Below are 48705 nucleotides of genomic sequence, written 5' to 3'. Positions count from 1 at the left end.
GGGGCATGCAGTCGTGGCAAGCCCTCCGATGCCATATCGGCTCTTGAAGCTGGCTGAGGGTCATGGGTAATCAGGTACGCCTATGGTAAGCCGCCCCTGATCCTGCTGGGCCACCGCCTTGAGGGACTGGCCGGCTTCGGTCATGGCGCTTAGGATGCGACGGGCGTGCAGCAGAAACTGGTGACCCTGGGTGGTGAGGCTGACGCCGCGCGGGTTGCGCTCGAACAGGGCGCGCCGAGCTCGGTCTCCAGCTCGCGGATGGCGCTGGTGACCGCCGACTGGGAGATGTGCAGCTCGGCGGCTGCCCGGCTCACCGAGAAGCTGTCGGCCACCGCCACGAAATAGCGGATCTGGCGAAAGGTGAAGTTCATCTGGGCGTCCTGCCACGTGGGATCAAGGTGGGTGCCAGCTTAACCTCGAATCGCACCCAGACAAAAGGCGCTGTGATGGCGCCTTTGTCGTTGTTTTTACGGAAATTAGCGGGTTGTCACCGCCTCTGTGACCGGTACACGGTTCACTCCCTTGCCCAGATAGGCGAGGGTGATGGTCACTATGATGCAGGTGAAGCTGAGCCACATGTAGGGCAGGTAGTCGAGGGTCGCTACCCCGAGGACCCCGGCCATGAAGATGCCGTTGTCGCTCCAGGGCACCATGCCGCAGGTGAGGGTGCCGCCAAACTCGGCGTTGCGGGAGAGGTTCTTGCGCGCAAGCCCCAGTCTGTCGTAGTTCTTGGCCATGATCTTGGGGGTCAGGATCAGCGATACATACATAGCGGAACCGAACACGTTGGCCAGGAAGGCGGTGCCGATGGTGTGGCTGGTCAGGCTGCCGGCGCTGTTGATGCGCTTCTCGAAGGCACTGGCGATGACGGAGAGGATGCCGACCTTCTCCAGCAGACCGCCGAAGCCCAAGCCGAAGATGATGACGGCCACGGAACCCAGCATGGACTCCATGCCGCCACGGCCCAGGATGTTGTCGATGAAATCGACGCCTGAGGTGATGGCAAACGGGCTGTAGGCGGAGTGCATCGCCTTCACCGGATCCATGTCCTGGAAGACGATGGCCCAGACAAGACCCAGCAAGGCGCCGAAGCTGATCACCGGGAAGGCGGGCTTGCGGTTGGCCAACAGGCCCAGCACCAGCACCACGGGCACTATGGCCATGGGGGTGATGTTGAACTGCTTGTCGAGGGCGTCCATCACCAGATTGACCTGCTCCAGGCTGACGTTGCCGGAGTACTGCATGCCGACCACGGTGAACAGGGCGGCGGTGATGACGTAGGAGAACAGGCTGATGGGCAGCATCCCCTTGATGTGTTCCATCACGTCGACGTTGGACATGGTCGAGGCCAGCACCACGGAGTCGGAGAGCGGGGAGAGCTTGTCACCGAAGTAGACGCCGGAGAGCACGGCACCGGCTACCAGCGGCGCGGGTACCCCCAGGCTGTGGCCTATACCCATCATGGCGATGCCGGCGGTGGCCGCCGAGCCCCAGGAGGTGCCGGTGGCCAGCGAGGTGAGAGAGCAGATGATCAGGGTCGCCAGCAGGAAGATGGAGGGGTGTATCACCTTGAGGCCGAAGTAGATGATGCTGGGGACGATGCCGCCGGCAATCCAGGTGCCCACCAGGGCACCGACGGAGATCAGTATCAGGATGGCCCCCATCCCCTTGGCGACGCCGTCGACTGCCGCCTGTTCCAGGGATTTGTAATCATGGCCGAGCTTGATGCCGAGCCCCATGATGACGAACCAGGCGATGAACAGTGCCAGCTGGATTGGCAGATCCAGCACGCTGGTGAAGGAGAAGGCCAGGGCCAGGAAAATGGCCAGGCAGGCAAATACTTGCGACATGCCCGGCAATCGGATGTGGTGTTGTTGGTTTTGCATAGACGCTCCCTAAACTCTTGCTCGCCAAGGTCAGCCCCTCTCGTCCTGCGGATGTGTCGATCCCGAGAGGCTTACCAAAAGAGGGCGCAATCTACCATAAAGCGGAGGTGTAAAATCCCTGCTCATTCGGAAAAACAGCTTTAAAATTTTAAAATCCCACAAAATAGTTGATCTAATCGGCATTTTTCACTGTTCAATCGACACCGTTTGATAGCCGGAGATCCATAGGCAAGTTCGATTGCAGATGGCAACACCAAATATGATAATGGTTATCATTAATCTTTTTTCGGACCAATGCCAATGAACTGGATAGCACGCGCTCTGCTCTTGGCCGCCCTTCTGGTGGTGCTGGTCTGGGGTCAGGAGAAGGAATACGGGTTCTGGAGCCTGGGGTTCTTGCTGGCTGCCTGGGTCATGCTGGAACCCAGGCTGAGACCGGTGTTGATCCTGCTGCCGGTTGCGGGAATGACAGGGGTCGTCACTCTGCTCTGGCAGCAGGGCTGGCATTAAGCCTGGCGAGTGGGGACGGCCTGGATCTTGTCGTAGGCCTGGCGCAGGGAGGCGATGACCTTCTTCTCCATCTCGCTGCGTTCGGCGTCTGTCGTGAAGTAGATCATGTCGACATCGTGACGGATGTAGTGTGAGGGAAGCTGGTTGAGTGTCAGGCAGCAGAGGTCTGCCAGCTGATAGGGGGTCAATGTTCGAGCCAACCCCTGCTTTTCTATCTCCTTGAGCACCAGATGCTCATAGAAGTTGTGAATATCGGTATCCAGGATCATGGGAAAACCCCCGTGGTGGCGCAGCATCTTCAACAGCATAGCCATGGGGCATGAAAACACAAAAGGCCCGTTACTCTCGTAACGGGCCTTTGCAGAATGATGGTGCGAAGAGAGGGACTCGAACCCTCACATCCGTGGGACACTAACACCTGAAGCTAGCGCGTCTACCAATTCCGCCACCTTCGCACACTGATTTTCTCCAGCTGGTTTTTAAATGCGGTTGGAGCGCATTTTCTGCGTTTTACATGCCAGAAGCATGGTGCGAAGAGAGGGACTCGAACCCTCACACCCGGGGGGCACTAACACCTGAAGCTAGCGCGTCTACCAATTCCGCCACCTTCGCACATCGGGTTATCAGTCTGGATTTACATGCTGTCTGACAAAAGCATGGTGCGAAGAGAGGGACTCGAACCCTCACACCCGGGGGCACTAACACCTGAAGCTAGCGCGTCTACCAATTCCGCCACCTTCGCACATCGGTTATCAGTCTGAATTTACATGCCGTCTGATAAGAGCATGTTGCAGTATGGTGCGAAGAGAGGGACTCGAACCCTCACATCCGTGGGACACTAACACCTGAAGCTAGCGCGTCTACCAATTCCGCCACCTTCGCATCACTGCGGTGGGGGATTCTATAGAGTTTTGGGGGGGCGTCAACAGCCAAAGGGGACTTTTTTCGCTGTTGACGGATAAAGGCGTGCCAAGGGCACAAAACTTCAGCAATCGGCGTCAGACGGTGGCCAGCGCATCCTGATACATCTGTTCGTACAAGATGACGGAGTCTGCCCAGTCGAAGCGGGTGTTCATGGCGTGGTGCTGCACACGGGCAAAGCGTGCCGGTTCCTGCAGATAATGGAGCAAGCTGCGGCGCATGGCATCGAGCAAGGTGCTGGCAGTGGGATCGTTGAAGCAGAAACCGGTCGCGTGCGTCGGGTCGGCATCCCAGTCCACGACGGTATCTTTCAATCCGCCGACAGCCCGAACCAGGGGCAGGGTGCCATAGGCCAGACTGTACATCTGGTTGAGCCCGCATGGCTCGAACAGAGAAGGCATCAGGAAGAAGTCGGCGCCGGCCTCCACCAGGTGGGCCAGACGGTCGTCATAGGCATTGATGAAGGCAAACTTGTCGGGATGCTGCTGGGCAATGCTTTGCAACTGGGCGGCGAGAGAGGGATCACCGGAGCCCACGATCACTACCTGGACCTGATGTTGCAAGAACTTGTCTAGCGCCGGGATGAGCAGGTGTACTCCTTTCTGCTCGGTCAGTCGACACACCATGCCATAGATGGGGAGGTTGCCGACGGGGAGCCCCGTCTCCTGCTGCAGGATGCGCTTGCAGGTGTGTTTGCCATCCAGGTTGTCGGCATCATAGGTGGCGGGCAACAGAGGATCGAAGGCGGGATCCCAGTCCTGATAGTCACAGCCGTTGAGGATGCCACGCAGGTCAGCAGCCCGCTGCTGGAATACGCTGGCCATGCCGTGAGCGCCCGGGTGCGTCAGCAGCTCGCTGGCGTAGTTGGGGCTGACCGCATTGATCTTGTCTGCGTAGAGCACACCGCACTTGAGCAGATTGATGTGACCATAGTCGTAGTTGATGCGCTGCTCGTAGTCGTGGATTTCCGGCACGGCCCAGAACTGCTGGCGATCGAATACCCCCTGAAAGGCCGCGTTGTGAATGCTGATGACCGACCGGGTGCGCTGGAAGAAGGGGTTGTGGGCATGACGGGTTTTCAGCAGCAGCGGCAGCAGACCGGTGTGCCAGTCGTTGCAGTGGGCGATGTCGGGAGCGAAACCCAGCTGTTCGCACGCATGCAGAGCCGCCGCGGCTAGAAAGGCAAAGCGTTCACCGTTGTCGGGATAGGCCTGGTTGTTCTCGGCATAGAGCTGGGGGCGGTCGAAATAGTGCGGGCAATCGAGCAGATAGACGCAGATCCCGTCCAGTTCCAGCTGATGGATGCGATAGCTGATATCACTGCGATCCTGGGGGGTGGGGAGCCAGCGCGAGGCGAGGAGGGTGGCCTCGTCCCGGCGCTTGATGGTCTTGTAGAAGGGCATAATGATGCGCACATCGTGCCCCTGACGGGCGAGATGCTGCGGCAGGGCCTTGGCCACATCCGCCAGGCCCCCGGTCTTCACCAGCCCCTCAACCTCCGAGGCTACAAACAGGATTTTCAGTGGGTTAATAGCCAACTCTTGCTCCCTTAGGTACCACGACGATACCGCCTTCGGATACGGTAAACCGCTCTCTGTCATGGTCCAGATTCTCACCGATCACGGTGCCGGGTGCAATTTCAACGTTTTTGTCGATGATGGCGCGGCGAATGGAGCAACCTTCGCCGATTTTCACATCCCCCAGCAGCACGGATTCACTGATGTGGCTGCAGGGGCCTATGTTGCAGCGAAATCCCAGTATGGATCGCTGGATCTGGCTGCCCTGAATGAAGCAGCCACCGGAGATCAGGGAGTTGGCGATCTTGACTTTGCAGTCGTCGGTATCGATGAAGGTGGCGGGGGGCAGGGGCGGGTAATGAGTGTGCAGCGGCCACTTGCGATTGTAGAGAGAGAAGGGGGCATCGTCGGCCACCAGGTCCATGTGTGCCTGCCAGTAAGAGTCGAGCGTCCCCACATCGCGCCAGTAGACGTTGGGCTTCTCGCCCGGGATCACGTTGGTGCTGTAGTCGTAGACGTAGACGGGGGCACGGGGGAACAGGCTGGGAATGATGTCCTTGCCGAAATCGTGACTGGAGTTCTCCTCGGCGGCATCCCGCTTGAGCTCCCGATAGAGGGCCTCGGTCTCGAAGATGTAGTTGCCCATGGAGACCAGGGCCTGGGTGGGGTCGCCGGGGATGTGTTTCGGGTGACGGGGCTTTTCTTCAAAGCCAATCATGCGCCCTTCCTGATCCACCTCGATCACCCCGAAGGCGCTTGCTTCCTCGATGGGCATGCGCAGTGCCGCGACGGTCAGGGCGGCCGCTTTCTGCTTGTGGAAGCTCACCATCTGGCTCACGTCCATCTTGTAGATGTGATCGGAGCCGAAGATGCAGACGTGTTCGGGGTCGGAGATCTCGATGAAGCGCAGGTTCTGGTAAATGGCGTCTGCGGTGCCGTCATACCAACGTTTGCCCATTCGCATCTGGGCCGGAATGGGGTCGATGAAGCGATCCGTGATGCCGACGATGTTCCAGCCCTTCTTCATGTGCAGATAAAGGGACTGGGACTTGAACTGGGTGAGTACATAGATGCGCAGGAAGTCGGCGTTGACGAAGTTGTTGAGCACGAAGTCGATCAACCGGTAACTGCCGCCAAAGGGCACGGAGGGTTTGCTGCGGGTGGTGGTCAGCGGTTGCAGTCGGGTACCTTCACCGCCTGCCAGTATCATGGTGAGTATGCCTGCCATCGTCGTTCTCTCCCTGAGATCATGATGTTGAAAAGGTTTTCATGTTGCTGCGAAAAAAACACCCCTAAAGGGGTGGTGAACGTTTTCTTGGTACCTTAACAGATCCCGTCTGGCACTCTCTACTTGTTTTATTACAACCGTTGCACTTCTTTAAGCTTTGCTCAGATACACCTTGAATTTGGCGTCGCCCGCGATCACCTCGGTCTGTTTGAAGTGCGCATCCAGTATAGGCTGGTATCGCAGGAAGGCATTGGCGACTATGGTCAGGGTGCCATTTGCGGTCAGGTACTCAGGTGCCTTTGCCAGGAAGGTTTCGGTGGCGGCGTAGAAGGTCTTGAGCCCGGCATGGAAGGGGGGATTCGAGACAATCTGTTGGAATGTTTCGGCAATGTCGGAATAGACATCGGAGGCATGAACACGTCCGCTCAGACCGTTGACCGCCAGGGTTCGGCGGCTGGACTCCAGTGCCAGGGCATTGATATCCACCATGGTGACAGCCAGGGCCGGGTTGCGCTTGGCCAGCACGGAACCGATGACGCCGGCGCCGCAGCCAAAGTCGAGCAGCTTGCCCGTTACGGGGGGGAGGCTCGCCAGCAGCATCTGGGTGCCGAGATCCAGGCCGTCTGCACTGAAGACCCCGGGCAGGGCCATGACGGTCAGGGTGGTGTCGCCCGCCTGGCACTCATAGCGACTGAACCAGGCGTCCAGCTCGAAGGGGACGACCGGTTTGTCGAGCGTGCCGTGGTAGAGAGAGCAGCGGCGCGCAGAGTCGCGCTTGATCGGTTTCTCGCCATAAGGTGCCAGCAGCTTGTCTGCTCCGTTGATGCCGCCCCGGTTCTCGCCGGCGAGGAACAGGTCGGCCCCGCTTTCGAGCAGCGGCGTCATCATGGCCAGCAGGTATTGCGCCTCGGCCTTGGCCTTGGGCATCAGCAGCAGCAGGGCATCGAATCGGGGGGCGCCACCCAGCTGGTGATCGAACAGGATGGCGTCTCCCAGAACGGCCTGCTGGGTGCGGTAATAGCAGTAATCCGTGGTGAAGACGGTCAGGCTTTGTGCCAGCTCGGCCAGTTGACGAGGATAATCATCCTCCAGGGCACCGCACACCAACAGCCGCTTGCCGACAAAGAGGGCTTGGTTACGTTCCAGCATCTGACTGACGGCACTGACAGGACGGCTCATTGGGTCTCTCCACGCATTTTTGGGCGGCCATTATACATGGCCGCTTTCGCCTTGACATTTATGCCGTGTTCCCGAAATATGCCCAGACGCCTATTTACCCAGAGATGATGCAATGCGGTCATGCGTATCGAAACGAAAGCATAAACACAGCCTGACAATCGGGCCTGCTGGCGTGCGCGCGTAACCTCTCATCCCTGAGACGATTCAAGCCCCGGTAGCGACTCCCGTACCGGGGCTTTTTATTGACCAATCCATCTGTTTAGGAGAAGGAAATCCCATGTTTCAAGGTTCGATAGTTGCCCTGATCACCCCATTTCGACAGGGCCAGCTGGACGAGGCCGCACTGGCTCGCCTGGTGGAGTGGCACATAGAGCAAGGAACCCATGGCATAGTGCCGGTCGGCACGACCGGGGAGAGCCCGACCCTGACCCACGATGAGCATTGCCGCGTGGTGGAGCTGGTGGTCAAGCTGGTGGCCGGGCGCATTCCCGTGATCGCAGGTGCAGGCTCCAACAACCCGGTTGAAGCCATTGAATACACCCGCTATGCCGAGCAGATGGGGGCGGATGCCACCCTGCATGTGGCCGGTTACTACAACCGCCCCAATCAGGAAGGGCTCTATCACCACTTCAAGGCGGTGCACGACGCCACCACCAAACCCATCATCGTCTACAACATTCCGCCCCGCGCCATCGTTGACGTGCAGCCGGCGACCCTGGCCCGTCTGGCCGAGTTGCCGCGCATTGCTGGCGTGAAGGATGCCACCGGTGATCTGGCCCGCCCCTGGGTTGAACGCCAGCTCATCAAGAAGCCGTTTGCCTGGCTCTCCGGTGAAGACGCCACCGCCGTGGCCTACAACATCGGTGGTGGCCAGGGTTGCATCTCGGTGACGGCCAACGTGGCCCCCAAGCTGGTGGCCGAGGTGCAGAACCTGGCGCTGGCCGGTGAGTGGCAAGCTGCCCGCGAATTGCAGGACAAGCTCATTCCGCTGCACCAGGCCATGTTCGCCGAGCCGAGCCCCGCAGGGGCCAAGTATGCGGTCTCCCTGCTGGGTCTGTGCAGCGAAGAGTGCCGTCTGCCGGTGATGCCGCTCTCCGAGGCCACCCGCGAGCGCATCCGCAGTGCCATGCAGGCATTGAATCTGTTGTAAAAACTGGGCTCTGGATCTCGCTTTTGATTGCCCGGTCAATTAATGGCCGGGCTTTGCCGATATACTCGCTTGGATACAACCAAGGATGATTTGGCATGGAAGAATGGGATCCGGAGCACTTCACCAGTTTTGAACATCTCTGTGAAGTGACCTTGTCTGCGGTCAGGGAAAAAACAGAGGCTGAACAGATCTATCTGTGGCTGCGTGCTCCGACGCCCCAGCTCTATCACTATCGCCCGGAACAGGGTCTGCTCTGCCTGAGCGCTGACATCCTCTCTTCCCTCGAGTTGCCCATCCTCTTCATCGAACGTTCCCTTGCGCTCGGCCAGTTGCTGGTGGAGCCCATCGCGCCGACCCGTGCCATCTGGGAGCGGGAGAGCGTCGAACCCGAGATCCCGCGCCTGCGCGCCAGCTTCCCCCTCAAGCGTCACAAGGGGCTGGAGGCCGTGGTCTATCTGGAAACCCGCCGTCGTCTCGATCGCCTGCCAAGACGCCAGCAGCAGAGCATCCAGCTGCTCATGCATTATCTCGCCGCCGAGCTCGAGAGTCGGCGACTCGCGGGACAGGTGGATCTGGAGCGGGATCAGCGGCTCCACACCCAGGCAGACCTCGTGCGCAGCCAGGCCCTGCAGGACTCTTTCCTCAGCATGCTGCAGGCGCTGCATCAGGTGGGGGTCAAGCTCTCCCGCTGCGAGAGCGAGGATCGTTTGCTGCACGACGCGGTGGCACTGGCACGCCAGGAGTTGCAGTTCGATCGCATCGCCATTTTCCTGACTGACAGTGAATTCAAGACCATGCACGGTACCTGGGGTACCAACGAGGCGGGTGAGCTCATCGACGAGCGCCATTTCATCAGCCCCATTCCGGATCACCCCACGGTGCAGGAGGCGCTGCGTCGCAAGGACTATGTCCTGGTGCTGGAGGACACGCCTCTCTATTACGAGAAGCAGGAGGTGGGTCGCGGCTGGAACGCCATGGTGTCGCTCTGGGACGGGAGTACCCCCATCGGCTGGATCGCCGCCGACAACCTGCTCTGGCGGCGCCCCCTCAAGGCGTATCAGAGCGAGATCTTCAAGCAGTATGCCGCCGTGCTCTCCCAGTTGCTGATCCGCCAGCGCACCCAGGAGAAGCTTGAGCGCTTCAATCGGGAGCTGGAGCTGAGGGTGCAGGAGCGGACCCGGCAACTGGCCGATACCAACCGGGCGCTGGAGGAGGCCAACCGGCGTCTCTCCCTGCTGTCTCTGGAAGATCCCCTGACTGGCATCGCCAACCGCCGCCAATGGGACATCACCATGGAACGGGAGTGGGAGCGGGCTCGCCGCCATCAGGGGGTGCTGGCGGTGCTGATGATCGATGTGGACGAGTTCAAGTCCTACAACGATCACTTCGGCCACGGCAAGGGGGATCAGTGCCTGCAGCGGGTGGCGGCACTGCTGCAGGACACCGAGCGGCGGCGCACCAACCTGGTGGCCCGCTATGGGGGGGAGGAGTTTGTCATCCTGCTGTGTTCACCGCAGCCGGGAGAAGCGGAGCGGCTGGCGGAGCAGATCCACCACGGCCTTGACGCCTTGCAGATTCCCCATCCGGCCTCCCGGGTGGCGGCGACACTCACCGTCAGCATCGGGTTCAGCTATCTGGTCCCGTCATCGGACAAGGAGTGGCAAACCCTGACCGAGCAGGCGGATCGGGCGCTCTATCACGCTAAATCCCAAGGGCGGGCCTGTACCCTGGCCTATCGCTGACACCTGCGTGGGGGCTGCCTGCCCGGCATCAGATCCACGCCGCCCTGTATAAATGAGGTGGCAAGCGTTTCTCGCCATCTGGCGCATGGCGATGCGCCCGCGCTCTGGCTAGAATGGGGGCCCATTTTTCACAGACAGATCCTGCACCATGACCCTATCCGGATTTCAAGGCCTGGTTTTCGACCTCGACGGCACACTGGTGGACTCCATGCCCTTGCACCTGGCCGCCTGGGAGCACACCGCCCGCGAGTTTGGCTTTCGGTTCGACGCCGACTGGTTTTATGAGCTGGGAGGCATGCCCAGCCGCAAGATAGCCCTGCTGGTGGCCGAAGTGCAGCAGATCGCGCTGGATCCTCTGGTGGTGACACGCTGCAAGACCGAACACTATGTTGCCAACCTGCACAAGGCCACCCCCTTCCCGGCCATGCTGGATCTGGTGGAACGCTATCACGGCCGGATCCCCATGGGCATAGGGACAGGCTCTCCCCGTATCAATGCCGAAGCGGTGCTGCGCAACACAGGGCTGGATCGGTATTTCCCCGTGGTGGTCACCGCCGACGACGTGGAGCTGCACAAACCCCATCCAGACACCTTCCTGCTGGTGGCGCGACGCCTGGGTGTCGAGCCCGGTCAATGTCTGGTGTTCGAGGATACGGGCATAGGCGCACAGGCCGGTGAAGCGGCCGGCATGCAGGTCTGCATGGTCAGAGAGGGAAAACCGGTCGGGTTGACCTACTGAGTAACGAAGACGAGCGGGTCAACAACCGGCTCGGGAGAGAAGCCCCACTCTCATACGGGACAGGCGAAACATGAGAGTGGGGAACAGGTGTCACTGGCTGACGCAGCGACACCGTCAGGATGGGCAGTGGCGAGATTTACTGCTCGCTGCCACCACCCTGGTTGTCGTCATAACGGCTGGGGGCGCCATGGGGGCGCGGCGCCATGGAAACCCGTGGCTTGCGGGCCCGCTGGATGCTGACGGCAGGACGGCCGGAGTGCATGGCAATGGTGGAAATCTTGGCCTTGTAGACCAGTTGCTGATTGCCATGGGCATCGGTCAACAGCACGCTGTACTGGTCAAAACCGCTGATGGTCCCCTCCAGCTTGATGCCGCTCACCAGGAAGATGGCGACCTGGCTACGGTTTTTGCGCAACCAGTTGAGGGCAGAATCTTGCCCGTTCCCGAGGGAGAAGGCCTGCTCGATAGTGGAGTAGCTTGGGGATTCAGTTGTCATAAATTATTGTCCCGCGGAAAAAAAGTGGCGTTTGATTGTGCTAAATGGTCACTGCCTTGTCAAAGTCATTCTCACACCCGGGCAGGATGGACAACGACAGGGCTGGTCGGCAGGGGCCACTGCTGCAATAATTGGCGGCTCTGGCCCCGTGGCGGGCCTCATGCTGGGGTCTTATCTTGCATCCGGTTTCACACCAACATCCACCCACCTATACCCATGACGCGACCGCCTGCGAAGAGTGTGACCTGCTGGTGCCGGCCACCGAGCTGGCCGTGGGGGAGACGAGCAGTTGTCCGCGCTGCGGCCATACCCTGACTCGTCATCTGCCGGAGCAGGAGCGCAGGCCCATCGCCTATGGCTTTGCGGCCATCATCATGTTCGTGCTCTCCAACGCCTTTACCTTCATGTCGTTCTCGGCCAAGGGGGTGGGGCAGGAGATGACCTTCCTGCAGTGCATCACCACCCTGGTGGATCAAGGCTACCTGTTCCTCGGGGCCGTGCTGAGCATTACCCTGATCGGGTTGCCGCTGGTCTATATCGGCTCCATCATGCTGGTGCTGTGGCGCCTGGACAAGGATCTGCACAGCAAGGCCCTGCGCTCCCTTGGCCGCCTGCTGTGCCGGATCAAGCCCTGGCTGATGGTGGACGTCTTCCTCATCGGCGTGCTCATCTCTCTGGTGAAGCTGATGGGGATGGCCGACATCAAGATGGGGCTGTCGTTCTGGGCCTTCGTTGGCTACACCCTGCTGCTCATCAAGATGATCTCCTCCCTGGATCGGATGTGGCTGTGGCAGCGACTGTTCGGTCCGACGGCGGCGAGGGAGCTGGATCCCGAGGAGAGCGCCCTGTCGTGCGGTCTGGTGGGCTGTCACATCTGCGGCGCCCTGAACGAGCAGGATGCCCATAGTTGCGTTCGCTGCGGGGATCACCTGCACAGCCGCAAGCCGGGTGGTCTGAACCGCACCTGGGCCCTGCTGATCACTTCGGTGATCCTCTATATCCCAGCCAACCTGTATCCCATCATGGACACCGTGTTCCTGGGGGATGACAGCCCCTCGACCATCATGGGCGGGGTGGTGCTGCTGTGGGCCATGGGCTCCTACCCCATTGCCGCCGTCATCTTCTTCGCGAGCGTGGTGGTGCCGCTGGTGAAGATCCTGGCGCTGCTGTGGCTCTGCTACGTGGTGCAGCGCGGCCTGGGGGCATCTCCCCTCGGCAAGCTCAAACTCTATCGCATGACCGAATTTGTGGGGCGCTGGTCGATGATCGACGTCTTCGTGGTGGCCATCCTGGCCGGTCTCATCCGGCTCGACAATCTGATGACCATCTACCCTGGCCCTGCGGCCGTCGCCTTTGCCGGGGTCGTACTGGTCACCATGGTGGCTGCCATGAGTTTTGATTCCCGCCTGATCTGGGATTTACAACAAGGAGAACGCGAACGTGAGTGAGCGTAAGACAAGGTGGAAACCGGGCTCTGATTTCATGAGTTCGGCTGCCGCTATCTGGATGGTGCCCTTGCTGGCCCTCTTCATCGGCGCCTGGATGCTGTTCCAGCACTGGTATTCACAAGGGCCGAGCTTCACCCTGACGGTGGCGACCGCCGAGGGCATAGTGGCGGGCAAGACGGTGATCCGTTCTCGTGAAGTGGAGGTGGGCCGTATCGAGACGGTGGAGCTCAGCGAGGACTATAGCCATGCCGTGCTCAAGGCTCGCCTGACCAATGCCGCCGCCGGCATGCTCAAGAAAGACAGCCAGTTCTGGGTGGTCAAGCCCAGGGTCGGGCGTGAGGGCGTTTCCGGTCTTGGCACCTTGCTCTCCGGTGCCTATATCGAGCTTTCTCCCGGCAAGAAGGGCAGGGCGCGAAGCGAATACGCCATGCTGGACAGGCCGCCCTTGACATCCCTGGATGCCAGGGGATTGCGGCTATCCCTGTCCAGCCGGGATGCCAACGCGCTGGGCGCGGGTTCCCCCATCAGCTATCAGGGATTCACCATCGGTCAGGTCGAAGAGGCCAAATTCCTGCCCGAGAAGAGCGAGATGCAGTACCAGCTCTTCATCAACGCGCCTTATGACGTCCTGGTGAGCAGCAACTCCCGGTTCTGGTTGACGCCCGGCTTCGAGGTCTCCATGAGCAGCGAGGGGATGAAGGTGAAGATGGACTCGCTGGAGAGCCTGATCAACGGCGGCATCACCATGGGGCTGCCTCCCGGCTGGTTGCCGGGGGAGCCGGTGAAACAGAACGACGAGTTCGTGCTGTTCAAGGACGAGGAGAGCGTGCTGGCCGGTAGCCTGGATCAGTTCATCGACTATGTCTTCCTGTTCGACAATGACGTGGGCGGGCTGCATCCCGGCGCGGCGGTACAGTATCGCGGCATCCGGGTCGGTACCGTCATCTCGGCTCCCTATCTCATCGACGACAAGGGCGTCCAGCTATTCAAGAGCCGGCAGATCCCGGTGCTGGCGCGCATCGAGGTGCAGCGTCTCTCCCACCGTTATGCCAATGCGGAGAAGGAGCAGTGGCGGGCCCTGTTCAACAAGCAGTTCAAGGAAGGGCTGAGGGCCAGCCTCAAGACCGCCAGCCTGCTGACGGGGGGCAAGGTGATCGATCTGAACTTCTATCCGGATGCGCCTGTCTATCAGCCGCTCAAGATGGCGGGCTATCAGGTCTTCCCGACTGCCCAGGCCGGTCTGGATCAGATCGAGCGCAAGGTGAACCTCATCCTCGACAAGTTCGTCGACATGGACATGGCCACCACCCTCACTCAGGTCAACAGCACCCTGATGACACTGGACAAGACGCTCAAGCATGTCAGTGCCGTGAGTGCGAATCTGGAGCAGTTTACCGGTCAGCAGTCGACCCAGCAGTTGCCGGCCTCCCTCAACCAGAGCCTCAAGCAGTTGCAGGAGACGTTGCAGACCTATGATGCCGGTTCCCAGACCAATCAGGAGCTGCGTCAGTCGGTGCAATCACTCAACCAGCTGATGAGTGAGTTGCAACCTCTGGTCCATTCACTGAACGAGCAGCCGAGTTCGCTGATCTTTGACCGCGCTCGTCCGCGGGATCCCGAGCCCAAGCGAGGAAAATGATGAAAAAACGGATGATGACGCTGGCCTTGCTGGGCCTGCTGGCGGGATGTGGCAGTGCGCCGACGACGCTGCATTACTATTCGCTGGATGCTGACACGGCGCCGTCGAGTGTCACCACGGCGCAGCCGCAGCACCAGTTGGTGCTGCGCCCCGTCGCCCTGTCCGGTCAGCTTGACCGGATGAGCCTGGTCTATCAGCTGGAGGGCAAGGAGTTGCACTTTGCCGAGTACCATCGCTGGGCAGGTTCCCTCGATGCCCAGTTGAACCAGTTGACCCTCAATGGCCTCTCCAGCCGCTTGCCTGGCTGGGTGGTGCGTCAGGACGGGGCCCGCAAGGGGCCTGTGCTGAGCATCTCGGTCGAGCGTTTCCAGGGGCGGCACGACGGCCGCGCCCTGCTCAGCGGTCGCTGGCGCCTGCTGACGGAGGAGGGGGTCGTGTTGAGAGATGTTCCCTTCCAGCAGGAGCGGGTGCTGCCTGCCGATGGGTATGGCGCCCTGGTGAACGAGCTGGGACAGGGCTGGCAACTGTTGCTCGATCAGATTGCGGCGGATGTACGCACGCGCATCTGAGGAAGCATAAAAAAAGACGGGAGGCCATGGCCTCCCGTTTTGTTTGGGGTCGTCGTTATTGCTGTACTTCCGAGACGCCCTGTACCTTGACCTCTACCCGGCGATCCGGGGCCAGGCAGACGATCAGCTCGCGCTTGGATTTGCTGGTGCAGCTGTCGCCGGTGACGGGAGACTGCTTGCCACGCCCTTCCACATTGACCTTGCCGGCAGGCAGCCCCTTGCCAATCAGGTAATCGGCCACGGTCCGGGCACGCTGCTCGGACAACTTCTGGTTGTAGGCCTCGGAGCCGATGCGGTCGGTATAGCCGATGACGGTGGCCGACCCGTCTTTGGGCCTGGCCTCTTCAATCTGGCTGTAGAGGGTATCCAGCGCCTGCCCGGCCTGGGGCTTGAGGGTGGCCTTGTTGAAGTCAAACAGCACGTCCGAGCTCAAGGTGAACTGCTTGTCGACCATCACGGGCTCGGGCGCGGGGGCGGGAGCAGCGACCGGCAGAGCCGGTGCAACCTGACCGAAGCGATAGACGGCGGCCAGGGAGAGCAGGCCGTTGTCCATGCGTAGGCCGGTATCGTCACGGCTGCCATACGGGGTGCTGTACTGGTATTCGAGGCGGGCTGCCCAATTCAGGCTCAGGGCATACTCCGCACCGAGCGCGCCGACGAAGGTGAAGCGGCTGTCGTTTTCCAGCTGATCGCTGTCGGTCCAGCCATAGCCGCCCCCGACACGGCCGTAAAGGTCCAGATTGTCCGCAACCGGGAACCCCAGTTTCAGCGTGAGCTGGGCCAGCTGGGCTTGCACGGAGTCATTGAAGGCCGCGCCATTGCGGGTGCCGCTGTACTTGAGCTTGCCAAGGTAGTCATAACCCAGTTCGACACCCAGATTCTGGTTGATCTGGTAACCGGCGAAGGCACCGGCGCCGACTTCATCGTCGTCTTTGTCGGTGATGGCGATGGAATTGCTCTCATCGACACCGTAGAAGTTGGACCAACCCAGTTTGGCACCGCCATACCAGGTGTTGTCTTGTCCGGCTGCCTGGGCGTTGGCCGCAAGCAAGCCTGAAACCAGCAAGGTAATCAGTGTTTTGTTCATAGATGCCTCTGCAATCTTGTGTGTGGGGAGCGCGAATTCATGTCGCCTCGCCTCGTGGGTTGGGCCTGTGTTCGACCACAACACGTTTAAACGTAGCTCGCTTTTCTCGATCTACAAGCAACTGATATAAAACATATTGTGATATCCATCTGCATCATAGTGGAGACAGAAGACCGCCGGGGAACCGTGACTCGAATCTGTGATGGGTGTCATATGGATTGCTTGCCCTTGTCGGCAAGAGGGCCGGCTAGGCGCCGGCCCTGGCAGGATGGCCTCCGTTATCGAGGGAGGAATTCGTACTCCTGTTCGATGAAGGCGGCAGCCCGCTCGCTCAGGGCGGCGTGTACCACTGTGGTGGGGTGGACCTGGTCCCAGAACATCTTGCCTTCACAGTTCAGCTCGCCCGCACTGCGGCGCGCCATGGGCGTTGCGACGGCCTGAGCCAGCAGAGGGTTGCCGGCGATGGCAAGGCGCTCCTCGGGATTGAAGGGGGCCAGTCGACTGTCGGTGGCGGCGCTGCGGGAGGCGAACGGCTTCCACACATAGCCGCCGCCATAGCAGGCGTGTTCGGTGTCGCTCAGGCCGAAGTTCTGTGGCTCGCGCAGCATCTCGGCGAACTGCTTGTCGATCTCGAACAATTTCACCATGCCGGTGGGAGCCAACTGGCGTGCCAGATTCAGCAGCAGCTGGTTGTGGTAGGCGGAGACATGGCTGGCTGCCTCGACCACTTTCTGGCTGCGGGCCGAGGGGTTCTGGCCCAGATCCGGCAGGTTGAACAGCAAGATCTGCTTGGCACCGTTCAATACCATGCGGTTGGCCGCATCGCTGATGGCGTCGCGCACCCGCTTGGCATCCTGCTCGGTGTTCCAGCCATAGGCCAGGTAGTCGTTGGCACCGACCCAGAGGATCACCAGATCGTCGGGCTTGAAGCCATCCTTTTGCAGGAACTGGGTCACCTCGTAGTCCAGGTTGTTGATGACCTGATACTTGGGGTTCCAGGAGATCTTGTTGTAGGCCACGGCAGTGGCGCCCCCTTCCGCCTCGTTGGCGATGGCGAGGCCCGGGAAGTGCTGGGTGAGCTGCTCCAGCCAGACCGGGCCGTTGGAGAAGCGGCCCTGATGGTAAGGCGGGCTGGAGGGGAGGTAACCGCGCATCTTGTCGTACATCTTGCCGGTATCGGAGAGGCTGTCGCCGAACATCACGATGCGGGAGAAGGGGGGACGTGTCTCGGCGGCATGGGCCGTGAGGGCGAAGAGACCCAATAAACACAAAAGCCATTTGTTCATGTAGCTGTTCTCATGGATGGGGCAGGGCGGGCCTGCGGGCTGTTCCTCGATGGCGGCGGGCTGGGAACCCGCATGGCCAGGTGAAAAGGTATCCACTCGAATACATTTTTGCAGCATGCCGTGGCCATTTAATCGCTTGCGATCACATCACTCCTCCCTGAATGGGGAGGCTTCACGTTTGTTTCACGCGCCCCCGGGCAAGATGCCCTCATACAGCAAAGACAGGAGCATGAAATGAACAACGCAAAAGCAATCGCCCTGGTGGCCCTGATGTCCGTCTCTTCTTTCGCCATGGCGGCCTACACCGGCCCCAAGGAGCAGAACAAGGTATCGGTCGCCCAGTTGAAAGACGTGGCCGATGATCAGTGGGTGACCCTGGAAGGCAAGCTGGTCAAACACCTGGGTGGCGAAAACTACCTGTTCCGTGACGACAGCGGCGAGGTGGAAGTGGAGGTGGACGGTGACGTGTGGCGCGGTACCGAGGTAGGCCCTGACGATCTGATCCGCGTGCGCGGCGAGGTGGACCACAGCTGGAACAAGACCGAAGTCGAGGTGGAACACCTGGAGAAGGTGGGGGCTGCGCCCCTGAGCAAGGGTGGCTTCATCGCCAAGTAAGCTTTCTGGCCACAGTAAATGAGAAGGGCGCTCCAGGAGCGCCCTTCTTGCATGCCATCAGCCAGCCCGGCTTGCGACGGTTCGCTTGAACCCCTTCTCGGCCTGATTGACCTTGTAGAGATAGCGGCGAGCCTCTGCCTTGGGATGTTGTTCGGTCAGTACCTGATAGACGGCCTCGGGGGAGAGGCGGTTGATCATGCCGGGGGCCGCCTTGCGATCGTTGGAGAAGGTGTTGAGCACCCCTCCGGCACCACCGTTGTAGGCGGAGATCACCGCATAGCGGCGGGACTGGGGATCCTGGATATCCGCCAGATAGACGGTCTGCAGCAGGTGCAGGTAGGCGGTCCCCACATCGATGTTGTAGGCCGGATTGAACAGATCTTCCCTGGTCGGCTGGCCATCCTTGCCCTTGACCCTTACATAGACATCCCGCCCAGCGGTAGCCGGGATCACCTGCATCAGGCCATAGGCGTTGGCGTGGCTGACCGCATAGGGGTTGAAGCTGCTCTCGGTCTTGATCACCGCGTAGATGAGACTCTCGGCGACCCCGTACTTGCGGGAGGCATCGCGGATGATGCTGGCGTATTTGTAGCCGCGCCTGTCTTCGTGGTTGGCCACCATGGGAATGTCGATGAAGAAGATGTTGCGGATCCCGAGGGTGCGCTTCTTCATCGCGTTGGCGATCAGATAGTCGGCATAACGCTCTGCACGCCAGCTGGAGCGGATCGCTTGCCCCTGGTTGTCCAGCACCTGGCCATAGAGGAAGGGCTCGCCACCTGGCATGATCTCACGGTCCGAATAGAGGTCGACCTCTGCCGGATCGTCCGGGGTCAGCAGGGTTTCGATGATGGCGCGACGCAGGTGGGCACGGGGATCCAGACCCGAGACGGTCTCCACCATGATGTGACCGCTGGAGAAATCGATGTGGGCGCGGCTCTTGTACTGATCCGTGTATTTGACGTAGTCAAACTTGCCCGCGAACAGCGCCTCGCGCCCCCATATCTCGTTCACGTTATGGGAGAGCGCACTGATCATGTGTTCAAAACCGCGCACGTCCTTGCCGTTGACCAGATCATCATCGCCACTCCCGCTGGTCTGGGGTGTGGATGAACAGGCAGAGAGAAACAGCAGGGCGCACAGCAGCCCAAAAAAACGACCCATAAGATCCTCAAACCGGGCGGTGGGGCCGCCCGTCACTGACTGGCCTGAGCCAGGATTGGTGTCACCCTGCGGCATGTCGACGACTCAGGGGGACGCTGGCCCTTTGACTCGATTCCCGCTCACTGGCTGGGAGGGGTGTAGCCGTCGATCTGGACTTCACCCGCGTCGAACAGATAGCTGACCATCTCTTTTTCCAGCAACTGGCGGTGCTCGAGATTCATCATGTTCAGCTTCTTCTCGTTGATCAGCATGACCTGCTTCTTCTGCCACTCGGTCCAGGCTTCCTTGCTGATGTTGTCGAAGATCCGCTTGCCGAGTTCACCGGGGTAGAGTTGGAAATCGAGACCCGGCGCTTCTTTCTTCAGGCGCAGGCAAAATACGGTACGGCTCATGTTGACCTCTGTGGTTGCAAGTCTGGTTGTAAGTCCGGGTAGGCGAGCAGACGGGCCGTGGCCGCCGCCAATCCCACCTCGGCAGGATGGCGTAAGTTATACCAGAGTCGGGTATCCGCTTCCATGAGCAGGGGGGCGGGCGGAACAGCCATTTCGATCAGCAAAGGGCGGATATCGAGGTGGAAGTGGCTGAAAGTGTGACGAAATCCAGCGAGCTCCTGATAGGCGGCATCCTCCAGCCCCAACTCCCGCAGTCGTCCGGTCACCTCGGTGAGGGATTCCACCTGCGGGAAGCAGTAAAGCCCGCCCCAGATCCCTTGCGGCGGACGCTTCTCCAGCAGCAGCTGATCGCCGTGGCGGATGATCAGCATAATGCCGTTGCGTGCCGGAATGCTCTTCTTCGGCTTGCTGTGAGGGTAGGCGGTGGGGTTGCCCTGCGACAGCCCCTGGCAATCGGCCTGCACCGGGCAGCGCTCGCAGGCGGGCTTGCTGCGGGTGCAGACGGTGGCCCCCATGTCCATCATGGCCTGGTTGTACTGGGCCACCCCTACGCGCGGGGTGAGGCGGGTCGCCAGCTCCCAGAGATCGTGCTCGACCTGCTTCTGGCCCGGCCAGCCCGCCAGCGCCAGCCAGCGGGTGAGTACCCGCTTCACGTTGCCATCCAGGATGGCGTGGGGTTGGCCCAGAGAGAGGGAGAGCACGGCCCCGGCGGTGGAGCGACCTATGCCGGGCAGGGCCATCACCTCTTCCAGTTGTTCCGGAAAGAAGCCGCCGTGCAGATCGCGGATCTGCTGGGCAGCCTTGTGCAGGTTGCGCGCGCGCGCGTAGTAGCCAAGCCCGGTCCAGTGATGCAGCACCTCGTCGATGGGGGCGTTGGCCAGGGCCAGCACGTCGGGGAAGCGTGCCATGAACCGCTCGTAATAGGGGATGACAGTGGCAACCTGGGTCTGTTGCAGCATGATCTCGGAGACCCAGACCCGGTAGGGGGTCTTGTCCTGCTGCCAGGGCAGGGTCTTGCGGCCGTGGATCTGGTACCAGTCCAGAATGCGGGTGGCGAAGGTGGTGTTGTCTGAGTGGCTCACAGTGTGCTCATGTTCTGATGATAAGTCCGCCCGCCATCAGGAGGGCGATCCCCGACCTGGCGCATGGCAAAGGTCGAGTGTAGGTTATTGATTAAAAAGGGGAGCTCTCGGGCTCCCTCAGAATGGGCGGTGACCCTCCCGGGGGAGGGCCACCGGATGCCGGCAGATCAGCCGCGCCAGTCTTGCAGCGCCTTGAGGCTGGCATACTGGCCGCCGACCTGCAGGACGATGTAGTCCTGGGCGATGGCTGCCAGGATGACACCGGGGGCGATCTCATTGCCCTCGCGCCACTCCCGTCCATTGAGTACCACGGCCCGCTTGGCCGGGTCGGAGGAGTAGTTGTGGGCACCATAGGTAAGGGACGGTACCTGCTGTTTCAGGGCCGGAGCCAGGGCGCCGAGGGGGATGGCACTGGTCTGGACCTGAGCCTGGGGCGCACTCTCTTCCACCAGCGGCGTGTTGTTGAGGGCGGCCATCAGCCGTTCTGCCAGACTCTGTCCCCCCTGGTTTGCGGTCGTCGCAGCCGGGGTTGCGGCAGGTCTTGGAGCGACCACGGGCTCCGGCAGGGGGGGCGGCAGCGGCCGGGTGATCATGGGCCTGGGTTCGACCCGCACGAAGGGGGGAGTCACCACTTCCTTCACTTCGACCTGCTGTTCCACGGGTTTGAGGTGATAGAGGTGCCAGCCATAGTTGGCGGCGGCGCCCATCACCAGGGCCAGGGGCACCAGGGCCCACCAGATCCAGCGGCGGTTGGGCTCCTCTTCCTGGCTCACGGGCAGACCCATGAGCGGCATATGGGGGGTGAACTGGGGCTGGTCGGCCCGGCGCAGGGCCTTGAGCAGGGTGGACATCAGGAGGCCTCCTCGACCATGGGGTCCGTCTCATCATCTGCCAGGCTGTCGAGATCGACCGGCGTACTGGCTCGCAGGGATTCATCCTCCAGCCTGGGCATGGGTTCGCCGGAGGCCACATTCAGCCGCAGCAGGGTGTTACTGCCGGCGATGCCGTCCGGGGTCAGTCCCTGCTCGCGCTGGAACTGTTGCAGCTTGTTCTTGAGGGTGGCATCGAATCGACTCACCTTGCGATCGGGTTGCTGCATGGCGCGGCTAAGGGCGTTGTCCAGCCACTGCACCTGGGCAGCCCCGGCATTGCTCGCTATCAGGGGCACGTTGCCTCTGGGCATGCGCCAGAGCAGGGTGTAGCTGCCGCCCCAGGCGTCGGAGAGCCACTGCCTGTCCACCTGCCAGCTCTGGTTGCCGATGAGCAGGGAAGCCTTGTCCGCCCCCAGGCTGACCAGGGTGGCGTAATAGAGGCCGCCGGTCTCGTCGGTGAGACTGATGAGGGCCGGGTATTGCAGCGCCTGCAATTGCGCCAGGGAGGCTTCTCCCTCCTGGCAGCGCAGGCCCGCACGGGGAGCATTGTCGCAGGTTGCCTCCTCCAGCTCGGCCTGGTAGCCCCATACCTTGTAGAGATTCTGCATGGCGACGTCCGGCTCCAGCGCCTGATTGATGGCGCGGGTCAGCTGGGCCTGCTGCTCCGGCGTGTCATCCACCTTGACCGGTACCTCGACCTTGACCAGGGGGCGGGCTGGGAAGAATCCGAAGAATTGCCAGCCCCACCAGCCGGTGGCGACCAGCAGGGCGCCCACCAGGGCGACCGTGAGGCCGGATTGCCAGCTTCCCTCGTCGCGAATGCCGCTCACCTCATACGCGGACTGGCTGATGTCCCCGTGCACTATCTTGTGGCTGCCACGGGCGAAGGCGGCGATGAGGGCGCGGTCGCAGATGAGGTTGATGAGACGGGGAATGCCCCCGGAGAGGCGATGCAGGGTCTGGATGGCCCTGGGGGTGAAGATGGGCTGGACGCAGCCTGCCACCTGCAACCGGAAGCGGACATAGGCATCCACATCCTGGCGCGACAGCGGCAGCAGGTGATAGCGGGCGGTGATCCGCTGCGCCAGCTGGCGCAGCAGGGGCTGGCGCAGCATCTGTTGCAGCTCGGGCTGGCCGATGAGCACCACCTGCAGCAGTTTCTTCTCGTCTGTCTCCAGATTGGTGAGCAGTCGCAACTGCTCCAGCACGCCGGGTAGCAGGTGCTGGGCTTCATCCACCAGCACCACGCTGCGCTTGCCTGCCGCCAGATTCGCCAGCAGATGATCCCGGATAAGGTCGAACAACTGCTTGAGGCTGGCCTCTTCGCCGTAGGGCAACTGGAATTCGTCGCAGATGGCGGCCAGCAGATCCCGCTCGGTCAGAGAGGGATTGAGGATGTAGGCGATCTCGGTGTCGGCGGGCAATTGCTGCAGCAGACAGCGGGAGACGGTGGTCTTTCCCGTACCCACTTCCCCGGTCAGCAGCACGAAGCCACCACCGTCCTGCAACCCGTAGTTGAGGTGGGCGAGGGCCTCCCCGTGACGCTCGCTCATATAGAGGTATTTGGGGTTGGGCGAGATGGAGAACGGGGGCTCCGACAGACCGAAGAACTGTGTGTACATAAGGATCCATTCCATTGTTATGGGCGGCAGGTTAAAGCCTCCCAAAAGGGATGTCAAAGACCCGGATACCATAAGGGGAGCTGGCTCGAACCACGGGCTGACGCACCCAGGACGATGGCGGAAAGCGGCCGCCCGGCCGAGTGATGACGAGCCCGGTGCGGCGGGGGCACATCGTCTCTCTTGGCCAAAAGCGGTATCATCGGGGCAAGTTTATCGAGGGAGAGTGCGCGTGCAGATTTATCTGGTAGGAGGGGCGGTACGGGATCGCCTGTTGGGACTGCCCCAGGGTGACAGGGATCACCTGGTGGTCGGCGCCACGGTGGAGCAGATGCTGGGTCTCGGATTCACCCAGGTGGGCCGAGACTTTCCAGTCTTTCTTCACCCGAAAACCCAGCAGGAGTACGCCCTGGCGCGCACCGAGCGCAAGCAGGGGCAGGGTTACACCGGCTTCGTCTGCCATGCCGCCCCCGAGGTGACGCTGGAGCAGGATCTGCTGCGCCGGGATCTCACCATCAACGCCATCGCCGAAGATGAGGACGGGCAACTGCACGATCCCTACGGCGGCGTGCAGGATCTGGAGGCGCGGTTGCTGCGCCATGTCTCGCCGGCCTTTGCCGAGGATCCCCTGCGCATCCTGCGGGTGGCGCGCTTCGCCGCCCGTTTCCATGCCCAGGGGTTCGTGGTGGCCCCCGAGACGCTGGGGCTGATGCGCGAGATGACGGAGGCTGGAGAGCTGGCCCACCTGACCCCGGAGCGGGTCTGGAAGGAGCTGGAAAAAGTGCTGCTGGGGCCGACACCCCAGATCTTCTTCGAGGTGCTGCGCGAATGCGGCGCACTCAAGGCGCTCTTCCCCGAGCTCGATGCCCTGTTCGGTGTGCCGGCCCCTGCCAGATGGCACCCGGAGATCGACACCGGCATCCACACCATGATGGTGCTGGCGCAGGCATGTCGTCTCTCCCCCGAACTGACCGTGCGCTTCGCGTCCCTCTGCCACGACTTTGGCAAGGGGCTGACCCCGCCCGCCTTCTGGCCGAGCCATCACGGCCATGGTCAGAAGGGGTTGCCGCTCATTCGCGATTTTTGCGAGCGCTTCCGGGTGCCGAACGAGTGTCGCGATCTGGCACTGCTGGTGAGCGACTTGCACACCCATATCCACATTGCCTTCGAGCTCAAGCCCGCGACCCTGCTCAAGGTATTCGACAAGGCCGATGCCTGGCGCAGACCGGAGCGCTTTGCCCAGCTGCTCGATGCCTGTCGCGCCGACTTCCACGGTCGTACCGGCTTCGAAGAGAAGGTCTACAGTCAGCCGGACTATGTCGCTCAGGCCCTGGAGGCGGCGCAGGCTGTGCCGGTCAAGGAGATAGTGGCGGCCGGCTTCAAAGGGGAGGCAATCCGCGAGCAGCTTGCCAAGCGGCGGCTCGATGCCATCAGCCGGGTGCGCGACGAGTGGACCTTTATCGAGGAGTAAACGCTGCAGCCGATCGACGCTCAATCGACGGCGTGATATGGGCGAAGCATAAAAAAGCCCGGGTCAATGACCCGGGCTTTTTGTCGTGCGGCGTGGGCTGCTCAGGAGAAGCAGGCCTGCAACACGTAGAAGATGGCGATGGCCAGGATGGCGCCCGCGGGCAGGGTGATGACCCAGGAGACCACGATGTTGCGCAGCACGCCCAGGTTCAGGGCCGCGATGCCCCGTGCCAGACCGACGCCCATGACGGCACCGACCAGGGTCTGGGTGGTGGAGATGGGCAGACCGGTGCCGGAGGCGATCACCACGGTGGCGGCGGTGGCCAGCTGGGCGGCGAAGCCACGGCTCGGGGTCAGGTGGGTGATGCCGGTGCCGACGGTCGCCATCACCTTCTCGCCCATGGTGGCCAGACCGATGACGATGCCGATGCCGCCAAGGGGGAGGATCCACCAGGCGATGTGGGAGCTGCCGCCGATCTCGCCGCCGGCCGCCACGATGGAGGCGACTGCAGAGAGCGGACCGATGGCGTTGGCCACGTCGTTGGAGCCGTGGGCGAAGGCCATGGCGCAGGCGGTGATGATCATCAGGATGCCGAATACCTTCTCCACGTTGGCGAAGTGCATCTTGCTGTCATCTTTCGGGTTGTACTGCTGGCCGCGGATATAGATCCAGCCGGCAAACGCCACCGCGATGGAGATGGCGACGGAGAGCAGCGCGCCCTCGCCATTGCTCAGGTGCAGACCGACGTGGGTCAGCCCCTTCTTGATGGTCACCAGGCAGATGACCAGGGACGTCAGGAACATATAGAAGGGGACATAGCGCTTGGCGTTGTCCAGGGGATTGTCCGTGTTGAAGATGAGCTTCTGCACGCTGATGAACATGAAGTAGGCGATGATGCCCGAGATGGCCGGCGTGATGATCCAGGAGCCGACGATGCCGCCAAACTTGTTCCACTGTACCGCTTCCGGACCGATGCTCACCACGGCGAAGCCCACGATGGCGCCGATGATGGAGTGGGTGGTGGAGACGGGCCAGCCGAAATAGGAGGCCAGGATCAGCCACAGACCCGCAGCCAGCAGGGAGGCGATCATGCCGAGCACCAGCAGATCCGGCGTGTCGGCAAAGGCGTTGCTGTCGATGATGCCGCTGCGGATGGTTGCCGTCACTTCGCCACCGGCCAGATAGGCACCGGCAAATTCAAAGATCATGGCGATGATGATCGCCTGACGGATGGTCAGGGACTTGGTGCCGACCGATGTGCCCATGGCGTTGGCGACGTCGTTCGCACCAATGCCCCAGGCCATCAAAAAGCCGAACAAGGCCGCCACGAGCACCAGGGTGGTGCCGTAATTCGCGATAATGTCCATTAGTAGTGTTTACCCAGTCAGTCGATTACGAACGAGCCAGCATCAATTCCAGACGGGCGCCAACGCGCTCTGCCTGATCAGCCAGGTCACCTACCCATTCGAGGATCTTGTAGAGGAACATAACGTCGATCGGATTGTATTTGTGCTCAACGGCTTGCAGCTGTTGGCGCAGTCCGATCTGCATGGTGTCAGTATCGTCCTCGATGAGATCCAGCTGGTGGATCATCTCGGCAACCATTTCAACTTCACGTCCTTTAAAGCCGGTTTCAAGCAGCTCATCGAGTTCTCCGATGGCTTTTTCGGCTTGGGCGGTCGCATCGATACAGCGTTTGAGATAGGCCATGAAATCGGCGCGCATCTCGGTGGGGAATTCCATCTTGCGGCCAAGCATGCGACCGGAAATATCCTTGGCACGGTTGGCAATCTTGTCCTGCTGGGTCAAGAGCTCCAGCAGATCGGTACGGGCGACCGGCAGGAACAGGCCGCGGGGGAGTTTCAAGCGGATTTCGCGCTTGAGGATGTCCGCTTCTTTTTCCAGCTGGGCGATCTGTTGCCGGATCTTCTCGGCATCTTCCCAGCGGTCTTCAGCGACGGCATCAAAGAAGGGAATGAGCTGTTCGCAGCACACGTGAACCTTGACGATATGCTTCTGCAGCGGCTTGATGGGGGACTTGGCAAAAAGACCCAAAATAGTATTTACTGGCATGGCCAAACCTGTGTCGGTGAAAAAACACTCGATACGATTTTATGAGGGGCGCATGGTAACCGAACTGTGCCATCAATAAAACCGTGAATTAATCGTGAACTGTCGCTGGCATTATATCCTCGCGACCCTGAACATGCCCCCCAAAGTTGCCCGCCAGCCCGGAATGACTATGCAAACTGAGATCGAGATAAAGTTTTTCGTCACCAGCAATATTCAAGAATCCCTCTCCAAGCTTCTGAATTCACTAGAGATTATCTCTTCCAATCAAGCCGCTCTTGGCAACGTCTATTTCGACACGCCCGATCTGGGTTTGCGTGGGCTCGAGATGGGGTTGCGCATTCGTCGCAGCGATGATTTTTCCGAGCAGACCATCAAGTGCCGGGGGCAGGTCGTGGGTGGATTGCACGCCAGACCCGAGTACAACGCCCCGGTGGAGGGCACCATTCCGACCCTGTCTGCCTTTCCTGCCGATATCTGGCCGAGTCTGGCAGTGCGCGATGAACTCCAGAGCCGTCTGGTGGCCCAGTTCAGCACCGATTTCCTGCGCCGCCACTGGCTGATCGCATTCGGAGATGCCGAGATCGAGCTGGCCTGGGATCAGGGGGAGATTGTCGGTGCCCTGGGGCGTACCGGGATCGACGAGCTGGAGCTGGAGCTGAAATCCGGTGATGCCCGCGCCCTGTTCACCCTGGCGAGCAAGCTGGCGGCGCTGGGAGGATTGCGGCTGGGTGCCCAGTCCAAGGCGCAGCGCGGATACAGGCTGGCTGGGCTTGGCAAACCACTGGCCGTGCAGCCCCTGCAAAGGATTGAGGGCAAAGATCAGAAGGCCAGCATTACCCTGGGTATGCAGCACTGGCAGTATCATGAGCAGCTCTGGCTCGAGAGTGACGATGCTGGCGAACAACAACGGGCGCTGCATGCCCTGCTCGAGGGGGTATCCCTGGTTGCCGAGGCGGCAGGCACGCTGACGGTGCCACCCTCCTGGCTGGCCGACCTGCAGGCGCAACAGCGTCTGATGATGCAGGTGGCCGGGGATCGTGCATCATTGCATGCCCTGTTCCACCATGCCGACCTGGTGGGCCTGCAGTTGTCCATCGCGGCCTGGCTGCATCTGGGGGAGTGAATCCTCAGTGGTGCAGAGCGCAAAAAGGTGAGCCCGGGCTCACCTTTTTTATGGCAGTTGCACCTTGAGCGGCGCTATCAGTTCACCACGGCCACGTTGATGGTGCCGTTGCCCTGGGTCATGCGGACCCGGGCACCAGGTACAAAGGTGGGGCTGGCCTTTTGTACCACCACGATGGATTCGCCGTTCTCTTTCTTGATCTCGAGCTCGACCCCGTCAACCTGGTTGAGTTTGTCCCCTGCCGCCTTGCCGGCCGCCGCACCCGCAATGGCGCCACCGGCCGCCGCGATGTCACTGCCACGACCGCCGCCTATGGTGCTGCCGAGCAGGCCGCCGACCACGGCACCGCCAATGGTGCCGATCAGGGAGTTCTCATCGGCCTGGATCTTGACGGGGCGGGTGGAGAGGATGGTGCCATAGCTGACGGTCTGTACCTGCTTGGCGCGATCCTTGGTGTAGACATCGCCGGAGTAGACGTCGCTGTTGGCACAGCCAGTGATGGCGGTGGTGGCCGCCAGCAGAGTGACGAGAGCAATACGTTTGAACATGATGGGCCTCCTGGGCGGGCATCGGATTAATCTGGTGATGAATTGCACTTTACGCCAACCAGATTGAGCATTAAACCCGCAAAGTGTAACCAATTATGTGGCCGGAAGGCTCCCGTGCCGGTGGTGGATGGTCAGGTCAGGGCTTTTTCCAGCAGCAGGCGATCCTCGCCCGGCCCGAAGTAGCCTCTCTCTTCTGCCAACTGCTGATAACCCAGCCTGAAGTAGAGGCGCTGGGCCGGATTGGCGGGATCCACGGTCAGCCTCACCCGGGCAACCTGCAAATGCGCCAGAGCCTGCTCCACCTGCAACATCATTTGCTCGGCCAGGCCGAAGCCGCGCGCTTCGGGACGCACCGCGAGGGAGAGCAGCCAGCCCTGCGACCGATCCTGACCAAGCCCCCCCAGGGCATAGCCCAGCAGCCGGTCTTCCCGCTCCGCGACGACCAGCAGTTCGGGCCACAGATCCATGGCCTGGCGAAAGAAGAAACCGGGGTAGACATCCTCGCCGAAGACATCGGCATCTATCTGCCAGATGGCGTGCATGTCGGTGTGGGTGGCAAGGCGCAATACGGGGGACGAGTGCATCGGGGCTCCTCTCATCGGGTCTCTGCTGCGGGGCAGCCAAAAAGGAGGCACAGGGTAGAAGGGGCGGGGAGTCGATGCAAGGGGGGCATTTGTGGCATGCCGCAGATAAAGAAACAGGGCCCGCAGGCCCTGTGTCATCAGAGGAGGCTGGTCGCCTGCTCCAGCCAGGCGAGATCCTCGCCCTCCAGCAGCGGGCTCAGACGGCGGTAGACCTCCGCATGGTATTCGTTGATCCAGCGGAACTCCGCCGGGCTCAGCAGGCTGCGATCGATGAGGCGGATGTCGAACGGCACATAGGTCAGTCGCTCGAAGCCCAGCATCGTCAGCTCGCCACGGGCTTCCTGCTCGGTCACCACCACCAGGTTTTCACAGCGGATGCCGAAGGCATCTTCCCGGTAGTAGCCCGGCTCGTTGGAGAGCACCATGCCCGGCTGCAGGGCCACCAGGCTGCCCTTGGGGGCGATGCGCTGCGGACCTTCGTGCACGCTGAGGAAGTGGCCGACCCCGTGTCCGGTACCATGGTCGTAGTTGTAACCGGCTTGCCACAGGGGCATGCGGGCCAGCACGTCGAGCTGGATGCCGGCAGTGCCGCGGGGGAAGCGGGCCTGATCCAGGGCAATATGACCCTGCAGCACCCGGGTAAACATGGCCCTGTGCTCGTCAGTCACCTCACCCACTTTGACGGTGCGAGTGATGTCGGTGGTGCCGTCCAGGTACTGGGCGCCGGAGTCCACCAGATAGATGCTGTCCTGGCCGAAGGCGCGCGGGGTACCGTTGGTGTGGCGGTAGTGGCACATGGCGGCGTTGGGGCCGAGTGCCGAGATGGTGTCGAAGCTCGGCTCCACATAGTGCTCCTGCTCGTGGCGGAAGGCTTCCAGCTGGTCGGCCAGGGTGCCTTCGTCCACACCGTCGAACTCGCCGCTGGCGATCAGGCGATCCAGCCAGGCCAGGAAGCGGGTGACGGCAACGCCGTCGCGCAGGTGGGCGGCACGCATGCCGGCCAGCTCCACGGGGTTCTTGCACGCCTTGGGCAGCATGGTGGGATCCTGGCCGGCCACCAGAATGGCGCCCGCCTCTTCCATCACGAGCTGGGTCCAGGCGTTGGCGGTGTTGGGGTCGGCCAGCACCTTCTGCTGATCCTCGCCGATGCGCTGCAACACGTCACCCAGCTTGTCGATGGGGTAGACGGAGACATCCTGCCCCACGTGCTGGCTGAAGGCGAAGCAGTCGATCTTGTCGGTGTCGACGAAGAAATCCATGGTGGCGTTGGCGTAGAGCACCGCAAAGCCCAGCACCACCGGCAGGCGTTCCACGTCGCGACCACGCAGGTTGAGCAGCCAGTTGATGGGCTCGGCCTGGGTCAGCAACACCGCATCCAGCCCGCGCTTGCGCAGATCGCTGGCCAGCATTTCGCGCTTGGCCTGGCTGGACTGGCCCGCCAGCTCCTCGCTGTAGAGGATGACAGGGCTCTTGGTCGGAGCGGGACGATCGCTCCAGTGCAGATCGATGGGGTTCTCGTCGATGCGCACCAGCTCGATGCCGTGATCGGCCAGCACGGCGTTGGCGTTCTGATACCAGGCCAGGCTGTGCAGGCGGGCATCGAAGCCGACCCGGGAGCCTGAGGGCAACTGCTCCGCCAGCCACTGCACGTGGGGGTCTTCATTGAGGTGGAGAAACTCGAACAGCTCGGCCGGCGCCTGCATGCGGGCCTGCACGGTATAACGACCGTCGATGAACAGGGCCGCCCGATGCGCCAGGATGATGGCGAGCCCGGCGGAGCCGTTGAAACCCGTGATCCAGTCCAGCCGCTCGGCATAGGCGGGAATGTACTCCCCCAGATGCTCGTCGTCGTGGGGAACGATGAAGGCGTCCAGCTCCAGCGTGGCCAGTGTGGCCCTGACCTGGGCGACGCGGGTTTCAATAATCTCGAAATGGTTCATGTCGTTATTGCCAGCTTGTGGTGATGTGAGTGTTCATTGATGGTGGCCGCTTGCCAGGATCTGTCTGATCGATTGGCCTGCCGCCTCGATGTGTTGCTTGAGCAGTACCACTGCTTCGTGCTTGCGCCGGGCGCGGCACAGTTCAAGGAGTCGGGCGTGCTCCCGCTCGGCCTTGTCCACGCCGCCCTGGTCGAACAGCAGTTCGAAACGCACATAGCGGTCGCAGCTCAGATTGATCTGGGCGATCAGTTCCAGTGCCTGGGGGCGATTGGCTGCCTGGTAAAGGGTGGCGTGAAAGCGGTGATTCAACTCGGCCCAGTGTTCGATCTGGGTGCCAGACTCCAGCGCCAGATCAAACTGGGCGAGGATGGCTTGCGCCTGGGCGAAGGTCTCCTCCGTCATCAGGTCGACGGCGTGGAACAGGGTATCGGCTTCGAGCAGTGCCCGCAAATAAAAGAGCTCCTCGATGGCCGAGGCATCCAGCATGGTCACCACGGCGCCGCGATGGGCCTCGAACTTCACCAGCCCCTGAGCTTCCAGTTGCATCAGGGCTTCCCGCACCGGGATGCGGCTCACCGCCAGCTCCTTGGCGATGGCGTCCTGGCGCAGGGGGGCGCCCGCAGCAAACTCGCCACGCAATATCCGGCCGCGGAGGTTCTCCATCACCATCTGGGTTCGGGTCTTGTAAGGTGGGGTCATGCTGGGGTCACGGGCAGGTTGCAAAATTGTATATTGTATAAAGTTTGGCTGAATCTAACGCGCAAGGGCCGTCAAGGCAAGGCTTGGCGGGAGCCATATGCCGCGCATCGGCCAAAAAAATACCGGCCAGCAGGGCTGACCGGTACGGGATTGCGAGACGCGAGGCGCGTTTCTTACAACTGCGGGCCCGCCGCGACCAGGCGTTTGCCTTCGTCGTTGTCGGTGAAGCGCTCGAAGTTCTTGATGAAGCGCCCGGCCAGATCGGCCGCCTTGGCATCCCACTCGGCCTGGTCGGCGTAAGTGTCTCGCGGATCCAGGATGGCGGGGTTGACGCCCGGCAGCTCGGTCGGCACTTCCAGGTTGAACACCGGCAGTACCTTGGTCGGCGCCTTCTCGATGGAACCATCCAGGATGGCGTCGATGATGCCACGGGTATCCTTGATGGAGATCCGCTTGCCTGTGCCGTTCCAGCCGGTGTTGACCAGATAGGCTTCAGCCCCTGCCGCTTCCATCCGTTTCACCAGCTCCTGGCCGTACTTGGTCGGGTGCAGGCTGAGGAAAGCCGCGCCGAAGCAGGAGGAGAAGGTCGGGGTCGGCTCTGTGATGCCGCGCTCGGTACCGGCCAGCTTGGCGGTGAAGCCGGACAGGAAGTGGTACTTGGTCTGCTCCTTGGTCAGCTTGGCGACCGGGGGCAGCACACCGAAGGCGTCTGCGGTCAGGAAGATCACCTTGGTGGCGTGCCCCGCCTTGGAGACCGGCTTGACGATGTTGTCGATGTGATAGATGGGGTAGGAGACCCGGGTATTCTCGGTGCGGGAACCGTCGTCGAAGTCGATGGTGCCATCGGCGGCCACGGTCACGTTCTCCAGCAGCGCATCGCGGCGGATGGCGTGGTAGATGTCCGGCTCGTCCTCTTCGGAGAGCTTGATGGTCTTGGCGTAGCAGCCCCCTTCGAAGTTGAACACGCCGTGATCATCCCAGCCGTGCTCGTCATCGCCGATCAGCTGACGCTTGGGATCGGTGGAGAGGGTGGTCTTGCCGGTGCCGGAGAGGCCGAAGAAGATGGCCACGTCCCCATCCTTGCCCACGTTGGCGGAGCAGTGCATGGAGGCGATGCCGCGCAGGGGCAGGAAGTAGTTCATCATGGAGAACATGCCCTTCTTCATCTCGCCACCGTACCAGGTGCCGCCGATGAGTTGCATCTTCTCGGTCATGTTGAAGGCGACGAAGTTCTCGGAGTTGAGACCCTGCTCCTTCCAGTTCGGGTTGGTGCACTTGGCACCGTTCATCACCACGAAGTCCGGTTTGAAGGTCTTCAGCTCCTCTTCGCTCGGGCGGATGAACATGTTCTTCACGAAGTGCGCCTGCCAGGCCACCTCGGTGATGATGCGCACTGCCAGGCGGGTGTCCGGGTTGGCGCCGCAGAAGCCGTCCACCACGAACAGACGCTTGCCGGAGAGCTGTTTGGTGACCAGCCCTTTCAGATGTGACCACACTTCCGGGGTGATCGCCTTGTTATCGTTTTTACCCTGGTCAGACCACCACACAGTATCCTGGGTAGTGGCATCTTTGACGATATATTTATCTTTAGGGGAGCGGCCGGTGAAGATGCCGGTGTTGACGTTGACGGCGCCAAGCTCGGTGACGACGCCACGTTCGAAGCCCTCAAGGTCTGAGCGGGTCTCTTCAGCGAAAAGCTGCTCATAGGAGGGGTTGCGAACGATTTCCTGGCTGTTTTTGATACCGTATTGGTCCAGCTTCAGTTGTTGGGCCAGGGTGGGTTCTAGCACGATTGTCATTGTATTCTCCTGGGTTCAGAGGTGTGTAGGGTTCTATCTGACGTTCATGCTACCACCTAGGTGGTAGTTTTTAGCGATCGCCATCAAACTTTATAAAATAGGGTATTTTTTTGTTATTTAAGTTAAAGGCGGGTTTTGCCCGCCTTTGATTAGTGTAACTGGTTTGCATCATTACCGGGAGCCCTGCTGAACAGGGTTTCGATGTCTATCCCGTCGAATTCGTAGTGGGCGCCGCAGTAATCGCAGTGCATGTCGATCTTGCCGAGCTCCTGCACCATGGATACCGCTTCCTCCTTGTCTATCTGCAGCAAGGCCCCTTCGCAACGGGCGCGGGAGCAGGTGCAGCGGAACTCGATGGCCTGGGGATCGAACACCCGTACCTTGTCCTGGTGGTAGAGGCGGTAGAGGATCTCTTCCGCGTCCAGACCGAACAGCTCCTCGTCCTTGATGGTGGTGGTGAGCTGGACCAGGTGGTCGAAATCTTCGCTGTGATCCTCGCTCTGGGCCGGCAGCTCCTGCAGCAGGATGCCCGCCGCACGGGGCTCGCCCTCGTGGTGGCCGGTGCGGATCCAGAGGCGGGTGGCCAGTTGTTCGGACTGGGCGAAGTAGTGCTCCAGACAGGCCGCCAGGGTGTCGGCCTCCAGGGCGATGATGCCCTGATAGCGCTCTCCCTGATCCGGAGTGATGGTGATGACCAGATGACCGTTGCCGATCAGGCTTTGCAGCTTGCCGTCCGTCGGCAATTCCCCTTCATAGCGTGCCACGCCGCGCAATTGCTGGTTGTTGTCGCCGTTGATGACGGCCAGACGCACCGGACCGTCCCCCTGCAGCTGCACCGTGATGGAGCCTTCGAACTTGAGGGTGGCGGTCAGCAGGCTGGTGGCAACCAGCAGCTCGCCCAGCAGGTGCTGCACCTGTACCGGGTAGTTCTGGGCGTCGATGATGTGGCGGTAGGTACGATCCAGCTGGACCAGCTCCCCACGCACTTCGTACTCTTCGAACAGATAGCGATACAGGAGGTCTTGGTTACTCATCATGGTTTCCTAGGATGTTCTTGGGGAAAAATAAACACATTGTTAAACAGGTGGTTAGGAACTAATTCCTCCACCTGTCGTCATAAAGGGGCCACAGACGCGGATTAGGATTGCTTGACCCGGATAAGCTGGCGTCGCTCCTGCTTGTCAGGTCGGCGCTCCGGGCTTGGGGCAAACTGGCTGTTGAAGCGGCGGGCTTCGCTGTTTTCGGCCCGTTTCTTCAGGCTGGCCTCTGTCTCTTCATAGAGTTGCTGGGCCAGCGGGGCGGATTTGCGCTGCTCGCTCACCTCGAGCACCCGCACCTCCCGCTCGTCCTGGCCTTGCCAGAATCGCACCAGGGCGCCGACCTCGACCGCCTTGCCCGGCTTGGTGCGCTGGCCGTTGTAGTGCACCTTGCCGCCGTCGATCTGATCCCGCGCCAGACTGCGGGTCTTGTAAAAGCGGGCGGCCCACAGCCACTTGTCGAGACGGACCTGAGTGCTGCTTTGTGCTGGATTCGACATGGATCGGCTCCGGGATGGCTGAAAAGGTGCCTGATTATACCAGAGGCGGGCCCCGGGATAGAAACAGGGGGCATCCGGGTGTGACGGAAACTGAATTTTCACCCCTTGGTCCCATCCGGTCGGTTGTCTCTGGGTCCATTGCCGTACACAATAGCCAACCGACTTGGATGCCAGACAATTTTGAGAAAGATGACGCTACCGTTCAGGGATGATTTGTTGACTTCCCTTCTGGCTCGCTGCAAGGCCATGCCACTCTCCCGTTTCAGCCAGCCCCTGTTCTGGCTTCTGCTGCTGTTGCTGGCCCAGCAGTGTGCCGTGCTCACCTGGCGCCTGTACGAACTGGCCCAGCCCGCTCCCCTGACCCCCTGGCAACCCTCGGTCACCTCGGTGCAGGGGAGTGGTGGCGATCGCCTCGATCTTGGCAACCTCAGCCGCCTCTCTCTCTTTGGCAAGGCGCTGCAACCCCAGGCGGACAAGGCGGCAGAGACGGTGGCGGTGGATGCCCCGAAAACCCAGCTCAACGCCCAGCTCAACGGGGTGCTGGCAAGCTCGGATCCCGCCAAGTCCATCGCCATCATCGCCCACAACGGGACACAGAACTCTTACGGCATCGGAGACTACATCGACGGTACTCAGGCCAGGATCCGCCAGGTGTTTGCCGATCGGGTCATTATCGCCCGGGACGGCCGTGACGAGACCCTGATGCTGGACGGGGAAGAGTATGGCAAGCCCCTGCCCAAACCGGCCCGCCAGGAGGGACTCTCCTCCGTGCGCAGCGAACTGCTGGGCAACCCGGGCAAGATCACCGATTACCTCAATATTTCTCCGGTCCGGGTGGACGGTCGCATGACCGGCTATCGCCTCAACCCGGGTCGCAATCCGGAACTGTTCAATCAACTCGGACTGGTCGCCAACGATCTGGCGGTCAGCATCAACGGCCTGGATCTGCGTGACAACGCCCAGGCCATGCAGGCGATGCAGCAGGTGGCGGGCGCCACGGAAATGACCGTCACCGTCGAGCGGCAAGGACAGCTCTACGACGTCTATGTCGGCTTGTCAGAATAATGAATTGGAGTAGCACCAAGAATGACAAATAAAGGGAAGGGCTGGCGTCTGGCCACCATGGCGGCAGCCTTGATGATGGCTGGTTCTGCCTGGGCCACCGAGTATTCCGCCAGTTTCAAGAACGCCGACATCGAGGAGTTCATCAACACGGTCGGCAAGAACCTGAACAAAACCATCATCATAGAGCCATCGGTACGCGGCAAGATCAACGTGCGCAGCTATGACCTGCTCAACGAGGATCAGTACTACCAGTTCTTCCTGAGCGTGCTCGACGTTTACGGCTTTGCCGTGGTGCCCATGAACAACGGCGTGCTCAAGGTGGTGCGCTCCAAGGATGCCAAGACCTCGGCCATCCCCGTGGTGGATGACACCAACCCCGGCGTGGGTGACGAGATGGTGACCCGGGTCGTGCCGGTGCGCAATGTCTCGGTCCGTGAACTGGCCCCCCTGCTGCGTCAGCTCAACGACAACGCCGGCGGCGGCAACGTGGTCCACTACGAGCCCTCCAACGTGCTGCTCATCACCGGCCGCGCCGCCGTCGTCAACCGCCTGGTGGAGGTGGTTCGCCGGGTGGACAAGGCGGGGGATCAGGACATGGACGTCATCAAGCTCAAGTTCGCCTCCGCCGGCGAGATGGTGCGGCTGGTGACCAACCTCAACAAGGATGGCAGCAATCAGGGGGCCAACGCCTCGCTGCTGCTTTCCCCCAAGGTGGTGGCCGACGAGCGCACCAACTCCGTGGTCATCAGCGGCGAGCCCAAGGCCCGTGCCCGCATCATCCAGATGGTGCGCCAGCTCGACCGGGATCTGCAGAGCCAGGGCAACACCCGGGTCTTCTACCTGAAATATGGCAAGGCCAAGGATCTGGTGGACGTCCTCAAGGGGGTCAGCTCCAGCATCGCCGCCGACAAGAAGGGCGGGGCGGCTGCCACGGCCACGGGCGGCGCCAGCATCGGCGGCGGCCAGCTCGCCATCTCCGCCGACGAGACCACCAATGCCCTGGTGATCACCGCCCAGCCGGACGTGATGGCCGAGCTGGAGCAGGTCATCGCCAAGCTCGACATTCGCCGTGCCCAGGTGCTGGTGGAGGCCATCATCGTCGAGATATCGGATGGTGACGGCATGAACCTCGGGGTGCAGTGGGCCAACACCAATGGCGGCGGCACCCAGTTCACCGACACCGGTCTGCCCATCGGCTCCCTGGCCATCGCCGCCAAGGATTACAAAGACAACGGCAACACCGACGGCCTGTCATCCCTGGCGGGCAGCTTCAGCGGCATGGCGGCAGGCTTCTATCACGGAGACTGGGCGGCGCTGGTGACGGCGCTCTCCACCAACAGCAAGAACGACATCCTCTCCACCCCGAGCATCGTCACCATGGACAACAAGGAAGCCTCCTTCAACGTCGGTCAGGAAGTGCCGGTGCAGAGCGGCTCCCAGAGCTCCACCACCAGCGATCAGGTGTTCAACACCATAGAGCGCAAGACGGTGGGGACCAAGCTGGTGGTGACGCCCCAGATCAACGAAGGAGATTCCGTGCTGCTCAACATTGAGCAGGAGGTCTCCAGCGTGGCACAGAAGCAGGCGACCGGGACCGCCAACCTGGGCCCCACCTTCGATACCCGCACCGTGAAGAACGCCGTGCTGGTCAAGAGCGGCGAGACAGTGGTGCTGGGTGGCCTGATGGACGAACAGACCCAGGAGCAGATCTCCAAGGTGCCCCTGCTCGGGGACATTCCGGTGCTGGGTTACCTGTTCCGTTCCTCCAAGACCTCCACCGCCAAGCGCAACCTGATGGTCTTCATCCGCCCGACCATATTGCGTGACGCCAATGTCTACTCCGGGGTCTCCAGCAACAAGTACACCCTGTTCAGGGCCGAGCAGCTGAGCCGGGCTGCGGAAGAGGGCTATGCCACCTCGCCGGCTCGCCAGGTGCTGCCCGCCTATGGCCAGGACGTGATGATGTCCCCCGAGGTGCAGCAGCAGATCCAGAGAATGCAGGCCCAGCAGCAGGCGACCGCCACCGGCGTGCGCGCCCAGGTGCAGGAGCAGCCCTTCGTGCAGAGCAAGCCCTGATGGCCGCCTACCAGCTCGATGGCAGCGAGCTGCCGGCTCCCCTGCCGGAACTGCCGTTCGCGTTTGCCCGCAACTTCGGGGCCATCCTGACCGAGCGCCAGGGTGCCCCGGTGCTGCTCTGTCGTCAGGGGATCTCCCCCCAGACCCTGCTGGAGGTGCGACGGGTGGCGGGCTGTGCCTTCGCGGTGGAGCAGCTTGGCAACGACGAGTTCGAGACGCTCCTGATGGCCCACTATCAGCGTGACTCCTCCGAGGCGCGTCAGCTGATGGAGGATCTCGGCAACGAGATGGACTTCTTTGCCCTGGCCGAAGAGCTGCCCCAGAGCGAGGATCTGCTGGATGCCGACGACGACGCCCCCATCATTCGCCTCATCAATGCCATGTTGAGCGAGGCGATAAAAGAAGAGGCGTCCGACATCCACATCGAGACCTTCGAGCGGGCCCTGGTGATCCGTTTTCGCATCGATGGGGTGCTGCGGGAGATCCTGCGCCCCCATCGCAAACTCGCCTCCCTGCTGGTGTCGCGCATCAAGGTGATGTCGCGCATGGACATCGCCGAGAAGCGGGTGCCCCAGGATGGCCGCATCTCACTGCGCATCGGCGGCCGGGCGGTGGACGTGCGGGTCTCCACCATGCCCTCCAGCTACGGTGAACGGGTGGTATTGCGACTGCTCGACAAGAACAACGTGCGCCTCGAGCTCAAGCAGCTCGGCATGACGCTGGCCAACCGCAACATCATCAGCGAACTCATTCGCAAGCCTCACGGCATCATCCTGGTGACGGGCCCGACCGGTTCGGGCAAGTCCACCACCCTCTATGCGGCCCTCTCGGAGATCAACTCCCGGGATCGCAACATCCTGACCGTCGAAGACCCCATCGAATATGACCTCGAAGGGGTGGGCCAGACCCAGGTCAACAGCAAGGTGGACATGACCTTCGCCCGGGGCCTGCGCGCCATTCTGCGCCAAGACCCGGACGTGGTGATGGTGGGGGAAATCCGTGACCTCGAGACCGCCCAGATCGCGGTGCAGGCATCCCTCACCGGTCACCTGGTGATGTCGACCCTGCACACCAACACCGCCATCGGCGCCATCACCCGGATGCGGGACATGGGGATCGAGCCCTTCCTGCTCTCCTCGTCGCTCCTGGCGGTACTGGCCCAGCGGCTGGTGCGTACTCTCTGCCCGGATTGCCGCGCACCGCACCCTGTCACCGAGCAGGAGCGTGTTGCCATGGGCATCGAGCTTGCGCCGGATCAGCAGATCTGGCGTCCGGTGGGCTGCGAGCAGTGCAACCATACCGGCTATCGCGGCCGGACCGGCATCCACGAGCTGGTGGTGGTGGACGAGGCGGTGCGCGAGGCGATCCACAGCGCCAGCGGCGAGCTCGCCATCGAGCGGCTGATCCGGGGTCATACCCCCAGCATCCGCCGCGACGGCATCGACAAGGTGCTCAAGGGGCAGACCAGCCTCGAAGAGGTGCTGCGCGTGACCCGGGAAGACTGAGATGGCGGCATTTGAATACAAGGCCCTCGACGGCAAGGGGCGCAACAAGAGCGGCGTGCTGGAAGGGGATTCCGCCCGCCAGGTGCGCCAGTTGCTGCGCGAGCAGGGGCTGACCCCCCTCGAGGTGAACGAGACCACCGAGAAGGCCAAGCGGGAGGCGAACCGCTTCGTGCTGTTTCGCCGTGGCGCCTCCACCGCAGAACTGGCCCTCATCACCCGCCAGCTGGCGACCCTGGTGGGGGCCGGTCTCACCATCGAAGAGGCCCTCAAGGCGGTCGCCGAGCAGTGCGAGAAGGCCCACCTGCGCAGCCTGGTGGCGACGGTGCGCAGCAAGGTGGTGGAGGGGTATTCCCTGGCCGATTCGCTGGGGGCCTTCCCCCATGTGTTCGACCAGCTGTTCCGCTCCATGGTGGCGGCCGGCGAGAAGTCCGGTCACCTAGAGAAGGTGCTCAACCGTCTCGCCGATTACACCGAGCAGCGCCAGCACATGCGCACCAAGCTGCTGCAGGCGATGATCTATCCCATCGTCCTCACCCTGGTGGCGGTGGGGGTCATCTCCATACTGCTCACCGCCGTGGTGCCCAAGGTGGTGGCCCAGTTCGAACACATGGGCCAGCAACTGCCGGGCACCACCCGTTTCCTCATCGGCACCAGCGAGCTGTTGCAGCACTACGGCCTCTGGTTCCTGCTGCTCCTTGGCATTGGCGGCCTGATCTGGCGCTGGTGGCTGACCGACGACAAGCGCCGCCGTCGCTGGCACCAGGTGATACTGCGCCTGCCAGTGATCGGTCGGGTCAGCCGCGGTCTCAACACCGCCCGCTTTGCCCGCACCCTGAGCATCCTCAACGCCAGCGCCGTGCCCCTGCTGGAGGGAATGAAGATCGCCGGCGAAGTGCTCTCCAACGACTATGCCCGCATGCGCATCGGTGAGGCCACCGAACGGGTGCGGGAGGGGACCAGCCTGCGCAAGTCGCTGGATGAAACCAGAATTTTTCCGCCCATGATGCTGCACATGATCGCCTCGGGCGAGCAGAGCGGCGAGCTCGACAGCATGCTGGAGCGGGCGGCGGACAACCAGGACAGGGAGTTCGAAACCCAGGTGAACATCGCCCTCGGGGTGTTCGAGCCCATGCTGGTGGTCTCCATGGCCGGGGTGGTGCTGTTTATCGTGATGTCGATCCTGCAGCCGATCCTGGAGCTCAACAACATGGTGAATCTGTGAGGCTGGCGTGCGTGTGACATCGGTCGATCCCGCGGTCAACTCGCTCGAGCTCAACAACATGGTGAATCTGTGAGGGTCGGGTGCCCGAATAGGCTTCGCCATTCGAACCTGCACATTCAATCGAACGATTGTGGTTTAACAGTTAATCGTTGATGGCTCATGCCATCTCATTTCGTTAGGGAGTCAGTCATGCAAAAGCGTCGTCAATCGGGTTTTACCCTGCTGGAAGTGATGGTGGTCATCGTGATCCTGGGGATCCTGGCCAGCCTGGTGGTGCCCAACCTGATGGGCAACAAGGAGAAGGCGGATCAGCAAAAAGCGGTCTCCGACATAGTGGCGCTGGAAAACGCCCTCGACATGTACAAGCTGGACAACAACCGCTACCCGACCACCGAGCAGGGGCTGGACGCCCTGGTCAACAAGCCGACCGCATCCCCTGAGCCGCGCAGCTACCGTGAAGGGGGCTACATCAAGCGCCTGCCGCAGGATCCCTGGGGCAACCAGTACCAGCTGCTGAGCCCGGGCCAGTTCGGCAAGATCGACATCTTCTCCATGGGGATGGACGGCGAAGCCGGGACCGATGACGACATCGGCAACTGGAACCTGAAGGACTTCCAATAAGTGATTCCGCCGCGTCGTGCTCACCGGGCCACCCCGGGGCTGCCTGAATGAAGATGGCCTCTTCGGCCCGTCACCAGGCCGGTTTTACCCTGCTGGAAGTGTTGCTGGTCGCCATGTTGATGGGACTGGTGGCGACCGCCGTCACCCTCAGCATGGGGGGCGCCAGGGGGGATCGGGAGCTGGACAAGCAGGCGCGCCGCTTCATGGCGACCCTGCAGCAGGCCCAGGAGTATTCGGTCATGGATGGCAGGCTGCTGGGGCTGCGGGTCGAGGAGAACGGCTGGCAGTTTATGTCCCGGGATCCCAAGGATCGCAAGTGGCGCGCCCTGACCGGTGACAGGCTGCTGGGGCCGGTGACGTTGCCGGAGGGGATGACCCTGGCGGTGGAGCTGGAAGGTTTCAACTGGCGTACTGCGTCGGATGAACGCCAGGAGCAGGGTCGGGACGAGCGCGAGCGGACACCCCAGATCCTGGTCTTTCCGGGGGGAGAGCTCTCTCCCTTCGTGCTGACCCTGAGCCAGCAGGACGAGGATCTGCACTACCTGCGCACCGTCAGGGGGGACGAGTTCGGTCGTCTCTCCCTGTTGCAGGATGAAGAGGAAGAAGAGTGAGGAGCGCCAGGCCCGCAGGGGGCGCTCTAGCGCGTCGCACCGCTCTGTCGGACGGCCCCGCCCGGGTGCGCGGCATGACGCTGCTGGAGGTCATGGTGGCCCTGGCGGTGTTTGCCATCGCCGGGCTGGCGGTGATGAAGACCGCGAGCGAACACCTGGCCGGCCTCAATTATCTGGAGCAGAAGACCCTGGCGACCTGGGTGGTGGAGAATCAGCTGGTGCAGCAGAAGCTCGAAGGCAAATGGCCGGGAGACAGCTGGGTGGAAGGGGACGAGGAGATGGCCGGGCAGACCTGGTACTGGCGCTATCGCGGCGTCGCCACGGCGGACAGCAACTTCAGGGCGCTGGACATGGAAGTGCGCACTGCGCCCAAGGCCGACAGCCCGGTGGCCATGATCCGGACCTATCTCAGCCGATGAACATTCATCAACGTGCGTCCATGATCCGGAGCCGGTGTCAGCCGATGATCCAGAGCAACCCCCGCCCATCGCGCCACCGCGGCTTTACCCTGCTTGAGATGCTGGTGGCCATTGCCATCTTCGCCACCCTGAGCCTGGGGGCCTATCAGGTGCTGCAAGGGGTGCTGACCAGCGACGAGGTTGCCAAGCGCAAGGAGGCCCGCCTTTCGGAACTGCAGCTCGCCTTCAGCCTGCTGGAGCGGGACGTCACCCAGATGGTGCCGCGCAGCGGTCGCATCGACGGCGAGAACAACAAGGTGCTGCTGGCGGCGTCCCGCTTCGGCCAGCAGAGCGACGACTGGGGCATGGCCTTCATTCGCGGCGGCTGGCTCAATCCGGACGGCATACTGCCGCGCTCCGGCCTGCAACGGGTGGGTTGGCGTCTCAAGGGGCAGACCCTGGAGCGGTTGAGCTACCTCTATCCGGATCCGGCCATTGGCACCGAGCCGCGCATTCAGCCCGTGCTGACCGGCGTGACGGCGCTGCGCCTCTATTTCTACGACAAGGGACAGTGGAAGGAGGAGTGGACCCAGCGCGACCTGCTGCCCTACGGGCTGGCGGTGGAGCTGGAGCTTGAAGACTACGGCACCATCCGTCGCCAGTTCCTGATCGGAGCCGGTGGCCAGAGGGCAGAGAATGGTAACTGATCGTCGTTTTCCCCTGTCCGTCACGAAGGATGACAGCACTATTCGACGTCGCCAGTTCCTGATCGGAGCCGGTGGCCAGAGGGCGGACAATGGCAATTAAGCGCCCCCGCCCTTCTTTGGCCCCCGGCAGACAGCGGGGCATGGCCCTGCTGGTGGTGTTGCTCATCCTCGCGGTGATGGTGATCGTCGCCAGCAACATGAGCGGCCGCCTGCAACTGGAGCTGCGTCGCACCGCCAACCTCACCCTGGGCAAGCAGGCCTGGTGGTATGCCATGTCGGCGGAGGCCCTGGTGATCAAGGTGCTGAACCAGGACTTCAAGGATGACCCGGATCGGGTGAGTCTGGGACAGAACTGGGCGCGGGAGGACGGGGTCTTCCCGGTGGAGGATGGCACTCTCTCGGGCCGGGTGCGGGATCTGCAATCCTGCTTCAACCTCAACAGCCTGAGCGTGCCCCTCAAGGAGGGGGAGAACGGCGACGATCTCGAGGCCCAGCCTTATCAGTTCAAGGTGTTCCGGGCCCTGCTCGCCCAGCTCGAGGTGGATGATTACGAAGCGGTGCAGCTGACGGACGCCATCCGCGACTGGACCGACAAGGATACCCAGCTGGTCTCGAGCAACGGGGCCGAGGATGCCTACTACGAGGGACTCAATCCCCCCTACCTGGTGGCTAACCAGCGGATGCTGGGCACCGACGAGTTGCGGGCAGTGCGCGGGGTGAGCGCCAGCCTGTACGCCCGGTTGGCCCCCTATGTGTGCTCCCTGCCCAATGACAAGCTGGTGGTGAACATCAACACCATCCGGCCGGAGCAGGCGGCCCTGCTGGTGGGGCTCTACCAGGGGAAGATCGGGCTGGACGATGCCAAGCGGGTGCTGACCAGCCGCCCCAAGAAGGGGTGGAAGAACAAGCAGGAGATGACGGAGCAGTTGCAGGTTCAGCCGGGTGCCATCACCGGGCTGGATGGCGCCCTGGACATCAAGAGCAGCTTCTTCGAGGCCCGCCTGCTGGCGGAGGTGGGGGAGACCCGCGCCAGGCTTGAGACCGTCTTCCAGCGTGGCAAGGACAACAAGCTGGTGATGCTGCGTCGCCTGAGCGGCGGCGCCGAATAACAAGGGGGCGTGGGGCGGTTTCAGCTGCCCTGCGCATCCCCCGATTGGACTGCAACCCATGGCTGTGCGCCCGCCCCCCTGAGGGAGGAGCGGGCATGGCAGGAGAGACATTAGTGAGCGAGAGTCTGGTCATCCGTCTGGGGACCAATGCGCAGCAGCCAGTGCACTGGCTGGTCTGGTCGGCGCAGGAGCAGGAGATCATCGCCTCCGGCATCCTGGCATCGGCGCACGCCCTCGGCGAGCTGCAGGAGCGTGCCGGTGGTCGCCCCGTGGTGACCCTGGTGCCCGGCAGCGATCTTATCTTCCGGCGGGTCAATCTGCCGGGCAAATACAGCCGCCAGAGTGCGGCGGCCCTGCCCTATCTGCTGGAGGAGCAGATCGCCTCAGACGTGGACGATCTGCACCTGGTGGTGCTCGGCCATCAGGGCCGCGAGGTGGATCTGATGGCGGTGGACAAGGGGAAGATGCACTCCTGGCTCGGCTGGCTGGAGCAGGCAGGGCTCAAGACCCTGCACCTGCTGCCCGACGTGCTGGCGCTGCCGCTCGCCGCCGATGGCTGGTCAGCCCTGCAGCTGGGGGAGGAGTGGCTGGTCCGCCAGGGCCCCCGTCAGGGCATAGTGGCGGAGGAATCCCTGCTGGCCATGCTGTTGGCAGCGCAGACCGAACCCGTCACCCTGCACTGCCATACTCCCATCCCCGCCATGGCGGCGGGCAACTGGCAGGGGGCTGACCCGGAACTGCCCATGCTGTTGCTGGCGAAAGGGGCGCTGACCTGCCAGGCCAACCTGCTGCAGGGGCCCTATCGTCCCCAGACCGAATACGCCCGCTACTGGTTGCAGTGGCGCAAGGTGGCGGTGCTGGCAGGCGTATTGTTGCTGGTGGCCCTGGTGCAGCGCGGTGTGCATCTGCACCAGCTGACGGAACAGGACAAGGCCCTCAAGGCGGAGATCCGGCAGGTCTACACCCGGATCTTCCCGGGGGAGACGCGCATCGTCAACGTGCGCAGCCAGATGACCCAGCACCTCCAGCAGTTGGGGCAGGCTCCCCAGGATGGCGTCCTGTTGCTCCTGACCGAGCTGGCCCCGGTGTTTGCCGAGGTGCCCGGCCTCAAGCCCGAAGTGCTGCGCTTCGATGCAGCCCGGGGCGAGCTGAGGTTGCAGGTGACGGCCCCCGGCTTCACCGAGATCGAACGTTTCCGCGAGCTGGCGGGCAAGCGCTTCGCGGTGCAGCAGGGTGAGGTGCGAAGCACCGAAGGCAAGGTCGAAGGGGCGCTGGTGCTCAAGGGGAGGTCGTCATGATGGACAAACTGCAGAGCTGGTGGCGCGGCATCAGTGCCCGCGAGCAGCGGCTGGTGGCGGTGGGGGGCAGCGTGCTGCTCATCGGGCTCTTCTACTGGGCGATCTGGCAGCCGGTGGCAAATCGCATTGCCGAGCGCGAGCGGCAGGTGGTGAACCAGCAGCAGACCCTGGCCTGGCTCAAGGAGAAGGGACAGGAGGTGCTGGCGATGCAGGGGGGACAGGGGCGCCAGATCGATACCGGTGGTACCCTGGACGGCGTGGTGAACCGCACCGCCTTCAACCAGAAGATCAAGATTGCCCGCTTGCAGCCCCAGGGTCAGGAGCTGCAGGTATGGATAGACACGGTGCCGTTCGATGATCTGCTGATCTGGCTTGCGACCCTCTCGGATCAATACGGCGTCCAGGTGCAGATCATCGAGCTGGCCCGCGAGGGGCTGGCCCCCGGGCTGGTCAAGGTCAGACGTTTGCAGTTGAGTCGTTCCCAATGAAGCGAAAAATAGTGATCGCCAGTCTCTTCCTGCTGGCCTATCTCGGTTTCCTGCTGGCCCAGTTGCCTGCATCCCTGGTGGTGCGCCATCTGCCGCTGCCCTCCAATCTGGTGCGGCTGGAGGGGGTGAGCGGCACCCTCTGGAGCGGTCAGGCCGCCCGGGTGCAATATGCCAGCGAGTCCCTCACCCAGTTGCGCTGGGATCTCGATGGCTGGTCCCTGCTGCGGCTGTCGCCCGAGGTGTCGGTGCGCTTTGGCGAGCGCAGCGGACTCAACGGGCAGGGGAGCCTGGGTTGGAACGGTGCTGCTTTCGGGCGCAACATCACCCTGAATGCGCCGGCCCCCTGGGTGCTGGAGCGGGTGCCGATGAGACCCCCCTTCCCGTTGACGGCGACGGGTCAGTTGCAGCTCAAGATCGATCAGTTTGCCCAGGGCACTCCCTGGTGCGACAACCTTTACGGGGATCTTCACTGGTATGATGCACAGGCGGACACCCCGGCGGGCAAGCTGGCCCTGGGGGATCCCGAGATCACGCTCACCTGTCTCGACTCCCGGCTGGTGGCCGAGATCAAGCAGGGCTCGGAGGCGGTGCAGGTGCTGGGCAAGCTGGAGTTGCAGGCCAATCGCCAGTACCTGTTCCAGGGCACCTTGAAACCGGGTCCCGAGCTGCCGGACCAGATGAAACAGGGGCTACCCTTCCTCGGCCAGCCCGATGGGCAGGGGCGATTCCCGCTGCGTTATCAGGGCCGCATCTGACGGCGTTGCCCATGATTTGACAGGCACAGACACCACCCCGCCCCGGCGGGGTGGTGTCGTTATGGGGGCGCGCCGGCTGGCGCCGTGATGAGGTGATTGAGGAAGAAGCTGAACAGCTCGGCCCGGGAGTGCAGGTTCAACTTGGCGTAGAGGTGCTTGCGGTGATTCTTCACCGTGCCGCTGCCGATGCCGAGCGAACCGGCAATGGCCTCGGTATCCAGCCCCTGCAACAGCAAACCCGCCACCTGGCGCTCCCGCCGGGTTAGCTGATCTCCCCCCACACTGGCGATAGCCTGCTCCACCGCCCCCTTGAGGTCAGTGCCATCTGACCTGGCCGGGCTGCGGGCCAGGCGGGGTGTCTCTTCCCGCCAGTGCTGGCGACACAGGGAGTGGACCAGCGGGAACAGTGCCTCCAGCCTGGCCAGCTCGTCACGGCTGAGGGAGCTGCGCTTGTCGAGGCGGCCCAGAAACAGCATCAGGGTGAGGCCGCCGCGCACCGGCAGGATCAGCCCCACCTCCTCCTGCCAGCCGGTGGCCTGATAGAAGTGGTGGCGATACTCGGGGTCGAGCCGCCCCCGTGACACCTGCGTCAGGGTCCAGACCCCGGCACCCAGCCCCTGCTCCAGCGCCTGCATGAAGGGATCCTGACTGAAGTGGCGGGTGAGGTAGCGGTCGAACAATAGGGCCCGCTGATGATGCAGGTTGTCGTAGAGGTAGACGGGGCGCAGCCCCACCCCGAGCAGCAGGGCACAGTCGAATGCCACCTGTTGCTGGATGAGGCGCACCAGGGCTGCCGGGAAGCCGCTGCCGTGCAGGGCATCGACGGCGGCGGTCAGGCTCAGGGTATCCGTGGCAGGAGACGGGGGCATGGCGATGGGCTCCGGGTCAGGGAATGGTTTCCCCACGATGGCAGGATGCTAGCACGGGAGTGGCAAAACTGTCCCCTGGGGGACATATCTGCCAGCACTGCAAACGGCGAGGATGGCCCTCTTTCTCTTGCTGTTGGAGCCCTCCATGACAAATCCTCACCTGCTCGATGAGCTGACCCAGCGCGGCCTGGTGGCCCAGAATTCCGACCCGGTGGCGCTGGCCGACCATCTTGCCACCCCGCGCACCGTCTACTGCGGCTTCGATCCTACCGCTGGCAGCTTGCACATCGGCCACCTGGTGCCACTGCTGATGCTGCGCCGCTTCCAGCTGGCGGGCCACACCCCGGTGGCTCTGGTGGGCGGGGCCACCGGCCTTATCGGCGATCCCAGCTTCAAGGCAAGCGAGCGCCCCCTCAACAGCGCCGAGACGGTGCAGGGCTGGGTCGCCAGCCTGTCGGCCCAGATAAAAGCGCTGCTGCCAGCGAGCGACGGGCTGGCGGCGTCGCTGCTGGTCAACAACGCCGACTGGATGGGGCAGATGTCCGCCCTCGATTTTCTGCGGGACATCGGCAAGCACTTCTCGGTCAACGCCATGCTGGCCCGCGAATCGGTGCGCCAGCGCCTGGCCCGCCCGGATCAGGGCATCTCGTTCACCGAGTTCTCCTACACCCTGCTGCAATCCCAGGACTTCGCCGTGCTCAACCAACGCCTCGGCTGCACCCTGCAGATCGGCGGCAACGACCAGTGGGGCAACATCACCAGCGGCATGGACCTCACTAGGCGGCTGCATCAGGCCCAGGTCTATGGCATGACGCTGCCGCTCATCACCAAGGCCGATGGCACCAAGTTCGGCAAGACCGAGGGGGGCGCCGTCTGGCTCGACCCGGCGCTCACCTCCCCTTACGCCTTCTACCAGTTCTGGCTCGGTACCGCAGACGAGGATGTCTACCGATTCCTGCGCTACTACAGCTTTATGCCGCTGGCCGAGATTGATACCAATCAGATTAAAGATGTGATCTAATTGCTCTATTCTGGTTTCACTGTACTCAGTATGTCCGATCCAATCGAT

General features: G+C 62.3%; 44 protein-coding genes, 4 tRNA genes and 3 pseudogenes. 23 read left to right on the top strand and 28 right to left on the bottom strand.

All coding sequences use genetic code 11. The features are described 5' to 3' along the window. Nucleotides 1-75 precede the first annotated feature (75 nt). A pseudogene (locus PG896_RS10810) lies at nt 76-371 on the bottom strand (LysR family transcriptional regulator); the annotation flags it as partial. 105 nt (nt 372-476) lie between these two features. After that, complete coding sequence (nhaC, locus tag PG896_RS10805; RefSeq protein ID WP_103243757.1) at nt 477-1886, bottom strand: Na+/H+ antiporter NhaC; 1410 nt, start codon at nt 1884-1886, stop codon at nt 477-479. Between the two features lie 300 nt (nt 1887-2186). Between nhaC and PG896_RS10800 the strand changes: the two genes are divergently transcribed. Next, nucleotides 2187-2396: a hypothetical protein gene (locus PG896_RS10800; protein ID WP_171865440.1), complete on the top strand. Its 210-nt coding sequence runs from the start codon at nt 2187-2189 to the stop codon at nt 2394-2396. Here PG896_RS10800 and PG896_RS10795 read toward each other — a convergent pair. From PG896_RS10795 to rsmC, 8 genes and pseudogenes are all read right to left on the bottom strand, one after another. Further along, the gene (locus PG896_RS10795) at nt 2393-2665 is read right to left on the bottom strand and encodes a late competence development ComFB family protein (RefSeq protein ID WP_029314828.1); all 273 of its coding nucleotides are present in this window, start codon (nt 2663-2665) and stop codon (nt 2393-2395) included. The genes PG896_RS10800 and PG896_RS10795 overlap by 4 nt on opposite strands. A 100-nt stretch (nt 2666-2765) precedes the next feature. Then, nucleotides 2766-2851: transfer RNA gene (locus PG896_RS10790), tRNA-Leu, on the bottom strand. A 71-nt stretch (nt 2852-2922) separates the two neighbouring features. Continuing rightward, a tRNA-Leu gene (locus PG896_RS10785) sits at nt 2923-3008 on the bottom strand. A 45-nt stretch (nt 3009-3053) separates the two neighbouring features. After that, nucleotides 3054-3138 (bottom strand) — tRNA-Leu (locus PG896_RS10780). A 54-nt stretch (nt 3139-3192) separates the two neighbouring features. Beyond that, nucleotides 3193-3278, bottom strand: a tRNA-Leu gene (locus tag PG896_RS10775). A 116-nt stretch (nt 3279-3394) separates the two neighbouring features. After that, nucleotides 3395-4855 carry a glycogen synthase GlgA gene (gene glgA, locus PG896_RS10770; RefSeq protein WP_029314827.1) on the bottom strand — a complete coding sequence of 487 codons (1461 nt, stop codon included), beginning with the start codon at nt 4853-4855 and terminating at the stop codon, nt 3395-3397. After that, nucleotides 4845-6065: pseudogene (gene glgC, locus PG896_RS10765) on the bottom strand (glucose-1-phosphate adenylyltransferase); the annotation flags it as partial. The pseudogene glgC and the gene glgA, both read right to left, overlap by 11 nt. 147 nt (nt 6066-6212) lie before the next feature. Next, complete coding sequence (gene rsmC / locus PG896_RS10760; protein WP_113978206.1) at nt 6213-7241, bottom strand: 16S rRNA (guanine(1207)-N(2))-methyltransferase RsmC; 1029 nt, start codon at nt 7239-7241, stop codon at nt 6213-6215. A gap of 277 nt (nt 7242-7518) precedes the next feature. On the opposite strand from rsmC, the gene dapA reads away from it, so the two are divergent. From dapA to PG896_RS10745, 3 genes are all read left to right on the top strand, one after another. After that, a complete protein-coding gene (gene dapA, locus PG896_RS10755; protein ID WP_039040606.1) occupies nt 7519-8391 on the top strand; it encodes a 4-hydroxy-tetrahydrodipicolinate synthase in 873 nt (290 codons plus the stop codon). A 95-nt stretch (nt 8392-8486) separates the two neighbouring features. Beyond that, nucleotides 8487-10133: a sensor domain-containing diguanylate cyclase gene (locus PG896_RS10750; protein ID WP_270835693.1), complete on the top strand. Its 1647-nt coding sequence runs from the start codon at nt 8487-8489 to the stop codon at nt 10131-10133. A 148-nt stretch (nt 10134-10281) separates the two neighbouring features. Next, complete coding sequence (locus PG896_RS10745; protein WP_041211731.1) at nt 10282-10872, top strand: HAD family hydrolase; 591 nt, start codon at nt 10282-10284, stop codon at nt 10870-10872. A gap of 136 nt (nt 10873-11008) precedes the next feature. Here PG896_RS10745 and hfq read toward each other — a convergent pair whose 3' ends face one another. Continuing rightward, nucleotides 11009-11368, bottom strand: coding sequence for an RNA chaperone Hfq (gene hfq / locus PG896_RS10740; protein ID WP_039040603.1), 360 nt, complete (start codon nt 11366-11368; stop codon nt 11009-11011). Between the two features lie 176 nt (nt 11369-11544). On the opposite strand from hfq, the gene PG896_RS10735 reads away from it, so the two are divergent. Genes PG896_RS10735 through PG896_RS10725 form a run of 3 tightly spaced genes read left to right on the top strand, consistent with a single transcriptional unit; the run spans nt 11545 to nt 15024 of the window. Further along, a complete protein-coding gene (locus tag PG896_RS10735; protein WP_270835692.1) occupies nt 11545-12816 on the top strand; it encodes a paraquat-inducible protein A in 1272 nt (423 codons plus the stop codon). Then, nucleotides 12809-14455 (top strand): intermembrane transport protein PqiB, encoded by a 1647-nt coding sequence (gene pqiB, locus PG896_RS10730; protein ID WP_049636119.1) that lies wholly within the window; start codon nt 12809-12811, stop codon nt 14453-14455. Before PG896_RS10735 ends, pqiB begins: the two co-directional genes overlap by 8 nt. Next, complete coding sequence (locus tag PG896_RS10725; RefSeq protein WP_039040600.1) at nt 14455-15024, top strand: PqiC family protein; 570 nt, start codon at nt 14455-14457, stop codon at nt 15022-15024. The genes pqiB and PG896_RS10725 overlap by 1 nt, the downstream gene beginning before the upstream one ends. A 55-nt stretch (nt 15025-15079) precedes the next feature. Here the strand turns inward: PG896_RS10725 and ompA are convergent, their stop codons facing one another. Beyond that, complete coding sequence (gene ompA, locus PG896_RS10720) at nt 15080-16111, bottom strand: porin OmpA (protein ID WP_049636118.1); 1032 nt, start codon at nt 16109-16111, stop codon at nt 15080-15082. Between the two features lie 278 nt (nt 16112-16389). After that, on the bottom strand, nt 16390-17397 hold the full coding sequence (locus tag PG896_RS10715; protein ID WP_041211862.1) for an SGNH/GDSL hydrolase family protein: 1008 nt from the start codon (nt 17395-17397) through the stop codon (nt 16390-16392). Nucleotides 17398-17631: 234 nt separating this feature from the next. Here PG896_RS10715 and PG896_RS10710 point away from each other — a divergent pair, with 234 nt between their 5' ends. Further along, complete coding sequence (locus PG896_RS10710; RefSeq protein WP_039040598.1) at nt 17632-18012, top strand: YgiW/YdeI family stress tolerance OB fold protein; 381 nt, start codon at nt 17632-17634, stop codon at nt 18010-18012. A 57-nt stretch (nt 18013-18069) separates the two neighbouring features. Here PG896_RS10710 and mltC read toward each other — a convergent pair whose 3' ends face one another. The 5 genes from mltC to PG896_RS10685 form a co-directional block, all read right to left on the bottom strand. After that, nucleotides 18070-19173 (bottom strand): membrane-bound lytic murein transglycosylase MltC, encoded by a 1104-nt coding sequence (gene mltC / locus PG896_RS10705; protein ID WP_010675743.1) that lies wholly within the window; start codon nt 19171-19173, stop codon nt 18070-18072. 119 nt (nt 19174-19292) lie between these two features. Continuing rightward, a complete protein-coding gene (locus PG896_RS10700; protein WP_010675742.1) occupies nt 19293-19565 on the bottom strand; it encodes an oxidative damage protection protein in 273 nt (90 codons plus the stop codon). Continuing rightward, complete coding sequence (mutY, locus tag PG896_RS10695; protein ID WP_128272543.1) at nt 19562-20647, bottom strand: A/G-specific adenine glycosylase; 1086 nt, start codon at nt 20645-20647, stop codon at nt 19562-19564. The genes PG896_RS10700 and mutY overlap by 4 nt, the downstream gene beginning before the upstream one ends. A gap of 167 nt (nt 20648-20814) precedes the next feature. Continuing rightward, complete coding sequence (gene exeB, locus PG896_RS10690; RefSeq protein ID WP_010675740.1) at nt 20815-21498, bottom strand: GspB family T2SS assembly factor variant ExeB; 684 nt, start codon at nt 21496-21498, stop codon at nt 20815-20817. Continuing rightward, nucleotides 21498-23141: an ExeA family protein gene (locus PG896_RS10685; RefSeq protein ID WP_201932993.1), complete on the bottom strand. Its 1644-nt coding sequence runs from the start codon at nt 23139-23141 to the stop codon at nt 21498-21500. The genes exeB and PG896_RS10685 overlap by 1 nt, the downstream gene beginning before the upstream one ends. A 229-nt stretch (nt 23142-23370) precedes the next feature. On the opposite strand from PG896_RS10685, the gene PG896_RS10680 reads away from it, so the two are divergent. Beyond that, the gene (locus PG896_RS10680) at nt 23371-24609 is read left to right on the top strand and encodes a multifunctional CCA addition/repair protein (protein WP_052815540.1); all 1239 of its coding nucleotides are present in this window, start codon (nt 23371-23373) and stop codon (nt 24607-24609) included. Nucleotides 24610-24710: 101 nt separating this feature from the next. Here the strand turns inward: PG896_RS10680 and PG896_RS10675 are convergent, their stop codons facing one another. Continuing rightward, complete coding sequence (locus tag PG896_RS10675; protein ID WP_069784272.1) at nt 24711-25976, bottom strand: inorganic phosphate transporter; 1266 nt, start codon at nt 25974-25976, stop codon at nt 24711-24713. Between the two features lie 25 nt (nt 25977-26001). Next, nucleotides 26002-26682: a TIGR00153 family protein gene (locus PG896_RS10670; RefSeq protein ID WP_010675736.1), complete on the bottom strand. Its 681-nt coding sequence runs from the start codon at nt 26680-26682 to the stop codon at nt 26002-26004. Nucleotides 26683-26851: 169 nt separating this feature from the next. On the opposite strand from PG896_RS10670, the gene PG896_RS10665 reads away from it, so the two are divergent. Continuing rightward, on the top strand, nt 26852-27805 hold the full coding sequence (locus PG896_RS10665) for a CYTH domain-containing protein (RefSeq protein ID WP_270835691.1): 954 nt from the start codon (nt 26852-26854) through the stop codon (nt 27803-27805). A gap of 77 nt (nt 27806-27882) precedes the next feature. Here PG896_RS10665 and PG896_RS10660 read toward each other — a convergent pair whose 3' ends face one another. The 7 genes from PG896_RS10660 to hslR form a co-directional block, all read right to left on the bottom strand. Beyond that, nucleotides 27883-28353, bottom strand: a complete 471-nt coding sequence (locus PG896_RS10660; RefSeq protein WP_010675734.1) for a glycine zipper 2TM domain-containing protein — start codon at nt 28351-28353, stop codon at nt 27883-27885. 131 nt (nt 28354-28484) lie between these two features. After that, nucleotides 28485-28937 (bottom strand): GNAT family N-acetyltransferase, encoded by a 453-nt coding sequence (locus tag PG896_RS10655; protein ID WP_270835690.1) that lies wholly within the window; start codon nt 28935-28937, stop codon nt 28485-28487. Nucleotides 28938-29074: 137 nt separating this feature from the next. Then, nucleotides 29075-30877, bottom strand: a complete 1803-nt coding sequence (locus tag PG896_RS10650) for an aminopeptidase P family protein (protein ID WP_041213951.1) — start codon at nt 30875-30877, stop codon at nt 29075-29077. A gap of 33 nt (nt 30878-30910) precedes the next feature. Then, the gene (locus tag PG896_RS10645; RefSeq protein WP_103858235.1) at nt 30911-31576 is read right to left on the bottom strand and encodes a GntR family transcriptional regulator; all 666 of its coding nucleotides are present in this window, start codon (nt 31574-31576) and stop codon (nt 30911-30913) included. 173 nt (nt 31577-31749) lie between these two features. Then, nucleotides 31750-33375, bottom strand: a complete 1626-nt coding sequence (gene pckA, locus PG896_RS10640; protein ID WP_201871853.1) for a phosphoenolpyruvate carboxykinase (ATP) — start codon at nt 33373-33375, stop codon at nt 31750-31752. Nucleotides 33376-33524: 149 nt separating this feature from the next. Continuing rightward, complete coding sequence (hslO, locus tag PG896_RS10635; RefSeq protein ID WP_010675729.1) at nt 33525-34409, bottom strand: Hsp33 family molecular chaperone HslO; 885 nt, start codon at nt 34407-34409, stop codon at nt 33525-33527. 104 nt (nt 34410-34513) lie between these two features. After that, complete coding sequence (gene hslR, locus PG896_RS10630) at nt 34514-34912, bottom strand: ribosome-associated heat shock protein Hsp15 (RefSeq protein WP_010675728.1); 399 nt, start codon at nt 34910-34912, stop codon at nt 34514-34516. A gap of 216 nt (nt 34913-35128) precedes the next feature. Between hslR and exeC the strand changes: the two genes are divergently transcribed. The 12 genes from exeC to exeN all read left to right on the top strand — a co-directional run bounded on the left by exeC (nt 35129) and on the right by exeN (nt 46767). After that, nucleotides 35129-35977 (top strand): GspC family type II secretion system variant ExeC, encoded by an 849-nt coding sequence (gene exeC, locus PG896_RS10625; RefSeq protein WP_270835689.1) that lies wholly within the window; start codon nt 35129-35131, stop codon nt 35975-35977. A gap of 21 nt (nt 35978-35998) precedes the next feature. Next, the gene (gene exeD / locus PG896_RS10620) at nt 35999-38053 is read left to right on the top strand and encodes a GspD family T2SS secretin variant ExeD (RefSeq protein WP_010675726.1); all 2055 of its coding nucleotides are present in this window, start codon (nt 35999-36001) and stop codon (nt 38051-38053) included. Further along, a complete protein-coding gene (gene exeE / locus PG896_RS10615) occupies nt 38053-39558 on the top strand; it encodes a GspE family T2SS ATPase variant ExeE (protein WP_042014784.1) in 1506 nt (501 codons plus the stop codon). Before exeD ends, exeE begins: the two co-directional genes overlap by 1 nt. A 1-nt stretch (nt 39559) precedes the next feature. Continuing rightward, nucleotides 39560-40780 (top strand): GspF family T2SS innner membrane protein variant ExeF, encoded by a 1221-nt coding sequence (gene exeF, locus PG896_RS10610; protein ID WP_039040588.1) that lies wholly within the window; start codon nt 39560-39562, stop codon nt 40778-40780. 189 nt (nt 40781-40969) lie between these two features. Next, nucleotides 40970-41401, top strand: coding sequence for a GspG family T2SS major pseudopilin variant ExeG (gene exeG / locus PG896_RS10605; protein WP_010675723.1), 432 nt, complete (start codon nt 40970-40972; stop codon nt 41399-41401). A 47-nt stretch (nt 41402-41448) separates the two neighbouring features. Next, complete coding sequence (gene exeH, locus PG896_RS10600; RefSeq protein WP_270835688.1) at nt 41449-42012, top strand: GspH family T2SS minor pseudopilin variant ExeH; 564 nt, start codon at nt 41449-41451, stop codon at nt 42010-42012. Between the two features lie 65 nt (nt 42013-42077). After that, nucleotides 42078-42431, top strand: coding sequence for a GspI family T2SS minor pseudopilin variant ExeI (gene exeI / locus PG896_RS10595; protein WP_257713654.1), 354 nt, complete (start codon nt 42078-42080; stop codon nt 42429-42431). Nucleotides 42432-42475: 44 nt separating this feature from the next. Then, the gene (gene exeJ / locus PG896_RS10590) at nt 42476-43117 is read left to right on the top strand and encodes a GspJ family T2SS minor pseudopilin variant ExeJ (protein ID WP_103858238.1); all 642 of its coding nucleotides are present in this window, start codon (nt 42476-42478) and stop codon (nt 43115-43117) included. A gap of 89 nt (nt 43118-43206) precedes the next feature. Continuing rightward, the gene (exeK, locus tag PG896_RS10585; RefSeq protein WP_069784267.1) at nt 43207-44226 is read left to right on the top strand and encodes a GspK family T2SS minor pseudopilin variant ExeK; all 1020 of its coding nucleotides are present in this window, start codon (nt 43207-43209) and stop codon (nt 44224-44226) included. A gap of 113 nt (nt 44227-44339) precedes the next feature. Next, nucleotides 44340-45524, top strand: coding sequence for a GspL family type II secretion system protein ExeL (gene exeL / locus PG896_RS10580; protein ID WP_080989970.1), 1185 nt, complete (start codon nt 44340-44342; stop codon nt 45522-45524). Next, complete coding sequence (exeM, locus tag PG896_RS10575) at nt 45521-46012, top strand: GspM family type II secretion system protein ExeM (RefSeq protein ID WP_010675717.1); 492 nt, start codon at nt 45521-45523, stop codon at nt 46010-46012. The genes exeL and exeM overlap by 4 nt, the downstream gene beginning before the upstream one ends. After that, nucleotides 46009-46767, top strand: coding sequence for a GspN family type II secretion system protein ExeN (gene exeN, locus PG896_RS10570; RefSeq protein ID WP_113977631.1), 759 nt, complete (start codon nt 46009-46011; stop codon nt 46765-46767). The genes exeM and exeN overlap by 4 nt, the downstream gene beginning before the upstream one ends. A 59-nt stretch (nt 46768-46826) precedes the next feature. Here exeN and PG896_RS10565 read toward each other — a convergent pair whose 3' ends face one another. Then, nucleotides 46827-47636, bottom strand: a complete 810-nt coding sequence (locus PG896_RS10565; protein WP_113977629.1) for a helix-turn-helix transcriptional regulator — start codon at nt 47634-47636, stop codon at nt 46827-46829. 145 nt (nt 47637-47781) lie between these two features. Between PG896_RS10565 and tyrS the strand changes: the two are divergent. After that, nucleotides 47782-48648 (top strand): annotated as a pseudogene (gene tyrS / locus PG896_RS10560) (tyrosine--tRNA ligase); the annotation flags it as partial. Between the last annotated feature and the right edge of the window lie 57 nt (nt 48649-48705).

The sequence above is a fragment of the Aeromonas sp. QDB30 genome (assembly GCF_027707645.1).
GTDB classification, from domain to species: Bacteria; Pseudomonadota; Gammaproteobacteria; order Enterobacterales; family Aeromonadaceae; genus Aeromonas; species Aeromonas caviae.
Note: the sequence above shows the minus strand (reverse complement) of the source record. Positions and strands in the feature narration are given on the sequence as shown.

Coding starts and splice junctions, on each gene's coding strand:
- nhaC (WP_103243757.1), bottom strand. CDS start 1,886: ATGCAAAACCAACAACACCACATCCGATTGCCGGGCATGTCGCAAGTA.
- PG896_RS10800 (WP_171865440.1), top strand. CDS start 2,187: ATGAACTGGATAGCACGCGCTCTGCTCTTGGCCGCCCTTCTGGTGGTG.
- PG896_RS10795 (WP_029314828.1), bottom strand. CDS start 2,665: ATGATCCTGGATACCGATATTCACAACTTCTATGAGCATCTGGTGCTC.
- rsmC (WP_113978206.1), bottom strand. CDS start 7,241: ATGAGCCGTCCTGTCAGTGCCGTCAGTCAGATGCTGGAACGTAACCAA.
- dapA (WP_039040606.1), top strand. CDS start 7,519: ATGTTTCAAGGTTCGATAGTTGCCCTGATCACCCCATTTCGACAGGGC.
- PG896_RS10750 (WP_270835693.1), top strand. CDS start 8,487: ATGGAAGAATGGGATCCGGAGCACTTCACCAGTTTTGAACATCTCTGT.
- PG896_RS10745 (WP_041211731.1), top strand. CDS start 10,282: ATGACCCTATCCGGATTTCAAGGCCTGGTTTTCGACCTCGACGGCACA.
- hfq (WP_039040603.1), bottom strand. CDS start 11,368: ATGACAACTGAATCCCCAAGCTACTCCACTATCGAGCAGGCCTTCTCC.
- PG896_RS10725 (WP_039040600.1), top strand. CDS start 14,455: ATGAAAAAACGGATGATGACGCTGGCCTTGCTGGGCCTGCTGGCGGGA.
- ompA (WP_049636118.1), bottom strand. CDS start 16,111: ATGAACAAAACACTGATTACCTTGCTGGTTTCAGGCTTGCTTGCGGCC.
- PG896_RS10715 (WP_041211862.1), bottom strand. CDS start 17,397: ATGAACAAATGGCTTTTGTGTTTATTGGGTCTCTTCGCCCTCACGGCC.
- PG896_RS10710 (WP_039040598.1), top strand. CDS start 17,632: ATGAACAACGCAAAAGCAATCGCCCTGGTGGCCCTGATGTCCGTCTCT.
- mltC (WP_010675743.1), bottom strand. CDS start 19,173: ATGGGTCGTTTTTTTGGGCTGCTGTGCGCCCTGCTGTTTCTCTCTGCC.
- PG896_RS10700 (WP_010675742.1), bottom strand. CDS start 19,565: ATGAGCCGTACCGTATTTTGCCTGCGCCTGAAGAAAGAAGCGCCGGGT.
- exeB (WP_010675740.1), bottom strand. CDS start 21,498: ATGTCCACCCTGCTCAAGGCCCTGCGCCGGGCCGACCAGCCCCAGTTC.
- PG896_RS10685 (WP_201932993.1), bottom strand. CDS start 23,141: ATGTACACACAGTTCTTCGGTCTGTCGGAGCCCCCGTTCTCCATCTCG.
- PG896_RS10675 (WP_069784272.1), bottom strand. CDS start 25,976: ATGGACATTATCGCGAATTACGGCACCACCCTGGTGCTCGTGGCGGCC.
- PG896_RS10670 (WP_010675736.1), bottom strand. CDS start 26,682: ATGCCAGTAAATACTATTTTGGGTCTTTTTGCCAAGTCCCCCATCAAG.
- PG896_RS10665 (WP_270835691.1), top strand. CDS start 26,852: ATGCAAACTGAGATCGAGATAAAGTTTTTCGTCACCAGCAATATTCAA.
- PG896_RS10660 (WP_010675734.1), bottom strand. CDS start 28,353: ATGTTCAAACGTATTGCTCTCGTCACTCTGCTGGCGGCCACCACCGCC.
- PG896_RS10655 (WP_270835690.1), bottom strand. CDS start 28,937: ATGCACTCGTCCCCCGTATTGCGCCTTGCCACCCACACCGACATGCAC.
- PG896_RS10650 (WP_041213951.1), bottom strand. CDS start 30,877: ATGAACCATTTCGAGATTATTGAAACCCGCGTCGCCCAGGTCAGGGCC.
- PG896_RS10645 (WP_103858235.1), bottom strand. CDS start 31,576: ATGACCCCACCTTACAAGACCCGAACCCAGATGGTGATGGAGAACCTC.
- pckA (WP_201871853.1), bottom strand. CDS start 33,375: ATGACAATCGTGCTAGAACCCACCCTGGCCCAACAACTGAAGCTGGAC.
- hslO (WP_010675729.1), bottom strand. CDS start 34,409: ATGAGTAACCAAGACCTCCTGTATCGCTATCTGTTCGAAGAGTACGAA.
- hslR (WP_010675728.1), bottom strand. CDS start 34,912: ATGTCGAATCCAGCACAAAGCAGCACTCAGGTCCGTCTCGACAAGTGG.
- exeD (WP_010675726.1), top strand. CDS start 35,999: ATGACAAATAAAGGGAAGGGCTGGCGTCTGGCCACCATGGCGGCAGCC.
- exeE (WP_042014784.1), top strand. CDS start 38,053: ATGGCCGCCTACCAGCTCGATGGCAGCGAGCTGCCGGCTCCCCTGCCG.
- exeF (WP_039040588.1), top strand. CDS start 39,560: ATGGCGGCATTTGAATACAAGGCCCTCGACGGCAAGGGGCGCAACAAG.
- exeG (WP_010675723.1), top strand. CDS start 40,970: ATGCAAAAGCGTCGTCAATCGGGTTTTACCCTGCTGGAAGTGATGGTG.
- exeH (WP_270835688.1), top strand. CDS start 41,449: ATGAAGATGGCCTCTTCGGCCCGTCACCAGGCCGGTTTTACCCTGCTG.
- exeJ (WP_103858238.1), top strand. CDS start 42,476: ATGATCCAGAGCAACCCCCGCCCATCGCGCCACCGCGGCTTTACCCTG.
- exeK (WP_069784267.1), top strand. CDS start 43,207: ATGGCAATTAAGCGCCCCCGCCCTTCTTTGGCCCCCGGCAGACAGCGG.
- exeM (WP_010675717.1), top strand. CDS start 45,521: ATGATGGACAAACTGCAGAGCTGGTGGCGCGGCATCAGTGCCCGCGAG.
- exeN (WP_113977631.1), top strand. CDS start 46,009: ATGAAGCGAAAAATAGTGATCGCCAGTCTCTTCCTGCTGGCCTATCTC.
- PG896_RS10565 (WP_113977629.1), bottom strand. CDS start 47,636: ATGCCCCCGTCTCCTGCCACGGATACCCTGAGCCTGACCGCCGCCGTC.